Annotated in this window: 54 protein-coding genes and 2 pseudogenes (2 of these 56 only partly in view); 21 read left to right on the top strand and 35 right to left on the bottom strand. The window is 61.1% G+C overall.

All coding sequences use genetic code 11. The features are described 5' to 3' along the window. A protein-coding gene (locus tag XH89_RS00775) for a DUF2244 domain-containing protein (protein WP_194465260.1) crosses the window boundary here: on the top strand, window positions 1-492 show its 3' portion. The gene continues 42 nt to the left of window position 1, outside the view; only the last 492 of its 534 coding nucleotides appear in the window; the start codon falls outside the window, past its left edge; it ends in the stop codon at window positions 490-492. A 54-nt stretch (window positions 493-546) separates the two neighbouring features. After that, on the top strand, window positions 547-1443 hold the full coding sequence (locus XH89_RS00780; protein WP_194465261.1) for a bifunctional helix-turn-helix domain-containing protein/methylated-DNA--[protein]-cysteine S-methyltransferase: 897 nt from the start codon (window positions 547-549) through the stop codon (window positions 1441-1443). A 39-nt stretch (window positions 1444-1482) separates the two neighbouring features. Here XH89_RS00780 and XH89_RS00785 read toward each other — a convergent pair whose 3' ends face one another. The 9 genes from XH89_RS00785 to dnaK all read right to left on the bottom strand — a co-directional run bounded on the left by XH89_RS00785 (window position 1483) and on the right by dnaK (window position 10826). Further along, on the bottom strand, window positions 1483-3369 hold the full coding sequence (locus XH89_RS00785; protein WP_194465262.1) for a CocE/NonD family hydrolase: 1887 nt from the start codon (window positions 3367-3369) through the stop codon (window positions 1483-1485). Between the two features lie 118 nt (window positions 3370-3487). Then, on the bottom strand, window positions 3488-4111 hold the full coding sequence (locus XH89_RS00790; RefSeq protein WP_194465263.1) for a 2,3-bisphosphoglycerate-dependent phosphoglycerate mutase: 624 nt from the start codon (window positions 4109-4111) through the stop codon (window positions 3488-3490). Window positions 4112-4136: 25 nt separating this feature from the next. Further along, window positions 4137-4955 carry a 4-hydroxy-tetrahydrodipicolinate reductase gene (gene dapB / locus XH89_RS00795; protein ID WP_194465264.1) on the bottom strand — a complete coding sequence of 273 codons (819 nt, stop codon included), beginning with the start codon at window positions 4953-4955 and terminating at the stop codon, window positions 4137-4139. A gap of 150 nt (window positions 4956-5105) precedes the next feature. Continuing rightward, window positions 5106-5417, bottom strand: a complete 312-nt coding sequence (locus XH89_RS00800) for a DUF1330 domain-containing protein (RefSeq protein WP_194465265.1) — start codon at window positions 5415-5417, stop codon at window positions 5106-5108. A gap of 79 nt (window positions 5418-5496) precedes the next feature. Continuing rightward, the gene (gene pyrF, locus XH89_RS00805) at window positions 5497-6207 is read right to left on the bottom strand and encodes an orotidine-5'-phosphate decarboxylase (RefSeq protein ID WP_194465266.1); all 711 of its coding nucleotides are present in this window, start codon (window positions 6205-6207) and stop codon (window positions 5497-5499) included. Between the two features lie 6 nt (window positions 6208-6213). Beyond that, window positions 6214-6792 carry an NADPH-dependent FMN reductase gene (locus XH89_RS00810; protein WP_194465267.1) on the bottom strand — a complete coding sequence of 193 codons (579 nt, stop codon included), beginning with the start codon at window positions 6790-6792 and terminating at the stop codon, window positions 6214-6216. A 57-nt stretch (window positions 6793-6849) separates the two neighbouring features. Next, window positions 6850-7449 (bottom strand): class I SAM-dependent methyltransferase, encoded by a 600-nt coding sequence (locus tag XH89_RS00815; protein WP_027534962.1) that lies wholly within the window; start codon window positions 7447-7449, stop codon window positions 6850-6852. A gap of 93 nt (window positions 7450-7542) precedes the next feature. Further along, the gene (gene dnaJ, locus XH89_RS00820; protein WP_194465268.1) at window positions 7543-8679 is read right to left on the bottom strand and encodes a molecular chaperone DnaJ; all 1137 of its coding nucleotides are present in this window, start codon (window positions 8677-8679) and stop codon (window positions 7543-7545) included. Window positions 8680-8924: 245 nt separating this feature from the next. Continuing rightward, complete coding sequence (gene dnaK, locus XH89_RS00825; protein WP_194465269.1) at window positions 8925-10826, bottom strand: molecular chaperone DnaK; 1902 nt, start codon at window positions 10824-10826, stop codon at window positions 8925-8927. A gap of 395 nt (window positions 10827-11221) precedes the next feature. Here dnaK and XH89_RS00830 point away from each other — a divergent pair, with 395 nt between their 5' ends. Continuing rightward, on the top strand, window positions 11222-12163 hold the full coding sequence (locus XH89_RS00830; protein WP_194465270.1) for a hypothetical protein: 942 nt from the start codon (window positions 11222-11224) through the stop codon (window positions 12161-12163). A 146-nt stretch (window positions 12164-12309) separates the two neighbouring features. Then, a complete protein-coding gene (gene pncA, locus XH89_RS00835; RefSeq protein ID WP_194465271.1) occupies window positions 12310-13032 on the top strand; it encodes a bifunctional nicotinamidase/pyrazinamidase in 723 nt (240 codons plus the stop codon). Window positions 13033-13198: 166 nt separating this feature from the next. Here the strand turns inward: pncA and grpE are convergent, their stop codons facing one another. Both grpE and hrcA read right to left on the bottom strand, forming a co-directional pair. Further along, window positions 13199-13795 carry a nucleotide exchange factor GrpE gene (gene grpE, locus XH89_RS00840; RefSeq protein ID WP_194465272.1) on the bottom strand — a complete coding sequence of 199 codons (597 nt, stop codon included), beginning with the start codon at window positions 13793-13795 and terminating at the stop codon, window positions 13199-13201. Window positions 13796-13892: 97 nt separating this feature from the next. After that, window positions 13893-14981: a heat-inducible transcriptional repressor HrcA gene (gene hrcA, locus XH89_RS00845; protein ID WP_194465273.1), complete on the bottom strand. Its 1089-nt coding sequence runs from the start codon at window positions 14979-14981 to the stop codon at window positions 13893-13895. A 168-nt stretch (window positions 14982-15149) separates the two neighbouring features. On the opposite strand from hrcA, the gene rph reads away from it, so the two are divergent. The 3 genes from rph to hemW are packed head-to-tail and all read left to right on the top strand — an operon-like array spanning window position 15150 to window position 17654. Further along, complete coding sequence (gene rph, locus XH89_RS00850) at window positions 15150-15863, top strand: ribonuclease PH (protein WP_194465274.1); 714 nt, start codon at window positions 15150-15152, stop codon at window positions 15861-15863. An 11-nt stretch (window positions 15864-15874) separates the two neighbouring features. Continuing rightward, window positions 15875-16510: an RdgB/HAM1 family non-canonical purine NTP pyrophosphatase gene (gene rdgB, locus XH89_RS00855; RefSeq protein WP_194465275.1), complete on the top strand. Its 636-nt coding sequence runs from the start codon at window positions 15875-15877 to the stop codon at window positions 16508-16510. Beyond that, a complete protein-coding gene (gene hemW, locus XH89_RS00860) occupies window positions 16497-17654 on the top strand; it encodes a radical SAM family heme chaperone HemW (protein WP_194465276.1) in 1158 nt (385 codons plus the stop codon). The genes rdgB and hemW overlap by 14 nt, the downstream gene beginning before the upstream one ends. A 45-nt stretch (window positions 17655-17699) precedes the next feature. Here the strand turns inward: hemW and XH89_RS00865 are convergent, their stop codons facing one another. The 3 genes from XH89_RS00865 to XH89_RS00875 all read right to left on the bottom strand — a co-directional run bounded on the left by XH89_RS00865 (window position 17700) and on the right by XH89_RS00875 (window position 22206). Continuing rightward, a complete protein-coding gene (locus tag XH89_RS00865; protein ID WP_194465277.1) occupies window positions 17700-19925 on the bottom strand; it encodes an ATP-binding protein in 2226 nt (741 codons plus the stop codon). Window positions 19926-20155: 230 nt separating this feature from the next. Further along, a complete protein-coding gene (locus XH89_RS00870; RefSeq protein WP_194465278.1) occupies window positions 20156-20623 on the bottom strand; it encodes a hypothetical protein in 468 nt (155 codons plus the stop codon). Window positions 20624-20721: 98 nt separating this feature from the next. Next, window positions 20722-22206: a YifB family Mg chelatase-like AAA ATPase gene (locus XH89_RS00875; RefSeq protein WP_371825243.1), complete on the bottom strand. Its 1485-nt coding sequence runs from the start codon at window positions 22204-22206 to the stop codon at window positions 20722-20724. Between the two features lie 20 nt (window positions 22207-22226). On the opposite strand from XH89_RS00875, the gene XH89_RS00880 reads away from it, so the two are divergent. The 4 genes from XH89_RS00880 (at window position 22227) to XH89_RS00895 (ending at window position 25172) form a co-directional block, all read left to right on the top strand. Then, on the top strand, window positions 22227-22919 hold the full coding sequence (locus XH89_RS00880) for a hypothetical protein (protein ID WP_194465279.1): 693 nt from the start codon (window positions 22227-22229) through the stop codon (window positions 22917-22919). A gap of 212 nt (window positions 22920-23131) precedes the next feature. Further along, window positions 23132-23662 (top strand): hypothetical protein, encoded by a 531-nt coding sequence (locus XH89_RS00885; protein ID WP_194465280.1) that lies wholly within the window; start codon window positions 23132-23134, stop codon window positions 23660-23662. Between the two features lie 77 nt (window positions 23663-23739). Continuing rightward, the gene (locus XH89_RS00890; protein WP_194465281.1) at window positions 23740-24384 is read left to right on the top strand and encodes a hypothetical protein; all 645 of its coding nucleotides are present in this window, start codon (window positions 23740-23742) and stop codon (window positions 24382-24384) included. Window positions 24385-24386: 2 nt separating this feature from the next. Next, window positions 24387-25172, top strand: a complete 786-nt coding sequence (locus XH89_RS00895) for a hypothetical protein (protein ID WP_194465282.1) — start codon at window positions 24387-24389, stop codon at window positions 25170-25172. 46 nt (window positions 25173-25218) lie between these two features. Here the strand turns inward: XH89_RS00895 and XH89_RS00900 are convergent, their stop codons facing one another. Further along, window positions 25219-25905, bottom strand: a complete 687-nt coding sequence (locus tag XH89_RS00900) for a hypothetical protein (protein ID WP_194465283.1) — start codon at window positions 25903-25905, stop codon at window positions 25219-25221. 1121 nt (window positions 25906-27026) lie between these two features. Here XH89_RS00900 and XH89_RS00905 point away from each other — a divergent pair. Then, window positions 27027-28016, top strand: a complete 990-nt coding sequence (locus tag XH89_RS00905) for a DUF3644 domain-containing protein (RefSeq protein WP_194465284.1) — start codon at window positions 27027-27029, stop codon at window positions 28014-28016. A 228-nt stretch (window positions 28017-28244) separates the two neighbouring features. Here the strand turns inward: XH89_RS00905 and XH89_RS00910 are convergent, their stop codons facing one another. The 5 genes and pseudogenes from XH89_RS00910 to XH89_RS42020 all read right to left on the bottom strand — a co-directional run. Then, window positions 28245-28991 carry a hypothetical protein gene (locus XH89_RS00910; RefSeq protein WP_194465285.1) on the bottom strand — a complete coding sequence of 249 codons (747 nt, stop codon included), beginning with the start codon at window positions 28989-28991 and terminating at the stop codon, window positions 28245-28247. A 30-nt stretch (window positions 28992-29021) separates the two neighbouring features. Continuing rightward, the gene (locus tag XH89_RS42015) at window positions 29022-29219 is read right to left on the bottom strand and encodes a DUF3892 domain-containing protein (protein WP_194465286.1); all 198 of its coding nucleotides are present in this window, start codon (window positions 29217-29219) and stop codon (window positions 29022-29024) included. A gap of 255 nt (window positions 29220-29474) precedes the next feature. Further along, window positions 29475-30059 carry a site-specific integrase gene (locus tag XH89_RS00920; RefSeq protein ID WP_194465287.1) on the bottom strand — a complete coding sequence of 195 codons (585 nt, stop codon included), beginning with the start codon at window positions 30057-30059 and terminating at the stop codon, window positions 29475-29477. 233 nt (window positions 30060-30292) lie between these two features. Continuing rightward, the gene (locus XH89_RS00925) at window positions 30293-31288 is read right to left on the bottom strand and encodes a PIN domain-containing protein (RefSeq protein ID WP_246767710.1); all 996 of its coding nucleotides are present in this window, start codon (window positions 31286-31288) and stop codon (window positions 30293-30295) included. A gap of 159 nt (window positions 31289-31447) precedes the next feature. Then, window positions 31448-31558, bottom strand: a pseudogene (locus tag XH89_RS42020) (hypothetical protein); the annotation flags it as partial. A 75-nt stretch (window positions 31559-31633) separates the two neighbouring features. Between XH89_RS42020 and XH89_RS00930 the strand changes: the two are divergent. The 4 genes from XH89_RS00930 to XH89_RS00945 all read left to right on the top strand — a co-directional run bounded on the left by XH89_RS00930 (window position 31634) and on the right by XH89_RS00945 (window position 36799). Then, complete coding sequence (locus XH89_RS00930) at window positions 31634-32932, top strand: DUF2235 domain-containing protein (protein WP_194465289.1); 1299 nt, start codon at window positions 31634-31636, stop codon at window positions 32930-32932. Window positions 32933-33052: 120 nt separating this feature from the next. Then, window positions 33053-34108: a DUF3883 domain-containing protein gene (locus tag XH89_RS00935; RefSeq protein ID WP_194465290.1), complete on the top strand. Its 1056-nt coding sequence runs from the start codon at window positions 33053-33055 to the stop codon at window positions 34106-34108. A 709-nt stretch (window positions 34109-34817) separates the two neighbouring features. Continuing rightward, window positions 34818-35783, top strand: coding sequence for a hypothetical protein (locus tag XH89_RS00940; protein ID WP_194465291.1), 966 nt, complete (start codon window positions 34818-34820; stop codon window positions 35781-35783). A 23-nt stretch (window positions 35784-35806) separates the two neighbouring features. Then, a complete protein-coding gene (locus XH89_RS00945) occupies window positions 35807-36799 on the top strand; it encodes a hypothetical protein (RefSeq protein WP_194465292.1) in 993 nt (330 codons plus the stop codon). 1031 nt (window positions 36800-37830) lie between these two features. Here XH89_RS00945 and XH89_RS00950 read toward each other — a convergent pair. After that, a complete protein-coding gene (locus tag XH89_RS00950; RefSeq protein ID WP_194465293.1) occupies window positions 37831-38109 on the bottom strand; it encodes a hypothetical protein in 279 nt (92 codons plus the stop codon). Window positions 38110-38269: 160 nt separating this feature from the next. Between XH89_RS00950 and XH89_RS00955 the strand changes: the two genes are divergently transcribed. Together XH89_RS00955 and XH89_RS00960 are read left to right on the top strand one after the other, a co-directional pair. Then, complete coding sequence (locus XH89_RS00955; protein WP_194465294.1) at window positions 38270-38686, top strand: hypothetical protein; 417 nt, start codon at window positions 38270-38272, stop codon at window positions 38684-38686. A 173-nt stretch (window positions 38687-38859) separates the two neighbouring features. Continuing rightward, window positions 38860-39819: an ABC transporter substrate-binding protein gene (locus XH89_RS00960; RefSeq protein WP_194465295.1), complete on the top strand. Its 960-nt coding sequence runs from the start codon at window positions 38860-38862 to the stop codon at window positions 39817-39819. Window positions 39820-40301: 482 nt separating this feature from the next. Here XH89_RS00960 and XH89_RS00965 read toward each other — a convergent pair whose 3' ends face one another. Genes XH89_RS00965 through XH89_RS00980 form a run of 4 tightly spaced genes read right to left on the bottom strand, consistent with a single transcriptional unit; the run spans window position 40302 to window position 44585 of the window. Beyond that, on the bottom strand, window positions 40302-41315 hold the full coding sequence (locus XH89_RS00965) for a hypothetical protein (protein ID WP_194465296.1): 1014 nt from the start codon (window positions 41313-41315) through the stop codon (window positions 40302-40304). 35 nt (window positions 41316-41350) lie between these two features. Continuing rightward, on the bottom strand, window positions 41351-41548 hold the full coding sequence (locus tag XH89_RS00970) for a KTSC domain-containing protein (protein ID WP_246767711.1): 198 nt from the start codon (window positions 41546-41548) through the stop codon (window positions 41351-41353). 11 nt (window positions 41549-41559) lie between these two features. Next, window positions 41560-43401 (bottom strand): ATP-binding protein, encoded by a 1842-nt coding sequence (locus tag XH89_RS00975; RefSeq protein ID WP_194465298.1) that lies wholly within the window; start codon window positions 43399-43401, stop codon window positions 41560-41562. Then, on the bottom strand, window positions 43398-44585 hold the full coding sequence (locus XH89_RS00980) for an SIR2 family protein (RefSeq protein WP_194465299.1): 1188 nt from the start codon (window positions 44583-44585) through the stop codon (window positions 43398-43400). Before XH89_RS00980 ends, XH89_RS00975 begins: the two co-directional genes overlap by 4 nt. 218 nt (window positions 44586-44803) lie before the next feature. Between XH89_RS00980 and XH89_RS00985 the strand changes: the two genes are divergently transcribed. Further along, on the top strand, window positions 44804-45232 hold the full coding sequence (locus XH89_RS00985) for a DUF6641 family protein (protein WP_194465300.1): 429 nt from the start codon (window positions 44804-44806) through the stop codon (window positions 45230-45232). Between the two features lie 504 nt (window positions 45233-45736). Here the strand turns inward: XH89_RS00985 and XH89_RS00990 are convergent. The 3 genes and pseudogenes from XH89_RS00990 to XH89_RS42025 form a co-directional block, all read right to left on the bottom strand. Beyond that, complete coding sequence (locus XH89_RS00990; RefSeq protein WP_194465301.1) at window positions 45737-45976, bottom strand: helix-turn-helix domain-containing protein; 240 nt, start codon at window positions 45974-45976, stop codon at window positions 45737-45739. Between the two features lie 467 nt (window positions 45977-46443). After that, a complete protein-coding gene (locus XH89_RS00995) occupies window positions 46444-48207 on the bottom strand; it encodes a recombinase family protein (protein WP_194465302.1) in 1764 nt (587 codons plus the stop codon). 61 nt (window positions 48208-48268) lie between these two features. Beyond that, a pseudogene (locus tag XH89_RS42025) lies at window positions 48269-48370 on the bottom strand (ATP-binding protein); the annotation flags it as partial. 216 nt (window positions 48371-48586) lie between these two features. Here XH89_RS42025 and XH89_RS01000 point away from each other — a divergent pair. Beyond that, a complete protein-coding gene (locus XH89_RS01000; protein ID WP_011083489.1) occupies window positions 48587-48832 on the top strand; it encodes a PilZ domain-containing protein in 246 nt (81 codons plus the stop codon). 142 nt (window positions 48833-48974) lie between these two features. Further along, window positions 48975-49754 carry a tetratricopeptide repeat protein gene (locus XH89_RS01005; RefSeq protein WP_194465303.1) on the top strand — a complete coding sequence of 260 codons (780 nt, stop codon included), beginning with the start codon at window positions 48975-48977 and terminating at the stop codon, window positions 49752-49754. Window positions 49755-49775: 21 nt separating this feature from the next. Here XH89_RS01005 and XH89_RS01010 read toward each other — a convergent pair whose 3' ends face one another. The 7 genes from XH89_RS01010 to rsmI all read right to left on the bottom strand — a co-directional run. Beyond that, on the bottom strand, window positions 49776-51065 hold the full coding sequence (locus tag XH89_RS01010; RefSeq protein WP_194465304.1) for an AAA family ATPase: 1290 nt from the start codon (window positions 51063-51065) through the stop codon (window positions 49776-49778). Then, window positions 51062-51799 (bottom strand): CpaD family pilus assembly protein, encoded by a 738-nt coding sequence (locus XH89_RS01015; RefSeq protein ID WP_194465305.1) that lies wholly within the window; start codon window positions 51797-51799, stop codon window positions 51062-51064. Before XH89_RS01015 ends, XH89_RS01010 begins: the two co-directional genes overlap by 4 nt. A 51-nt stretch (window positions 51800-51850) precedes the next feature. Continuing rightward, window positions 51851-53368 (bottom strand): type II and III secretion system protein family protein, encoded by a 1518-nt coding sequence (locus tag XH89_RS01020; protein ID WP_194465306.1) that lies wholly within the window; start codon window positions 53366-53368, stop codon window positions 51851-51853. Window positions 53369-53378: 10 nt separating this feature from the next. Then, window positions 53379-54200: a Flp pilus assembly protein CpaB gene (gene cpaB / locus XH89_RS01025; RefSeq protein WP_194465307.1), complete on the bottom strand. Its 822-nt coding sequence runs from the start codon at window positions 54198-54200 to the stop codon at window positions 53379-53381. 461 nt (window positions 54201-54661) lie between these two features. Then, on the bottom strand, window positions 54662-55606 hold the full coding sequence (gene gshB, locus XH89_RS01030; RefSeq protein ID WP_194465308.1) for a glutathione synthase: 945 nt from the start codon (window positions 55604-55606) through the stop codon (window positions 54662-54664). A gap of 10 nt (window positions 55607-55616) precedes the next feature. Then, window positions 55617-56018 carry a YraN family protein gene (locus tag XH89_RS01035; RefSeq protein WP_194465309.1) on the bottom strand — a complete coding sequence of 134 codons (402 nt, stop codon included), beginning with the start codon at window positions 56016-56018 and terminating at the stop codon, window positions 55617-55619. After that, on the bottom strand, window positions 56005-56898 hold the 3' portion of the coding sequence (gene rsmI / locus XH89_RS01040) for a 16S rRNA (cytidine(1402)-2'-O)-methyltransferase (protein WP_194465310.1). Its footprint extends 57 nt past the window's final position; 894 of the gene's 951 nt are visible here — the last part of the coding sequence; its start codon lies beyond the right edge, outside the window; it ends in the stop codon at window positions 56005-56007. The genes XH89_RS01035 and rsmI overlap by 14 nt, the downstream gene beginning before the upstream one ends.

Genomic DNA, 56898 nt, shown 5'->3' on the forward strand with positions numbered 1-56898 from the left:
CCACGCGACGTGCAGATCTTCTCCGCGCTGCTGACGCCGCACCGCTCGCTGAACCGCACCGGCTTCCTTGCCGTGATGCTGTTCCTGAGCCTCGTCAGCTTCGTCACCGGAATCGTCTTCCTGATGAAGGGCGCCTGGCCGGTGCTCGGCTTTTTCGGCCTCGACGTGCTGGTGGTCTGGTGGGCCTTCAAGGTCAATTTCCGCACCGGGCGGGCGCGGGAGGAGATCACTGTCACGACGTCGGAATTGCGCGTGCGGCGCATCAGCCATCACGGCCAGGTCGCCGAATTGACCTTCAATCCGCTCTGGGTCCGGCTCGACATGGAGATCGACGAGGATTTTGGCATCGAGCATCTCTATCTGATCTCGCGCGGCCACCAGATCCAGATCGCAAGGTTCCTCGGCCCGGACGAAAAGGCAAGCTTCTACAAAGGCTTGGTCGAGGCGCTGAACGCCGCCAGGCGCGGCCCGACCTACAACCCGGTGACCTGATCCCGATCGGAAATCGGGTGGTTTCGACGCCTGCCCGCGCCTACATTTCCGGTCATGATGACACTCGCGATACATGACCAGCGCCTGGCCAGGCCAGGCTCACAGAACGCCGCGCTGCGCGACTATGATTCCGTGCGCCGGGCGATCGCCTTCATCTCGGAGAATTGGCGCGCGCAACCGACCATCGAGGCGATGGCGGACGCAGCCGGCGTCACGCCGGACGAGCTGCACCATCTGTTCCGCCGCTGGGCCTCGATCACGCCGAAGGCCTTCATGCAGGCGTTGACGCTCGACCACGCCAAAGGCCTGCTGCGGGACTCCGCCAGCATCCTCGATGCGGCGCTCGATTCAGGACTTTCAGGTCCGGGCCGGTTGCACGATCTCTTCGTCACCCACGAAGCGATGTCGCCGGGCGAATGGAAGAATGGCGGCGCGGGGCTGACCTTGCGCTACGGCTTCCATCCCTCACCGTTCGGCACCGCCATCGTGATCGCGACCGATCGCGGCCTGTCGGGACTCGCCTTCGCCGATCCCGGCGAAGAGAAGGTCGCGCTCGCCGACATGACGCGGCGTTGGCCGAACGCGACCTATGTCGAGGATCACGAAGGCACCGCGCCGCTGGCTGCGCGCATCTTCGACACCAAGCTGTGGCGGCCGGATCAGCCGCTGCGCGTCGTCATGATCGGCACCGATTTCGAGGTGCGGGTGTGGGAGACGCTGTTGAAGATTCCGATGGGCCGCGCGGTGTCCTATTCGGACATCGCCTGCAACATCAACAGCCCGAAGGCCTCGCGTGCCGTCGGTGCAGCCGTCGGCAAGAACCCGGTCTCGTTCGTCGTGCCCTGCCACCGCGCGCTCGGCAAGAGCGGTACGCTCACCGGCTATCACTGGGGCATCACCCGCAAGCAGGCGATGCTGGGCTGGGAGGCCGGGCAGATGGGGATGCAGTAATCGCCACGGACATCGTTGATGGACGTGATCGTCAGCCGATCATGATCGCTCGGGAATAACAGGCAAGACCACGTGCGACGGGTGATCGCGATCCAGATAGATGCTGTTGCGAGCCACGCGGCGCGACAGCCCCTTGGCTTCGGGTGCGCCGGTGTTCGGATTGACGTCGAAGTGGGGAAAATTGCTCGACGAGATGTCGAGCCGGATGCGGTGTCCGCGCTTGAAGAGATTGGCGGTGGGGAAAGCCTCCACCGTCACCGCAACAGGTTCGCCCGGCCGGAGCATCTCGGGCTTCTCCCAGGACTTGCGATAGCGCAGCCGAAGGATGCCGTCGGTCAGGTTCATGGCGAAACCCTGCAGATAATCCTCTGACGGCGGATAGACGTCGATCAGCTTGATGGTGATGTCGGTATCGGGCTGGTCGGACGAAACCCACAGATGTGCCACGATCGGACCGGTGATTTCGATGTCCCGATCCAGCACCGGCGTCTCGAACACCAGCACGTCGGGACGCGCGGCAAGCGGCAGATAAGGCTCGCGCGAGCCGAAGAAGCGCGGTCCTTCGGTCTGGTCAAACGCCCCGCCAACCATCACCGGCGCGCCCGACGTCACCGTGCCACCGATCGTCGGCACCGGATGCGCTGGATCGAAATCGAAGGTCAGCGGCTCGGCTGCGGCTGCAGGCAACTCCGGCGCCAGCCGGCCGTTCTCATGCAAATGATAGGGCGTGTTGCGCGCGTCCGGGATCGGCCAGTCCTTCTCGGTGCGCCAGCGGCCGCCATGATCGAGCCGGCCTGCGGCGTTGCGGCGACCGGAGCCGCCGCCCATGACGAAGATCCGCACCGGCGGTTCTTCGGCCACGCCGTTGGGCTCGCCTTTCAGCCAGGCGTCGAACCAGCGCAACCTCAGGCTCAGATAGTCCGGCGCCAGATTGCGGTCGAGCGTGGCGCCAGGTCCGAAATCGACGTCGCCTGCATAGGTCAGCGAGCGGTCGCCATGCGTCCAGGGGCCGAGGATCAGCCTGACCGGCCCCTTCTTGCGGGCCTTGAGACCGATGTAATTCTCGGTCGCCGTGCGCGGGTAGGGATCATACCAGGCCGACATGTGTACCATCGGCGCGTCGCTGAACTGGTCGTAATAGCCGGCGGCGTGAATGCCGATCTGCTTCCAGTAGTCGTCGAAATTGCCATGTTCCCACTGGTCGTAGACGTAATTCTCGTACTCGGGCGCGGGCGTCAGCGGAGAGTGGCCGCGCTTCCAGGGCATGCGCGCGAACCAGGCCTTGAGGTCGATCGCTTTCATTTCGGCGAGCCGGACCGGATCGTTCTGAACCCCCGGGCTGACGATTCCATTATTGAATCCCCAGGTCACCTGCTTCAGCTCGAAGGCTCCGCCCTGACGAATCCCGCCTTGGTAGGAATTGGAAAAGCCGCCGCTATCGAGAAACATCGCGGCAATGCCTGGCGGGTTGGTGCAGCCGAGCGCGCCTTGGGTGTGGGCCGCGTAGGATAGCCCCATGGTGCCGATCTTGCCGTTGCACCATTGCTGAGCCACGATCCATTTGCAGCAATCGTAGCCGTCGTTTCCGTCGCTCAGATATTTGACGAACTCGCCTTCGGAATCATAGCGTCCGCGGCAGTCCTGATAGATCACGACATAGCCGGTCTTTGCAAAGAATGCCGCGACCTCGGCACGCGATTTCGGCTTCGGCTCCGCGACGGACAGTTCGGATCGACTGACGATATTACGGCCGTAGGGCGTCCGCTCGAGAATGACCGGAAACGGGCCGGGGAGTGGCTTCCCGTTCAGCGCGGGACGGTAGACATCGGTCGCAAGCCTGATGCCGTCGCGCATCGGCACCATGATTTTGGCTTCGAGGATCACCTCGTAGGATTGTGCCGCCTGTCCGGCACCGGCGACCGACATCAAACCAGCGCCAATGCCGAGCTTGGCAACGTCCCGTCGGGAGAGTCCGTTGCAAGCCGAATCCTCTCCCATGGAAACCCGCCCTTTCCGCGCCGCTCCGCGCCTGCTCCGGAAGCGACTACGATGCCAGATCCAGCTTCGATGCCACCGTCGAATCCGCATTGAGGCGATAGATAATCGGTACGCCGGTCGCGAGCTCGCGCTTCAAGATACCTTCGGGCGACAGCTTTTCCAGCACCATGATCAAAGCGCGCAGCGAGTTGCCGTGGGCCGCAACGAGCGTGCGCTTGCCATTGAGCACGCCCGGCAGGATTTCCTGCACGTAGTAGGGCAGCGCGCGCGCCAGCGTGTCCTTCAGGCTTTCGCCGCCGGGCGGCGGCACGTCGTAGGAGCGGCGCCAGACATGCACCTGCTCCTCGCCCCATTTCTTGCGGGCGTCGTCCTTGTTGAGACCGGACAGATCGCCATAGTCGCGCTCGTTCAACGCGAGGTTCTTCGAAGTCGGCAGGCCCTGCTGGCCAAGCTCGGCAAGGATCAGATCGAGCGTGTGCTGCGCGCGCGTCAAGACCGAGGTGAAGGCGACGTCGAACACGAGGCCTTGTGCCTTGAGCTTGCGGCCGGCTTCCTTGGCCTCCTTCACGCCGAGCTCGGTAAGGTCAGGGTCCTTCCAGCCGGTGAACAGATTCTTCAGATTCCATTCGCTCTGGCCGTGCCGCACCAGCACGAGAAGACGTTCGCTCATTGCCCAAATCCGTTGCTTGCTTGGTTCAGATGTCGGTGAGGCCGAGCACGTCGGCCATCGAGTAGTGTCCGGGTTTCTTGCCATGCGCCCACAGCGCCGCCTTCAGCGCGCCATGGGCGAACAGCATGCGATCCTCCGCCTGATGCGACAGCGTCAGACGTTCGAACGGACCGAGGAAGGTGACGCTGTGATCGCCGGCGACGGTCCCGCCGCGCAGCGAGGCAAAGCCGATCGCGCCCGGCTTGCGCGCGCCGGTGATGCCGTCGCGGCCACGTTCCGAATGCGCCTCGTCGAGCGGGATGTCGCGGCCAGCCGCCGCCGCCTGACCCAGCATCAGCGCGGTGCCGGAGGGCGCATCGACCTTCATGCGGTGATGGGATTCGACGATCTCGATGTCAAAGCTCTCGTCGAGCGCCTTGGCGACGCGCTTGACCACCGCGGCCAGCAGATTGACACCCAGGCTCATATTGCCTGACTGCACCACGACCGCACGGTTGGTGACGCTCTTGATCACGGCGTTGTCCGAGGCCGAAAGCCCGGTGGTGCCGATGACATGGACGATGCCGCGCTCGGCTGCGATCGCGACATTGGCAATGGTCGCCGCCGGCACGGTGAAATCGAGGATACCGTCGGCGTCCTTCGACATCGCCCAGAGATCGGCGGACAGCTTGATGCCGTTGGCCGGCAGGCCTGCGAGCACGCCGGCATCCTTGCCGAGCAGCTCCGAGCCAGGCGCCTCCAGGGCACCGGCCAGCACTGCGCCTTTGCTGTCCGCAATTGCCCGCGTCAGCGCGCGGCCCATCCGGCCTCCGGCTCCAGCTACAATCAAGCGCATGTCTGACATGATGTGATCCTCTCAAGGGCCGTTGTAGCGGCGGGATGCAGTTCCGGCAACCGAGGGGGCACAATCGTCATTCCGGGGCGATGCGCAGCATCGAACCCGGAATCTCGAGATTCCGGGTTCGCCTTCGGCGCCCCGGAATGACCGCGCGTTTCAGCCGTCTGCCGGCTGCGGGCCGTCATAGCCCTCGATGATGATGAGGTCGGCAATCGAGTGCGGCTGGCGCACCTTGATGTTGGCCTGGTATTCCGGCGAGTTGTAGCAGGCGATCGCGGCCTGATAGTCCGGGAATTCGATCACGACGTTGCGGGTGCGGCTGCCGCCTTCGACGGTGGTGAACTTGCCGCCGCGGACGACGAAGCGGCCGCCCCATTTCTTGAAGATCGGACCATTGGCGACGGCATAGGGCTTGTAGCCCTCGTCATTGTTCACGTCGACGCGTCCGATCCAGTAGCCTTTGGCCATCGTTCTTCTCCTTTGTTGTCGGTTGCTAGTTGAGCATGATCCGATCGGAAAACCGCTTCGCACTTTTCCGGATCATGCTCTAGCCGAGCGCTTGCGCGATCTCGGCCTGGATGGCGTCAGCCGTCGCCTTCGGGTCCGTAGCTTCCACCACCGGCCGCCCGACGACGAGATAATCCGCCCCCGCGGCAATCGCGCGACCGGGCGTCATGATGCGCTTCTGATCGCCGGTTGCCGAGCCCGCCGGGCGAATACCTGGCGTGACCAGGCTCATCTGGTGGCCGACGATCTTGCGCAAGGCGCCGACCTCCTCGGGCGAGGATACGAGACCGTCGATGCCGAGCACCTGCGCCTGCTGCGCGCGCGCTTCGACCAGCTCGGAGACGCCGAGCCGGAAGCCTGCCGCGTGCAGATCGTCGTCGTTGTAGGAGGTCAGCACGGTGACGGCGAGGAGCTTCAGCTTCGAAGAACCGCGGCCCTCGACGGCGCCCTTCATGGTCTGCGGATAGGCATGCACGGTGAGAAAGGTCGCGCCCAGCCTGGTGATGCTCTCGACGCCTTGTGACACCGTATTGCCGATGTCATGCAGCTTGAGATCGAGAAAGACCTTCTTGCCGCTGTCGGCAAGCTTGGCAACTAGCGGCAAGCCGCCGGCATAAGCGAGGCGATAGCCGATCTTGTAAAAGGTGACGCTGTCGCCGAGCCTTGCGATCATCGCCTCCGCGGCATCAACGCTGGGCAGATCGAGCGCAACGATCAGGCGGTCTTTCGGGGCGATTTCGGCTGGCGTCATGTCACCTCACATCATGCGTTGGGAAATGTCGATCAACTGCCGCACCATCTCCTTTAGCCCGTCGCTGTCGGCCTGGCTCTTGAGCCTGTCCATATCGTCATAGGCCTGGTCGGCAAAAGCGAGCGTGAACTGGCTGGCGATCACATTGGCGTGGCAGGAGGTCAGGATCAGCCGCAGCGCCTGAAGCGCGCGAGCAGCGCCAAGCCGGCTCTGCGAGGCGCCGGCAAGCGCGAAGGCACGGTTGCGAAACACCTCGCCGCGCGCCTCGTGCGGATCCTGCACGCGGCTGACCCAGTCGATCGCATTCTTCAGCAGCGGCGGCACCGAGGCGTTGTATTCGGGCGAGACGATCAGCACGCCGTGATGCGCGCCGATCATGCGCTTGAGATTGATCGCGTGCTTGGGCACGCCCGACTTGGCCTGGAGATCGCCGTCGTAAATCGGCAGCGGAAAATCGGCGAGCGAGATGCGGGTGATTTCGACGCCGGCCCGGGCGAATTCATACGCGGCGACTGCCGCCAGCTTCACATTGTGCGAGCCGGTGCGCAGCGAGCCGGGAATGACCAGGATCTTCGGGGCTGACATTCAATCCAATGCGTTCGGCGAAACGAGCCCGCCGCGCATGGAACGACGACGGCGGAATTAGTCCTTGCGATACACCCAGACGCGGGCCGGCGGAAGGTTCATCCAGATCCGTTCCGAGGCCTCTGTGGACACGCCGGGCAGCGATTTCGGGATCGGCGGCACCACCGCATAGGTGAACTGGACGAAGGGCGCGCCGGGCGCCAGTGCCGTGAAGGCATCGCGGATCAGCCGCAGCCGCGTCAGCATCGGTTTGGTGACCAGCGGCAGGCCGGAGACGACGGCGGAAGCGGGCGCGCTCAGCACGTTCCAGAGCGTGTCGCGCAGGCGATAGGCGTCACCCTGCACCACCTTGGCCTGCGGATAGCGGTCGCGCAGCAGGGCGCAGAAGCCGGGATTGTATTCGACGAGGACGAGACGCTTCTGGTCGACGCCGCGCTCGACCAGAGCCGAGGTGATCGCACCGGTGCCGGGTCCGAGCTCGACCACGGGTGCGTCCGAATCGACATCGACATAATGCGCCATGGTCCGGGCGAGCAGCTTGCCCGACGGCATCACTGCCCCCATGTGCAGCGGCTTTTCGATCCATGACCTGAGAAAACGCACCTCGTCGTCGAGACGGGGCTTCTTCAACGCACGCGCGGACGACGGCAATGGCATGTCTGGACCGGACGGGACGAGACCGCGAGACCGCGGCGTGTCAGAAAATGGTCATAAAGACGTATAGGCCCAAGAGGATACGGTCAAGCCGGGTCAGTTCGCCCGATTACCGAAGAAATCCTTGACCTTGGCGAAGAAGCCCTCGGATTCCGGCTGGGTGTTGCCGGAAGAGAGTTTTTCGAACTCGGCCAGCAATTCCTGCTGTTTCTTGGTGAGGTTCTGCGGGGTCTCGACCACGACCTGGACGTACATGTCGCCCATCTGGCGCGAGCGCAGCACCGGCATACCCTTTGATGCGATGCGGAATCTGCGGGCGGACTGGGTTCCGGCCGGGACTTTCACCTTGGCCTTGCTCTTGTCGATGGTCGGGACCTCGAACTCGCCGCCGAGCGCGGCCGTGACCATCGAGATCGGCACGCGGCAATGCAGGTCGGCGCCGTCGCGCTGGAAGAACTGGTGCTGGGCCAGCGACAGGAAGATGTAGAGGTCGCCGGGCGGGCCGCCGCGGACACCGGCCTCGCCTTCGCCGGCAAGCCTGATCCTGGTGCCGTCCTCGACGCCTTGCGGAATATTGACCGACAGCGTGCGCTCGCGGGTGACGCGGCCCTGACCCGAGCAGGACGGGCAGGCGTCCTCGATCATCTGGCCACGGCCTTGGCAGCCGGGGCAGGTGCGCTCGAGGGTGAAGAAGCCCTGCGACTGCCGCACGCGGCCGGCGCCGCCGCAGGTCGAGCAGGTCTTCGGCTTGGTGCCGGCCTTGGCGCCGATACCCGAGCAGGCCTCGCAGGTGACCGAGACCGGGATCTCGATCTGCGCGGTCTTGCCGCCAAAAGCTTCCTCGAGGGTGATTTCCATGTTGTAGCGCAGATCAGCGCCACGCTCGCGACCGCCGCGGCCGCGCTGCCCGGCCATGCCGAACAGATCTTCGAAAATATCGGAGAAGGAGGAGGCGAAGCCGGCGCCGAAGCCGGCACCACCGCCGCCGGGACCGCCCTGCTCGAACGCGGCATGGCCGAAGCGGTCATACGCTGCGCGCTTGTCCTTGTCCTTCAGGACCTCGTAGGCCTCGTTGATTTCCTTGAACTTGACCTCGCTGGTCTCATCCCCGGGATTGCGATCGGGATGGAATTTCATCGCCAGCTTGCGGAACGACGATTTCAGCTTGCTCTCGTCGGCCGTGCGTTCGACTTCGAGGGTTTCGTAGTAGCAGCGCTTGGTGGACGTGGACATGTCTGACTCAGGTCTTCCGATCGCGATTCAAGTCGGAGCGAAACAACGTCGCCACGCGACGATATAGTCAGCCTTCCGCGTCACGGCAGAGGGCTGCATGGCAGCGTTGAGCATAGCTTTAGGAAATTGATTGATCGTAACGGGCGCACCGCCCGCCTGTCCCGACACGAAAGCCTCCCCCCTGAAGGGGGAGGCCGGGGAAGCGTGTGGGGTCCAAGAAGTCCGCATCATGACCCTCTTGGGGCTTATGCGGACTTCTTGTTGTTCTTGTCGTCATCGACTTCGGTGAATTCCGCGTCGACGACGTCGTCCTTCGCAGCGTCCTTGGCCGCATCGGCCTCGGCCTGCTGCTTGTACATGGCCTCGCCGAGCTTCATCGAAGCCTGGGCCAGCGTGTTGGTCTTGGCCTTGATCGCCTCGGCATCGCTGCCCTTCAGCGCTTCCTTGAGGTCGCTGACGGCATCCTCGATGGCGCGGCGCTCGGTCTCGGAGACCTTCGAGCCGTGCTCGGCCAGTGCCTTCTCCGTGGAGTGCACCAGCGCGTCGGCATGGTTCTTGGCGTCGACCGCCTCGCGGCGCTGCTTGTCGGCCACGGCATTGGCCTCGGCGTCCTTGACCATCTTGTCGATGTCGGCTTCCGACAGACCACCGGAGGCCTGGATGCGGATCTGCTGTTCCTTGCCGGTGGCCTTGTCCTTGGCCGAGACGTTGACGATGCCGTTGGCGTCGATGTCGAAGGTCACCTCGATCTGCGGCATGCCGCGCGGGGCCGGCGGAATGCCCATCAGGTCAAACTGGCCGAGCATCTTGTTGTCGGCCGCCATTTCACGCTCGCCCTGGAAGACGCGGATGGTGACCGCGTTCTGATTGTCCTCGGCGGTCGAGAACACCTGGCTCTTCTTGGTCGGGATCGTGGTGTTGCGGTCGATGATGCGGGTGAACACGCCGCCCAGCGTCTCGATGCCCAGCGACAGCGGGGTCACGTCGAGCAGCAGCACGTCCTTGACGTCGCCCTGAAGCACGCCGGCCTGAATCGCAGCGCCGATCGCTACGACTTCGTCCGGGTTGACGCCCTTGTGCGGCTCCTTGCCGAACAGCTGCTTCACGACTTCCTGGACCTTCGGCATGCGCGACATGCCGCCGACCAGAACGACTTCGCCGATCTCACCGGCGGTGACGCCGGCGTCCTTCAGCGCCTTGCGGCAGGGCTCGACGGTCTTCTGCACGAGGTCGTCGACCAGCGCCTCGAACTTGGCGCGGGTGAGCTTCATGGTCAGATGCTTCGGGCCGGTCTGATCCGCGGTGATGAAGGGCAGGTTGATCTCGGTCTGCGTCGTCGACGACAGCTCGATCTTGGCCTTTTCAGCGGCTTCCTTCAGGCGCTGCAACGCGAGCTTGTCGTTGCGCAGGTTGATGCCCTGCTCCTTCTGGAATTCGTCGGCGAGATAGCCGACGAGGCGCATGTCGAAATCTTCGCCGCCGAGGAAGGTGTCGCCGTTGGTCGACTTCACCTCGAACACGCCGTCGCCGATTTCGAGAATGGAAATATCGAACGTGCCGCCGCCGAGGTCGTACACGGCGATGGTGCCGGCCTTGGTCTTGTCGAGGCCATAGGCGAGCGCAGCCGCGGTCGGCTCGTTGATGATACGCAGCACTTCAAGGCCCGCGATCTTGCCGGCGTCCTTGGTGGCCTGGCGCTGGGCGTCGTTGAAGTAAGCGGGAACGGTGATGACCGCCTGATCGACCTTCTGGCCGAGATGGGCTTCCGCGGTCTCCTTCATCTTCTGCAGGATGAAAGCGGAGACCTGCGAGGGCGAGTAGGTTTGGCCGTCGGCCTCGACCCAGGCGTCGCCGTTGGAAGCCTTCACGATCTTGTACGGAACGAGCTTCTTGTCCTTCTCGACCATGGGGTCGTCGTAACGGCGGCCGATGAGGCGCTTCACTGCGAAGAAGGTGCGCTCGGGATTGGTAACGGCCTGGCGCTTGGCCGGCTGGCCGACGAGGCGCTCGCCGTCATCGGTCACGGCGACGATCGAAGGCGTCGTGCGCATGCCTTCGGAATTCTCGATGACTTTGGCGTTTTTGCCATCCATCACGGCGACGCACGAATTCGTGGTGCCGAGGTCGATCCCAATGACCTTTCCCATGGTCCTGATATCCTTCTTTTTGCGGCAGGTTGGTTGGGCCCAGAAGGCACCCAATCCGAAACCCCCTAAGATCAAACATTCGCGAGATTGCGATGGTTGAGGCTCATATAGGAGGGGGGGAGGGGGCCGCAAGGACCGAACGCAAGTTTCAGCCGTGAAAACATCGGGTTTTGGAAGATCCTATCCGGGCTTCACCGACCTTGCGGGTGAGGAAATATTAACAGGTCCGGGCCTCGGCCCGCCCCGCCATTGGACCAGCCCGCCCTGTTACCGGCGGGCCAAACCCGCTAAAAGGCGCTCCGGCCGGACAGCCTCGTCAAGGGGCTGCTTCGCGCGACAAAGCGGCCCAATGGCCGACCATTGAACGGCCTCAATGTGAACCAATCAGAGTGCCCATGAAGCTGACCCGCCCCCTCGTTGCGCTCGCCGTTCTTATTGTCTCAGCGTTTCCGGCGCTCGCTGCCGATGCCATTTATCCGCCTGGCCTGCGCCTCGGCATGGTGCCGCTGATCGGACTGAACACGGCCAAGACTTTCCCGGGCTTCGAGAGCGAGGATGGCAGTGTCAAGGTGCTGGTCACCGAGCTGCCGCCGGCCGCCTATGGCGAAGTCGTGGCCTCCTTCAATGCAAATCCGGCCGGCAGCAACGGCGTCAAGCCGGACAAGATCGAGACGCCGGCGGGCCTTGCCTATTTCACCACCGAGAGCGGCAAGTCCGGCGAGACCCCGGTGAAGCGCTATTCGATGATCGTGCCGGGCGCCGGCTTCTCCGGCTATGTCGCGGTGCAGGTCCCCGAGAAGGCCTCGAAGATCTACACCGACGAGGCGGTGAAGCAGATGTTTGCGACCGTCGTGACCCGCAAGGAGGTGTCGGCGGAAGAACAGCTCGGGCTGATGCCGTTCAAGATCACCGAGCTCGCAGGCTTCAAGGACGTCCGCACGCTGGTCCCGGGCTCCAGCATCATCCTGGCCGACGGCAACGAGAGCGCAGGCTATGAATCCAAGCCGTTCATGATCCTTGGCCTGATCGGCGCGACCCCGCAGGCCGCCGACGACCGTGCCCGTTTCGCCCAGGAGGCCGCGCTTCAGATTCCCGGCGTGCGCGAATCCCGCGTCACCATGTCCGAGCCAATCCGCATCAACGGCCTGCAGGGCTTCGAGACCCGGATCGATGGCGTCAGCGGCAAGGACAAGACGCCTGTCACCGTGGTGCAGTGGATTCGCTTCTCGGGCGGCGCCGCCTCGCTGCGCATCATCGCCAGCGCGCCGCGTGACCAGTGGTCGGACGCCTTCACCCGCTTCCGCGCCGTTCGCGACGGCATCCAGCCGAAGGGCTAGGACGGTCCCACATACTCCGTGTCGTCCCGGCGACATGAGCTAGCAGCCCAACCTCTCACCAAAACCGGCTGCATTTTCGGGCTTTTGTTCGTACACGAACGGAACTAGGCTTGCCCCCACTGGATCATCTTGAGGGGAGGCTGACGATGCTTGATCGACGACAGATCTTGGCCGCGCTGGGGACCACGGCGCTTGCGAGCCTCGTTCCATCCGTTCTTTTCGCCGCGGCTTCCATCAAGCCGGACGACACTTCCGCGCTGCTCGTGATCGACGTGCAAAACTGCTTCCTGCCGGGCGGCAGTCTCGCGGTGAAGGAAGGCGAGCAGGTCGTGCCTGTCATCAACAAGATCGCGAAAGGTTTCGCGAACGTGGTGATGACGCAGGACTGGCACACGCCCGGCCACGTTTCGTTTGCGTCAGTACACTCCGGCAAGAAGCCGTTCGAGACGATCGATCTGCCCTATGGCAAGCAGGTGCTGTGGCCCGACCATTGCGTGCAGGGCACCGACGGCGCCTCGCTGTCGAAGGACCTCTCGATCCCGCAGGCCGAGCTCATCATCCGCAAGGGCTTTCACAAGGACGTCGACAGCTATTCGGCGTTCCTCGAAGCCGACGGCAAGACAACGACAGGCCTTGCCGCCTATCTGAAGTCGCGCAAGATCAAGCGCGTCTTCGTTGCAGGTCTCGCGACGGATTTCTGTGTTGCCTGGACCGCGCTCGATGCGCGCAAGGCCGGCTTCGAGGTCTATGTCGTGGAAGACGCTTGCCGCGGCATCGACACGCAGGGCTCGCTGGCCAAGGCCTGGGCCGACATGGCCAAGGCCGGCGTGAAGCGGATTCAGTCTGCGGATATCGCGGTCAGCGCGTAAGGCGCGAAAACTGCGCGTCCCTCATCCTGAGGAGCGCGCTACTTAGCGCGCGTCTCGAAGGATGAAAGGCCCCGCTGCTACAGCTCGGCCTTCATAGTTCTCCCGGCGATGCGAAGCATCGTCCGGAGACGGCGCTTCGCGCCTCCTCACCATGAGGGTTGAGAGCTCAGTTCGCTTCGTTGCTGTTCGCAGCGGGCGCGGGCTTCGCGCCGCCCTTGGCGACGCCAACCAGCGCCGGGCGCAGCACGCGCTCGCCGATGGTGTAGCCGGCCTGCATGACCTGGACCACGGTGCCAGCCGGCACAGACGCGTCAGGCACTTCGTACATCGCCTGATGGAAGTTCGGATCGAACTTCTGGCCCTGCGGATCGAGCTTCTTCACGCCGTGCTTTTCCAGCGCGCTGAGTAGCGAGCGCTCGGTGAGTTCGACGCCCTCGATCAGTGCGGTCAGGCCGGGATCGGCCGCCGCCCGCGCTTCAGCCGGAACGGCATCGAGCGCGCGCTGGAGGTTGTCGGCGATCTCGAGCACGTCACGGGCAAAGCCGGTGATGCCGTAAAGCTTGGAGTCGGCGACTTCCTTGGCGGTGCGCTTGCGCAGATTCTCCATCTCGGCCAGCGTCCGCAGCATGCGGTCGCGCGCCTCGGCGGCTTCTTTCTGCAGCAGCTCGACGGAGCCGGGCTCGGGATCGTCGGGCATGATGTAGGGCTTTGACACCACGGGCTCGCCGGTCGTGTCTTCGGGTTGCCGGGTTGGATCGGTCATCGGCTGCTTCTCGAACTCGCTCAGGGGAGGTTTTCTGGCCCGGATATCGTGCTTCGGGCGCTGAAAATCAAGCGCCCGTGATCAGCGCAAATGCCGGTCAGCCCCCCAGAAGGCGGCTAACGATGCGGGCGGCGTAGTCCACCGTCGGGATCACCCGCGCATAATTCAGCCGCGTCGGCCCGATCACGCCCAAAACGCCGACAATGCGGCCGGCGGCATCCCGATAGGGCGAGATGATGGTGGAGGAGCCCGACAGGGAAAACAGCTTGTTCTCGCTGCCGATGAAAATCCGCACGCCTTCGGCGGTTTCGGCGCGGCCCAAGAGGTCGATCACGCCACGCTTGGTCTCGAGATCGTCGAACAGCAGGCGAACGCGCTCCAGATCCTCAAGCGCGTGCAGGTCTTCCAGCAGATTGGCGTGGCCACGGACGATGAGCTGGCGGTCCTCGTTCTCGCCGCCCGACCAGCTGGCAATCCCGGCCGAAATCACCTTTTGCGCCAATTGGTCGAGTTCGGCACGTGCCTCGCCGAGCGCGGTCTCCAGCTCGAGCCGCGCCTCAGCGAGCGTCCGGCCGCGAATCCGCGCGTTGAGGAAATTGCCGGCCTCGGTGATGGCCGAGGAGGGAACCCCCGGCGGCAGCGTCAGCACGCGGTTTTCGACCTGGCCGTCCTCGCCGACCAGGATCACCAGCGCTTTTTCCGGTTCCAGCCGGACGAATTCGATGTGTTTCAGCCGCGCATTGGATTTGGGCGTCAGAACCACGGCTGCGGCGCGCGTGAGGCCGGAGAGCCGGGTCAGCGCCTGATCCAGCGCCGCTTCGACGGATTGGGCGTGGCCGACGGTCGCGAGCTGGCTCTGGATCGACTGCCGTTCGGCCTCGTTGAGGTCGCCGACCTGCATCAGGGCGTCGACGAAGAAACGCAGGCCGAGTTCCGTCGGCAGCCGGCCGGCCGAGGTGTGAGGCGCATAGATCAGGCCGAGCTGTTCCAAATCGGCCATGACATTGCGGACCGAGGCCGGCGACAGCGGCATCGCGATCAGGCGGGAAATGTTGCGCGAGCCGACCGGCTCGCCGGTCGCGAGATAGCTTTCGACAATTTGACGAAAGATGTCGCGGGAACGCTCGTTGAGCTGGGCGAGGCCTGCGCGCGGCGCGATCAGATGGATCGGATCGTGATGGGCCACAGACGGCAACTCCTGTCAGATGCTCATAATTTGTCCATCCAGGACGGTTCTGACAAGCGTGGCGTTTGCGGGGTGGGTATCAGGGGGTGAAAAAGCCTTGCTGCCCACCGTCACCCCCCCTACAAGCACCGCGAACAGCCCTACCCCATGAGTTCTGGAGGATTTCCCATGCGGCCAAGCCGCCGTGCGCCCGACGAATTGCGCCCCGTGACGCTGGAGCGTGGCGTGGTCAAATATGCGGAAGGCTCCTGCCTGGTGAAATTCGGCGACACCCATGTGCTGGTGACCGCCACGCTGGAAGACCGCCTGCCGCCGTGGCTGAAGGGCCAGGGCCGTGGCTGGGTCACCGCCGAGTACGGCATGCTGCCGCGCGCGACCTCCGAACGCACCCGCCGCGAAGCCGCTGCTGGCAAGCAGAGCGGCCGCACCGTCGAGATCCAGCGCCTGATCGGCCGCTCATTGCGCACCATCGTCGATCTCGAAGCGCTCGGCGAACGCCAGATTACGGTCGATTGCGACGTACTCCAGGCCGACGGCGGCACCCGCACGGCCTCGATCACCGGTGCCTGGGTCGCGCTCGCCGACTGCATCAACTGGATGAAGGCGCGCAACATGATCAAGGCCAATGTAATGCGCGACAACGTCGCCGCGATCTCCTGCGGGATCTACAACGGCACGCCAGTGCTGGATCTCGACTATGCCGAGGATTCGGAGGCCGAGACCGACGCCAATTTCGTCATGACCGGCGATGGCCGGATCATCGAGGTGCAGGGCACCGCGGAACGCGAGCCGTTCACGCAGGACGAGTTCCTGAAGTTGATCGCGCTGGCGCAGAAGGGCATCGCGCGTCTGGTGGACTTGCAGAAACTGGCTGTCGCGTAGTCAATAGGCCCATGCACCGCCGAATCACCGGAAAGCTCGTCATCGCGACCCACAATCCCGGCAAGCTCGCCGAGATGAAGGAGCTGCTCGCGCCTCATGGCATCGAGGTGGTGTCGGCCGGTGAGCTTGGCTTGGGCGAGCCCGACGAGACCGGCAACGATTTCCGCAGCAATGCCGCAATCAAGGCGGTCGCGGCGGCGCAGGCGACCGGGCTGCCGTCCTTCGCCGACGATTCCGGCATCGTGGTCGACGCGCTCGACGGCGCGCCCGGCATCTACAGCGCGCGCTGGGCCGGTCCAAACAAAGACTTCGCTGCGGCGATGGCGCAGATCGAACGCCTGTTGCAGGAGCGCGGTGCCATCAAGCCCGACAAGCGCAAAGCTCATTTCGTTTCCGCGCTCTGCGTCGCCTGGCCGGACAATCATCTCGAAGAGGTTGAGGCGCGTGTCGACGGGACATTGGTGTGGCCGCCGCGCGGTACCGCCGGCTTCGGTTACGATCCGATGTTCCTGCCCGACGGTCACAACAGAACCTTCGGCGAGATGGAAAGCATCGAGAAGCACGGCCTGCCGCCGCTCGGCCTCGGCCTGTCGCACCGCGCCCGCGCCTTCGTGAAACTGGCGGAGATCTGCCTTGAGCCGCGCTAATAAGGATGCGTTCGGCGTCTACGTGCACTGGCCGTTCTGCCTGTCGAAGTGCCCGTATTGCGATTTCAACAGCCACGTCCGCCACGCCGCGATCGACGAAGCGCGCTTTGCCTCAGCTTTCGCCCGCGAGATCGCGACGACCGCTGAGCGCGCACCCGGACGCGAGGTCACCTCGATCTTCCTCGGCGGCGGCACGCCGTCGCTGATGCAGCCTTCAACCGTCGGTGCCGTGCTTGATGCCATCGGCAAGCACTGGACCGTCGCCAAGGATGTCGAAGTCACGCTGGAAGCGAACCCGACCAGCGTCGAAGCCACGCGCTTTGCCGGCTATCGCTCCGCCGGCGTCAACCGCGTCTCGCTCGGCGTGCAGGCGCTGGACGATGCCTCGCTGAAAGCGCTGGGCCGCATGCACAGCGCCCGCGAGGCGCTCGACGCCGTCGCCATCGCGCGCCGCTCGTTCGAGCGTTACTCGTTCGATCTGATCTACGCCCGTCCCGACCAGACACCGGCAATGTGGGCGGACGAACTGCGCCACGCCATCGATGAAGCCGCCGAGCATCTGTCGCTCTACCAGCTCACCATCGAGGAAGGCACGCCGTTCTTCGGCCTGCACCAGGCGGGCAAGTTGAAGACGCCCGACGAAGCGGTGGCGCGCGCGCTCTACGACGTGACGCAGGAGACCTGCGACAAGCTTGGTCTGCCCGCCTACGAGATTTCCAACCACGCGCGACGCGGCGCCGAATGCCGGCACAATCTGGTGTACTGGCGCGGCGAGGAATATGCCGGCATCGGTCCCGGCGCGCACGGCCGCCTCGATATCGACGGCATCAGGCATGCGACCGCCACCGAGAAGCGTCCCGAGGCCTGGCTGCTTCGGGTCGAGAGCAACGGCCACGGCGTCGTCACCGACGATCTGCTCAACAGCGAAGAACGTGCCGACGAATTCCTGCTGATGGGACTGCGTTTGGCCGAGGGCATCGACCCCGAGCGCTACGCTGCGCTCGCTGGCCGGCCGCTCGACCCCGGCCGCGTTGCGCTGCTGCGTGAGGAAGGCGCGATCACGGTGGATGCGACGGGGCGGCTACGCGTGACCAGCAGCGGATTCCCGGTATTGGATGCCGTGGTCGCTGATCTCGCGGCGTAGCGCTGTCGTTGGATGAGTTATCGAGCTACGGCAGGCGCGATTCCGCTACACCGCCAGCTGCCGCGACGCGGTCAGTCCCGCCAGCGCTTCGTCCAGCTTCTCGCGATCGAGCGGCTTGATCAAGAACCCGTTCATGCCAGCCTCGAAACAGGCGTAGCGATCTTCCACCAATGTGTTCGCGGTCAGCGCGAGGATTGGCGTGCGATGGTGGCCAGCCACGGCCTCATGGGCACGGATGCGCTTGGTCGCCTCGATGCCGTCGAGTTGCGGCATCTGGATGTCCATCAACACCAGATCATAGGGTGTGCCGGCGGAGCTGGCCGCAAGCCACGATTCCAGCGCAGCCTCACCATGGACGGCGATGACGACGCGGTGGCCGAGCTTGGTCAGGAGCGATCGCATCAAGAGCGCGTTGATCTCGTTGTCTTCGGCGACGAGGATCGAGAGGCTGTCGGCTGACGTCTTGATCACCGCCGGCTCGTCAGGCTCCGGGGCGAGATCGGGCGAGGCGACGTCCGGCGTCAGTGCCAGACGCGCGGCAAGTGAGGCCGCGCGCAGCGGCTTGACCAGGAAGCCGGTGAAGGCTTGCGAGAGCTTTTCATGACGCGAGCTCGGCGTCAGCAGCACGAGACGCTGCGTCGCATGGGCACGGGCAGCTTCGCCCAGGCGATCGGTGATGTCAGGGCCGAGCGCGCGATCGAGCAGCACCGCGTGCCAGGCGCGCTCCGGAAGCAGCGCTTCGGCGACAGTCGCATCCGCGACCAGGCAGGTCTGGGCGCCCCAGCGTTCGAGCCGCCGCGCGATCAGGGACGCTTCGATACCGTCGGCCAAAAGCAGGATCGACTTGCCCGCGAGGTCGGGGCTCGGGAATGTCGTCTGTCCGGCGCTTCCTTGCGAGGGCGCGAGCGGAATCGCGACCTCGAAGGTCGAGCCCTTGCCGGGTTCGCTCTCCAGGGTGATGCGGCCGCCCATGCGTTTGACGATGCGTTCGCTGATGGCGAGACCAAGCCCGGTGCCGCCATAGGTGCGGGCAACGCGATCGTCGGCCTGCTCGAATTCGCGGAAGATCCGCGACTGCGCCTCTTGCGCGATCCCGATGCCGGTGTCGCGGACCAGGAAGCTGATCTCGTTCGGCCAGATGCCGGGCTCGACGATCAGCGCGACACCGCCCGATGCCGTGAACTTGATGGCGTTGCCGGCGAGGTTGAGCAGAACCTGGCGCAGCCGCGCGGCATCGCCGGTGACCTCCAGCGGCAGCCGCTCGTCGACATAGGCTGCGATCTCGAGCTTCCTGGCCTGCGCGCGCGGCGCCAACAACTCGGTGACCTCCTCGATCAAGGTCGAGAGCGCAAAGGGACGCTGGTCGAGATCGAGCTTGCCGGCTTCGATCTTGGAATAATCGAGCAGCTCCTCGATCAGCGCCATCAGCGCTTCACCCGAGGTTTTCACCGCCCTGGCATAGGTCGTCTGCTCGGGTGTCAGCGTGGTGTCGAGCAGGAGGCCGCCCATGCCGATGATGCCGTTCAGGGGATTACGGATCTCGTGCGAGGCCATCGCGAGAAAGCGCGATTTGGCGCGGTTGGCGGCGTCGGCCTGATCGCGGGCATCGGACAGCGCGCGTTCGGACTCGGTGCGGTCGGTGACGTCGCGCCCGACGCTTTGCAATTCGGCGGGCTGGCCGGCATCGTGCCGCACCAGGCCCTCGCGCCAGGCGATCCAGCGCGCCCCGACCGGTGTTGCGATCTTCTGGTCGTGGATGCGCGTCCCATTGCTTTCGCGCGCGCTGTCGCCCTGCTCCAGCACGTCGAAGTCGAACCGCGTGCCGATCAGTGCCCTTCGCGCCTGTCCAGCCAGCGTGCAATAGGCGTCATTGGCGAAGGTGATGCGGCCCTGATGGTCGCGCAGCACGATGAGATCACCCTGCGATTCGAACAGGCTGCGAGCGCGCTCCTCGGCCTCCTTCAGTTCCCAATTGCGATCGATCAGCGCCTCGTTGTGGGCGGCGAGCTTCTTCATCCGCTTGTTGACGAAGCGCAGCCGCATGCTGAGCGTGGCCAGGCCAAGGCAGGCCAGCGCGAACAGGAAGCTCGCGCCGATCGCAAAAGTGTTGGGATCGTAGCCGGAATTTTCCGAGCGGCTGCCGGTGACGAAGCCATAGGCGCCGCCGAACGTCGCCGAGAAGATCATGAAGGAGCGGATCGCGAAGGCGATGCGCGGATGCTGTCGCCTGAAGCGGCGCATGCGCACCTTGATCCGGAACGTCCGACCCATCGCCACCGACCCTGAACTCTTGTGCGAAACCCCACCACCGCCGTTTGCGACGATGTCTTGCCCACCTTGCGAACAGCTTGAAGCTTTAGAGCAGCCTCGAAACAGGGTTAATGAGATGTTAACGGCTCAAGGCATGATCCGGACCCGAAGGGCCGCGTTAGCGCAAAGTGGCAGCGGTTTCCCCTCGCGACAAACGCGGAACGCGTTGGCGCGGAGATCATGCTCAAACGTTAAAGCGAGGCGGCCTGGAGATGGCGGTGGCCGCCACGAGCGCCGACGATCAGCGCCGCGGCCTCCTGCTGCGAGAACGTCTTCGAGCGCACATAGATGCGATAATCGGCCGGGCCTTCGGTGGTGAGATAGACCGTCGGACGGCCACCGCCACCCTGCCTGGAAATCGCGATCAGTTGCGTCGACGGATTGCCCTGGCAGGCGCTCGGTTCGTCGCTCGTGCCGTCATCGACCACGGCAAAGTCGGCCGCGTCGGCGTCGTCCGTGATCTGCACCCGCACGGTTGCCTGCGCGGGATCGTCGGTGAAGGCGATCTGGGTGCCGGCCGTCCAGAACAGGGAGGTGAGCTCGACCGAGGTGTCGCCAATGGCGACGCAGGGATGCGAGACCGATCCGATCTCGCTGCGGGCGAACACCGCAGCCGCCAACAGGGGAACCACCGAGGCCAGGATCTTGAAACGCAACATGACGCTCTACTCGCCGGGCCCGGTACGGGAACTTGTGGGCCTTATGGTTTGCAGAGCGTAAAGGAAACTCGTTACCGCCGGGTTGATGCGCGTTCACTTCACGCCATCTGGCGTACATCCTCCGCGAGTGCCCGGTAGGACAGCGCCTCGGCGAGATGCAGCCGGCCGATCTTCTCAGTGCCATCGAGGTCGGCGAGCGTGCGCGCCACCCGCAGCACCCGGTGATAGCCGCGCGCCGACAGCCGCATGGTCTCGGCGGCATCGCGCAGCAGCTTTTGTCCTTGCGCATCCGGCTTGGCGATATCTTCGAGCACCGCGGCCGGCGCTTCGGCATTGGTGCGGACCTGCGGCATGCCGGCATCCTTGTAGCGCGCGAGCTGGATATCGCGCGCGGCCGCCACGCGCGCGGCGACTTCGGCGGAGCCTTCTGCCGGCGGCGGCAGGATCAGGTCGGCTGCAGTCACGGCCGGGACTTCGATGCGCAGATCGATGCGATCCATCAGCGGGCCGGAGATGCGCGCCTGGTAATCACCGGTGCAGCGATCGACGCGGCCGCGCTTGCAGGCATAGCCGGGCTCGAACGCATTGCCGCAGCGGCAAGGATTCATCGCCGCGACCAGCATGAAGCGCGCCGGATAGGTGACGCGGTGATTGGCGCGCGACACCGAGACCTCGCCGTTCTCCAGCGGCTGGCGCAGCGAATCCAGCACGCGCGGATCGAACTCCGGCAGCTCGTCGAGGAACAGCACACCCTGATGTGCCAGCGAGATCTCGCCGGGCTTTGCGCGCGCGCCGCCGCCGGTGAGCGCGGCCATGCTGGCGGAATGATGCGGTGAGCGGAACGGCCGCCGCGAGGTCAGCGCGCCGCCTTCGATCTCGCCGGCGACGGAGGCGATCATCGAGACCTCGAGCAATTCGCTCGGCGACAGCGGCGGCAGGATCGAGGGCAGGCGGGCCGCCAGCATCGATTTGCCGGCACCGGGCGCGCCGATCATCAGCAGATGATGGCCACCGGCGGCCGCAATCTCCAGCGCGCGCTTGGCGCTTTCCTGGCCCTTGATATCGCGCAGATCGAGCGGCGAGCTTGCGGCTTCATGCACCTTCGGCACCGGCCGCGACAGCACCTGCGTGCCCTTGAAATGGTTGGCGATCTGAATCAGCGAATGCGCGGCGACGATCTGGATATCAGGGCTCGCCCATGCGGCTTCCGAGCCGCAGGCCGCCGGGCAGATCAAGCCCTCCTCGCGCGTGTTGGCACCGATCGCGGCGGGCAAAACACCGGCCACCGGCGCGATCGAACCGTCGAGGCCGAGCTCGCCGAGCACGGTGAAACCGGTCAGCGCGTCCGGCGGAATGGCGCCGATCGCGGCCATCAGCCCGAGCGCGATCGGCAGATCGTAATGGCTGCCTTCCTTCGGCAGGTCGGCGGGCGCAAGATTGACGGTGATCCGCCGCGCGGGTAGCGCCAGTCCGGAGGCAATCAGTGCCGAGCGGACCCGCTCGCGCGCCTCCGACACCGCCTTGTCAGGCAGGCCGACGATGGCAATAGTGAGGACTATTGATCTGTGGAGCCCTCGAAGCAGTTCGAGATCTGCCTGTTCCGGTGGAGTATCGTGCCTGCGAGCAGCCCGAAATTACGGAAAGCGACGTGTTTACTGGCTTAAGCCAAACGAAGTGGGACGAGATATTCGCCGCGGCAGCCGTTTCCGAAGCATTCTATGAGACGGGTCAGTCGGACATTGAGGATGCGATCGAAAAATATCTAAGGCGCCGGAGTGCGTCACGCCACGCCAGAACCAAAATCGACCAAGTCGTCAACGCTAGCGATAAGATCCATGGATTGGTGAAATCGCTGATTCAAGATGATGCCTTCATGTATTCCGGCGCAGTGGCAGAGGAAGACGAGCCGAATTTTCCAACCATCGTAGAAGGTATCGAAGGGCTCCTGAAACTGCGGCGAGAAATGGTGAGAGTTCGGGAAAGGTTTAAACGAGCGCACAAACTTCTCGATGTACCGGAGGAAGGAGCGCTTACTGACTTCGTATGCGACTTGCTGATGATTCAGGCAAATTGGCGTAATCAAGAGCCGCCAACGAGCAGCCGGGAATCCTCCTCGCATCCACGCTTCAGAAACTACGTGTTCATAACTGCTCAGGCTGCCGACAGCTCGGTTAAAGAGAGCGAGACTGAGTTCGCCCTCAACGCAGCGACGCGCTCTTTCAAGATGATAAAATCCCGAAATGCCGATCTTTGGGCTGATCACTGGAAACGAACGCCTGTCAATCGGAAAAAGTAGGGGGGTCTCTCAGGATTTTCGATCGGACCTCCCCCCTCATCCGGTGAAGCGGTGCGAAGGAGTGCGGGCTATCAGATCTTCGTCAAACGAGATCGCGAGTAGAGCCCTTGCCCAAATCGAACGTTCATCCGGCTATACGGCTGGCAACTGCCACAGACGTAAAGAAGCCGTTTCCGAACGGAAACGCACCCGGCGCCCCCTACGAAGTCGTGATGACAACGTCCGAAGGGACGAAGGTGCACCGCTTCGACCCGGACAACTCGAAACGTAACGTCCTGTTCGCTCAGCCGCATCCGTATTTGGACGTCTCGCGGTTGCAGCCGCGATACGAGCGCGATCCTACGTGGCTGTTCTACGCCAAGGAGTTCCTTTCTTCTCGCGCGTTGGCCGTTATCCTCACTTACCCCCCTGACGTGCAGAAGCTGAAGACGCACCTCCTGCGACCGCTGGAATTCCGGGAGCCCTATCACGTGCTCGCGGTGAGCGAGCGAGTAGGGGCGCAAGCCAGTCACGCCGAAGTGCTTCTGTTGGCCCGGCGAGGAGAAGGGCTCATCGATCTCGACCTACGATTCTTGCCCGGCGAGCTACGCCTGCCCGTTCCGGTCGCGAAGCAGATCGCGCCGGAGGCGAAGAGCGCACTGCTTATGTTCAAGCGCAAAGGACGAGTCGAACTGGAATCCGAGCTGATGGACGCTCGGATCAACTTCTTCCGCGCAGACGATTGGGCACCGTGGGAAGAGTAGTCGGCACTCGATCCAGCTTGAGGCTCCGTAACGCTTACTCCACTCGTTTTCAATCTCGCCAGTTCACGAGAATTACCATGCGGTTACAGAGCAATGCCATAGCACCAGAAGACTTACCCGCGCCGCGCCCGAAAGCTTCTGGTCTTGACATCAGCACCTTTGTGGCTCGCATCCAGACAGTAAGCGCCAAATCCACACGGGCGACCCTAGAGCTTGCTGCAATCATCAGCGAAGCGAGAGAGGCGCTGGACCACGCGAGCTTTAGAAAGCTCGGCAGCGCCGTTGGTCTATCTGCGGCTACGCTCAACAAGTTCGTTACGATTCACTCTTCGCGAGATCGCTTCGTTGGACGAGAACGCGCGCTGCCGTGGACGGTCATGTATCAGGTCGCGAAGTTGCCGGATGGACACTACGAGTCATTGGCTGCATCCGGAAAATTCGGTCCCGAGTTGAGCGAGAAGGACGTGAAGAAGTTCGTCCTTCAGCGCGATGCGGCTGCTGACCTCAGCCAATGCGCCTCAGCACAGATGGATTACATCTCGGTCAAGGTGATCTTCCCGGGCCTCACCTCGCTTGAGAGGGAAGACAGCATCCGCAAAAGGATCTTCGGTGCGCTTGAAGACGATCAGGAAATTTCGATCAAGGTCTCGCAGCGAAAAAAGCTCCCGGAGAGAAAGGACCAGCTCCGGACGGCTATCCCCATGGTCCGTAGCGGAGACTAATGATGTTGAAAACAATAGCGCAGATGCACGAGGAGAGACTGAAAGGACTTCAGACTCGGCCGCTCGATGAGGAGGCGACGCGGCTCAGGCTCGAAACAACCTTCGACTTCTGGGCCAGGTGGCTGAGCGTCCTTAAGCCGTTGTCCGGAGGCGATTGCTTCGGCGGCCTTAGCGGAATCTTCGATTCGCGCGGGCGATCTGCGTATGACGAGGTCGCAGCCGGAATCAAATCGATGAAGAACGCGCTGGGAGTGGGGCGCCTGAACTTCAACACGTATTTCATCCTTCGGCATATCTTGGCCGACGCGTGCAAGCGAGCGCTGACCGAATCCGGTGTCGACACCGCGCTTTGCGCCGTGATGGCCTTCGCGACGCTCGAACTCGGAGGTGAGCTCGATCCGTCTTATGGACTTTTCCCGGAACGAAAGTTCCTCTCGGAGCGCGGCTTCAATGACGCGGAGCTTCCCGACAACGATGTCGAAGCCTTTTGGGAGCTGGAGGCGCGGCATGCCAGGCCTGAGTACGACGGGTCTGAATTCAGGGACATTCTCTGGTTAGGGCGATGGGAACAGGTCCTCTCAACGCCCGAGGAGTTCGAGTGTCAATTCCCGGGAGCAAAAGCCAGTCAAGCGAACCTGATTCGGGTGGTGAAGCCCATCTTCGATCGTTTGGAGCCGGTTATGGATAGCTGGGTTCTTCGGAACTTCTTGCTGTGGGTGGAGCCGCTGCTCCGTCACCCCCTGCAAGAACGTCTTTCCGGACGCGTGCCCCCGGCGCAGGCTGCGTGACGTGAGGCGACACCAAGAAAGGGAGCTCGAACGCTCGGGCTCCCTTTCAATGTTCAAGCTCGCTTCGCGCGCGAGGAAAGACCAACAAACCGTCATCGTAGGAAATACGCCCCCTGCGAACAGTCTTGAGGACGTAGTCAGTGGCCCGATCTGGATTGCGGTCTATCGACTGGACGTGTATCCGCTCGATCTGCCTGGCGGCACGGATATACAGACCATGCTTTTCGCGAAAATAATCAGTCAGGCCCTGCTTCAGGCGCGAAGTGGGCGGCAAGAGAAGCAGCCCATGGAAATGGAGGCCCTCATTGTAAGCCGGCTCGTTCCTAGCCACTCGCCTGCGCTTGCTTACGGGTAGGTCAAGCGCTCCCAGCAGCACGGGTAGTTGGTCAGTCGGCGCAGTTCTCGGCTTCCGGTGAACGTCGGTCACTAAGATGGAATACAGCCGAGCAACTTCGTCTCGCATCCTCTGCATCACTGTTTGACTCGGCCCGGTGATGTTGGAGAACATGATTGTCAGCATGTATCCAGACCAGCCAACGTCGAGTCGGTCGGTAACTAACCCGGCGTAACCCGCTAGCCAGTGTTCTGGCCTTTGTATGGCGGTGCCGCCAATGCCGGTGATCTTACCCGATGGCTGGCGAGCCTCCGGATCGTCTGGTTTGGCGATATGAGTGCTTGGACTGGGTTGCTCTGTAGCAATAGTGGACCATATGCGGTCCTCGACGAGGTGCATTTAAAACATCCTATGGAGCAGGAGCGATCGAGTGGCCCATCCAACAAGTATCGGGAGCCTGCGATACATTTAGCGAGCGGGGCATGCTTCCATCGGCCACAGCCGAAAATATTTTGTCGGACGTAACCGACCTTCAATGCTTCGACCGAGGGGATGTGCTTCTCGCCCTCACTTCGTTCGGGCGAGCCTTCGGACCACAGGTAAGTTCGTTTGGTAGCTTTACGAAGCCTATTTTTATGTGCGGTTACGGAGGAGGTCATCACTTTGCCTTGCCGGCAAAATGATCCGTGCGTTTAGCGGCATCGGCATCATCGGACCAGAGGAACCACTCTCGTGGTCGGGGCCGGCAGTGCGGTGAGCCCCGTTACTCCTCTGCTTGTCTGCGCAGGGTCTCGGCAAGACCGGTCCGACGATCGTGCCACCCTTGACGGTCCAAAGCTTTCCCGTCTCTCGTCAGGCTTGGTTTAGCGACCGTTGCCTGCTTGGGTCGTTCATTTCCAGGAGTGGACCGGACGATGAGTCCAGGGCTCCGACCGGTGTCCCAGCCCACCGGGTTTCCGCAAGTACTCTTGCTCAGAGGTCGCGGTTCTAAGCCATGCTGGAATGTCCGATTACTTATCTGCGGACGGTCTTCTTCCCAGCTCCTCAAAACGGTGCGAGTTGTGAGCTAGGGGTTCGAGACACCTGCTGAGTTCATAAGGTGCGCGTCCGCAGTCCAACGGGGAGCAACGGACGGGCTAACTGATAAGCCGCTATCTACAGTCGAAACGGATGAGCAGAAGCGTCAAAATGATCTTTTCGACGAACTGGACGCGCAAGGCCAAGTACGATTGCGAAGGGAATCCGCTGCTCGGGTCCGCAGAAGAGCGGAAGGCATCGATGATCCTGAGGAAGGGAGATACTCGTCTTCGAACAAAACGACACCAAAGAGCCGACAGTGACGACACTGAAACGCATGAGCGATTGATTGAGCGGCGTGGCTGGCGAGCGTTACGTATAGGTAACCCGTCAACGGGCTGGTGCCGTTGGACAACGAAGGAACACGACCGTAGATTCACGGTCTACGACGCGCGTTGGAATCGATATTATCGGGCCGTGCAACCTATCCGATTCGCTTCATCATGCGCCGCCCTCGCTATGGATCCCTTGTCGAGAAAGCGACCCAAGCCGCCGTTGCGGCAATCGAGGTCTACAACAAACCCGGATTCAAGTACCGGGAGGAAACCTTTTCGATCCTGATGCTGAATGCGTGGGAGCTTCTGCTTAAGGCGCGCATCCTCAAGGCTAACCGGAACAAGCTCCGCTCTATCGAGGTATGGGAGCCGAGGATCACGAAGACAGGTAGCGGTAAGAGGCTAGCCCCGAAAAAGAACCGGGCCGGCAACACGATGACTATCGGCGTGCTGCCAGGGGCGAACATCGTGAGGCAGTACGCGCAGGATTCGATTGATGACCACGCTATCGAGAACATCTCGCTCCTGATGGAGATCAGGGACAACGCGATCCACTTCCACAACGTGAGCCGGGACCTGCATAAGAGGGTGCAGGAGGTCGGAGCCGCGGCGCTGCGCAACTTCGCTTTCGCTGCAAGGAAATGGTTTAATTGCGACCTGTCCCAGTATCAGTTCGCGCTGATGCCCGTCGCCTTCGAGACACCGGCTGGAGTCATACAGACGGTCTTCAATGATGACACCAAAGGCGCCGCTGGCAAGCTCGCAAAGCTGTTGGCTGATCAGGAGCGGAAATTCCCCTTCGAGGCTGCTAAGCCCTTCAATGTCGGCGTGGAGGTCGAGCTGAAGTTCGTCCGGAACGCCAACGCGCAGGCGATACCGGTCATCGTCTCCCCCAACGATCCCAATGCCATTCGGGTGACGTTGAGCGAGGAGGACATGCTGAAGCGCTACCCCTGGGACTACCGGACGCTTTGCAAGGCGCTACGGAAGACACCCAACTTCAAAGAGAACGAGAGATTTCATAAGCTGCGCAGACCCCTTGAGGACGATCCGCGGCTTTGTCGCGTTCGTCTCCTCGATCCAAGGAACAAGAAAAGCTCAAAGCAGCGATTTTACAGCCCGGCCATCCTCGACGAGATTGTGAAGCACTATGTTTGAGCGGCTGCGGCGTGATCAAACAATATGTTTCGAGAAATGCGGTCCGTCTTCAGCATGCGTCGGATAAGCGTCCGGACGTTCTTCGCGCCGCGCCAACTCCGAATCGGATGACGCGACTGTGATCATGGGCAAACCGTCCAAGAAGATCTTCGCATGCTTGCCGTTGGTACTAACGCGGTTGCCGATACCGAATCGCGTCTAGCTCGCTGGTCACCGCTTCCTTTTCGGTCACTGGCACATTGCAAGGTGGCCGCCGTCTTCGCGCTCGTTAATGTCGATTTTGGCGTTGTCGACCGTTCGCGCAATCATCTTCCGCAACGTGCTGTCATGGCCCGGTGTCGTTTTCACGAGCAGGGTCCCGGCACCCGTGAAGAACACGTTGATTGAGTGACCAGTCCCTCTTGCTTCCGCGTACGGCGCGCTATCGGCCACGACTGGCGCCGGGATGTCGCGCAAGAGCCGCAAGTCGTAATCACGACCGTCAGTGGTGACCACGGTGCCAGATTCCACGCCAGCAAAACCGGTATTGCGCATGGGCTCCGGAACCGTGCATTTCATGCCCAACAAGTTCAGGAAGCGCAGCACGTCCCCCGGGATTTCTTTCGGGCTCGCGCTGGATACCGTTCGTTGAGGAAGCCCGGCCCCGCAGTCCCCTCCGGTAGCAACCGCGAAGGCAACTTTGTCTGTCAGTGCTATGACGACGGCGCTAGCGCTGCGCGGGAAATAAAGCAGATACAGGCTATTCCTCGGAGTCTCAGCAACTGCTACCAGTGCACCAGCGCTAGCCAGCGCAGCGTTGCTGACTTTGTAAAACATCCCGAACACACCCGCTCTTGCGCCGTCTCCCAAGAACATAGTCCCCTCGCGCATGACCGCTCCGCCGCCGAAATTGCACATCATGCCGTCAGCTTTCGCGGCGGTAGCTGCCCACGTCATGACGGTCATCATGCAAAGCGATATCAGCAGTTTCTTCATTGTGTGGAACCTTTCGAAATTGGTTGCTGATTACCTACACTCCGGTAGGCTCCATAGGTTGTCAGGCAGGAAGTCATCCGTCTCCGTTTTGAGGTAGTCGCGACTCTCATGCTTCGCGACTTTCACCCATACGGACTTGCCCTGCTCGCTTACGTAGTAGGAACGGGGATCCCGCTCGACGTTAGCGATCGCGGTTTCTTCAGAGTCTCGCCAGCCACTACCGTGCATGTGATTTGACGAGCAGCTGTATGCTTTCCCATCGTTGCGGGGGCCGCTATTGACTGTTGACGAAGACGGACTCGCTGTCCTGTGGTTGGTATCTCCAATGCCACTAACGGCCCCTAAGCTGTGTCGCGGGGACGGAAGGCCACCCCCGCCAAGGTGGCCTTTTCCGACTCAGGGTTGAAACGGTGGATGATTCGCGCTGCAGAGTCGAATCCCGGAACCGTCTTACAGTGGATATCGGAGTCGCTCAGTACTCGGTCAAAGCTGCTGCACGACCCTTCGCTGCGCATCTGCATTCTCTTCGATGTATCGCTGTGTGGTCCGCAGGTTGGAGTGTCCGGCTAGGGCTTGAACGTCCCTGAGTGATCCGCCGACGGTGGAAATCTTCCGCGCAGCGCCAGTGATGAAGGTCCTTCGGCCGCTGTGACTGGAGCAGCCGACGAAGCCCAAGTGCCGATACCATCGCTGGAACATGTTCACGATCACTTGCGGTGATGTGCACGCCATTCGCTCAGTGCTGATCACGTAGTTGCCCGTCTCTCTGGTCAGAGTTTGTCGGCACGCGATGAGCGACGCCCTAATTTCGGGATGGATGGGAATTACACGGCCAGACGTTCCTTTGCTCGCATCATCGGTTAGGTGGATGGCATGGCCGACTTGGCCAGTCGCGTCGCTGACCATGCGCCAAGTCAGGTGAGCGATCTCCTTCGCTCTAAGCCCGGCCTTTGTCGAGAGCAGGAAGATCAGCCTGTTCCGCTCCGGGTATCTGGTGGTTGAGAGATAGGCGAGGGTCGCCTCGGCTTGTCCTTTGCTCAACGTCTTTGCTTGCTTCCCCAAGCCCATCTCGTCCTCCAGGCGTCGGTCGACGGCTAACAGGACGCTGGACTGTAATCAGTTCGGATCATTGGTACATGCTTGCGTAGCAGGGCGGCCAGAAGGTCTACTTTCTAACCGGCTTTTTGCGAGCTGTGCTACCCTTTCCGGGGACCCAATTCGGCTACCCCCGCCAGGGCGGCTGTACCCCGGTCCCTGCCACTCACCATGCGGATCGTTAGTCCGATAGGCGGGCGCTTTTTTTACGAGAGCGGGTCGACTTCCTCGTCAGGCTGCGGCTCGCCTTTGGCGACTAACTCTTTCAGGAGTTCCAAATCGTCGTTCTTCAGGCCACCGCCGTACTTTGCCAGAAGCTTCGCATAAAACTGGTGAACGTCGGTATCATCGATGATCCAGCCAACTTGGTTGTTCTGCCCGGGGATTTTAATAAGGCGCTCCACCTGGGCGATGGTGAACTGCTCAAAAGCGTCGAGCTTTCCGATATAGCTATGCGTAGAGGCGAAACTGCCGCTATTGCTCAGGCTGTTGATGGCAAGATCGCTCTCAACCTGACTGGCTATCTTGATGTCAGGGAAACGGTCCTTAAAGAAATCGGAGATCTTCGAGTAGTAATTAATGGACGATTTCTTCTCGGTCTCCCACTCGTCCCGCAGGAATTCATTGAAAGCGCCGTCGGAGAGCTGCGAGCGATAGTCCTTGTCCTCTGACACTAGATATAAGTCCGTACCTTTAGCGATAGTCGCCAACAACGTTTCCCAATTCATGGCATCTCCGAGGCTCTCGTTCTTTCCGGGCGGATTGCCGAGCCGGACGCGCCGCAGCGCGTTCAGATAGTGCTCGTCATCGAACTCGGGCTTGGTCGCCACCTTGAAAAGGCCGGTCACGACCTCGTCGGCCTTGAGCGACATATTCTCGGCATCTTCTTTCATCTTACCAACCAGCTCAGCGTGGAGCTTGTCGGCCTTCTTCAAAGTGCCTCTCAGCTCCTCGTATTCCGAATAGTCTTTCGAGAACGCCGGAAAGGACGCATTGAACTTAGCTTCGCGCAGCTTTTTCATCGCGTCGGATATTTTCGCACCCCGATTGCGCCAGAACTCGTCCCCGACCTGCTTCGGAACTATGAGGCTGATCTCCTTATTCTTCACCAAAGCGACTAGCTTCTTCAGCTCTTCAATGTCCTCACTGGTGAGGTGATAGAAAGAAAGCAGGACGTTTGTGTCGATGAAAAGAGTGATCATGCGCCGACTCGCAAAAGACCGGCGCAGTGAAGAGTACCAGGAGAGCTTTTTCAAGGGCTCATCCGCAGGTTTAGTGCTGAGGGGCCTTGACGCGCCAGGTCTCGACAGAAACGTGGCCATCGCCCCAGCAGGGTTGACGGCAAGCTGGGCATGCCGAGCCGCCGGCCGTATGGCCGCCTTACCCTTCCCATGAGCATCGCCGATCTTATTGCGGAGTAATCCCGGCCCCGCAAAAGTAGCGAGATACGGAAACAATCGCGCTGCGTGCATTTGTGCGGCAAACGGATTACCCTCGGGCTATGGGTCGATTCGCTTTAGTTCAAGCGGACGAGGCGGGGTGTCATCATGAGAACGGCTTGGCGGATATTCGAGCGTTTTGCGCATTGGGTTGGTCTATTCATAGCCATCGTGGCCATCGTAGCGGTGGGCGTGATCATTGGTCGGCCAGCGGAGAAGAGCGGCTACCAGCCAAACTTTGCAAACGTCGAGCAACAGCAAAAGCGACTTGTGGTCTTCTTTGATGGCACCTGGAATAGCGTCGATAGCAACACAAATGTCTGGCGCATGCGGGCGCTGTGCGCGGCCAAGAGCAAGGATGGAAAATCCCAGCTTGTTTACTATTCCGTCGGCGTCAACGGCTTCTTGGGCGGAGTATTCGGCCAAGGTCTCGATGATAACATCCGTCTAGCGTACGAATGGCTTATCGAAAACTACAATGACGGGGATGAAATCTTCATCTTCGGATTTAGCCGAGGGGCCTTCACGGCTAGAAGCTTTGCGGGATTGATCGCCATTAATGGCATTCTGAAAGCTGGAGCGCCGATTGGAGTGGCTGAGTTGTTTGAGCGCTATAAGAAGGGAAACGAAGAGAGCATCTGGGATCTAAGGGACAAGGTAGCGGCTGGGGACACTAGCAAGATAACCCAGCAGGAGAAATGGCTGCTCAAATACTCATTGCCGACAAAGATAAAGGTAGTCGGTGTCTGGGACACAGTAGGATCAGTGGGATTGGCAGCTGGGAATATCCCCGGTGTTAGCCGTTCTTCGTTTGACTATCTGCAAACAGGACTTCGCATCCATATTCTGAATGGTTATCATGCTCTTGCTATTGACGAGCACCGCAAAGATTTCGCCCCAACGCTTTGGGACGTTCATCATAAAGACCCGAAGAATCTTTCGCAGGTCCGCCCCCTATCGGGGGTGGAGCAGCGGTGGTTCGTTGGCGCGCACGCAAATGTCGGGGGAGGCTATGAGACCGATCTACTTGCGCAAGCACCACTGCGTTGGATGATGAAGAAGGCCGAGTCCCAAGGGCTTTCATTCCGTTCCGAAGTGGACCTTGATGGCGATGATATGACAGGAAAAATTGCCGACTCCTATAAGTCATTTGGATCGGGAGTGTATGCTTGGATTTTTCCGCCGCTTTATCGCACCATTGGACAAGAGCCGGACATTCGAGACGACGGAAGCCATGTTAACGTAAACGAGACGATAGACGCCAGCGTGTTTAAGCGATGGCGCTCGGACCCCACGTATCGCCCGGCTAATCTTGTCGAGTGGGCGCAGCGCAAGAAAGTTGATCCGGCTCAATTTCAGACTTCCGTGCGGGCGGACGACCCTAGCGTTGGCGTATCGGACCCATAGCCGACCTGCATCTGAGAGCTTGTTACTTCGACGGCGCGAGCTCAAGTGACGACGTCGGCTACGGACCCCGCCAAAGCGCGTCATCACGACAGACATAGAGAAGATTTCGTAGGAAAGACCATGGCTCACGACAGTCCAGCGCGAAGCTTAAACAGGCTGACAAGCCCAACGGCGGTGAAAGCTGCTATCGCCGAGTGCGATCAATTAGGGCGGGACGCTTTTCGTCGCCTGTATCACTTTAAGCCCGCGCGAGCGTATGCCCTTCATTTCTCGGACGGTGTTTATGACTCAAAAGCCATAGCGGCGGTCGCGTTTGGATATCAGTTTGGAACCGAGCCACTTGCGTGGGATGAATGTAGTGGCGGAAAGGTCAAGGGAAATGCTGCTTGGGCTTTAGATCGACTGGGCTTTCGCGTCATCGGGGTCAAGCACGTGGGGTGGTGGATCGAAGAAGCGGAAGCCGCAGTTGACGCCTATCTGGAGATGCTCGCGCTGCATCAAGCTGGCTTGCCCTTCAAGAAGAAGGACTACCACAGCAAATTGCACTCGCAGAGACCCACTCGCACAGCCAAGGCTTACGAATGGAAGCTACAAAACGTAAGCGCAGTGCTTCAAGAGATGGGGAGGGAATGGCTGCCCGGATACGCGCCGGCTCCGGGTTTCCAGACTCTTCTGCGGTACGTCTTGGAAGATCGCATTGGCCGGGATGTCGATAGCTCGGAAGCAGAGGCGATCCGTGCCGAGTCTCCGAGCAAGCCCCGACTGGTCAAAATCGACTGGGCGCTAAGAGACGCCGAAAATCGAGAACTCGGCAAGGCCGGCGAACGGTACGTCTTCGAGCAAGAGCGGCAAGCGCTGAAGGATGGCAAAAGGCCTGATTTGGCCGCGAAGGTGAAATGGGAGGCGAGTGAGGCGGATGGCCAGGGATACGACATCTCTTCGTTTGATCTTGATGGAAAGTCTATCCACATCGAAGTCAAGACGACAGCGCGTGGCGAGGCCACGCCCTTCTTCGTGTCTAGCAATGAAGTTCGCGTGTCATCCCGACTGAACGAATCGTATCGGCTCTATCGAGTGTACAATTTCCCGGCTTCGCCTGAGATTGCCGTCTATCGGGGAGCGCTTGAGAAATGCCTCGTGCTGAATCCTGCGTCCTATCGCGCGCAACGCAAATGAAGTCGGTTGCCCTCTGGTGAGGGCTGTTCCGTCCGCTCGCGGCGTAGAGGCAGAAATAGACCGTAAGAGCGGGATCAGCGGCTTCTCGGATCTCGCGACGAAGGGTCCTTGCTTGCTGTGCTACCCTTGCCGGGGACCCAATTTCGGCTACCCCCGGGGCTAGGCAGTCGAGCGGCCGGCCGCCGTCATCTGCCACCGCAAGCTTAGGCGGATTTCCGTTGTGACCGCGCCGGCAACTTCTTCGGCGACGCGTCCTTGGGCAACGCTTCCATCGGGCGGCAATATTCGCCGATTTGGTCCTCGCTTATAGTCTTGTTTGATGTATCGACGAAGGGCTCACGGCGGTCTATGCGGCCATGGGTTCGCTCATCTCCCTCCTAGTCGGCATAATCGGATTTTTACTACGGGAAGGCTCGACCTGAGCCGGGGGCATTTACGCCCCGGAGAAGCTTAGTTCGAATTACAGCCGTTACCGCAGCCACCGGCCCCACACCCCCCACCGGTGCCGCAGCCGTCCAGTCGCGCTTGACAAGTCCGTGCATTTGCCAGATCGTTCAGAACGAGCATTTTTTATAGCGGCTCTTTTTGGTTGTTGGGGGCGGCAACCGTGTCAATTGTCTTACGCGCGAAGCGCATGGGCGCAGCTAGCATCGCTGCGACTTTGACGGCTTGTACCGGACTAAACGTTGTCCATGACCCGCAGGGCGTCATGGATCGGCAACAAGTGCAGGGGCTCGTCAAATCAGTCAAATGCGAATTGATTACATATCTCGAAGCAAATCGTCGTCGGAAGACAGACTACTTCGATGTATCTGAGCAGCTGTTCGGCAACGTGATCCTCGATCTGAACGTTGTTGATATCGCGGGCTTTGCGAGCGGAAGCACCAGTATTGACCGTCTTCGCACGGTCAATGATAGCGAAAACTTCACATGGCATTTTGGTCCTACGCTTAATGGGCAGGGGACCTATGACATGATCCTGAGTTTCCTTCTGCCGCAGAATGCGAGGATTAGCTTCGCGGCGACTAAGGACGATTCTGTCCGATGTTACAGCGGCCCACTCAATAGCGACTTCGAGGGCTTGGCGCGCGGTGATTACAGTGACAGTGAGCAATTCGTCCGTATTCGGGTGAATGGTGTGAAGCCGCTTGCCAGTTGGCTTCTCGATCTCGGCAAGGATATGTGGTCTGGCATGGAGGCCGCCAAGCTAGGGGAAACCGCGTATCCGGCTCAAATGGCTTACACCTTCACCGTTCAAGTCACGGCCGGACTTGAAGTGAAATATTCGCTTATAAACCCGATGTGGAACCCCCTTGGCATCGGCGGGGCGGCATCGACGCAACAGACGAATAAACTCCAATTCACACTCAACGGCGCAGATGCATCCCTGGCGTCCGGTGCGAGTACTGGCCTCGCCGCTATTGGTGGTGGGACGCCGCCTTATCAACCACCTCAGCCACCACGGGCTCGCGTACCAACCGCAGCACCGCCGGCCTCAGCACCTCTTGCCGCGCCCTCGGGACAAGAGGCAGCGCCGCCGCAAGCGGCGCCATCAGAAAAGACCGAGCGCCGCACTCGACATCGCCGGCCAGCGTCGGCAGCCCCGCCCAGAGGGATGCCGCAGGGCTATCTGCTTGCGCCAGTCCCGATTATTGCACCACGCCCCGTACATTAATCGCGTAGCATTGGGAGAGACCTGTGCTGAAACGTGTGACCCTTTCGGTTATCCTACTGGCGACACTTGGATCTATTGCGACCGCATGGGCGCATTCGCTCGAGAAGGTCGGCACTGACAACACGGTTCAATGGAAGCCGGAGCGGCTCAACTATCTACCGCTCGATCGTATCCCTCGACCGACACTTGATGTCGGCCATGCCGGGTTAGAGTCGGTCGTTGTGCTTCCCAATCGATGGGCGCAAACTCAAGCTATTCATGTATGCTTCGTGGGCGGTACGCCAGAGTTACGCAACAAGATCATCGGGATCGCCAAGACTTGGCTGCAGTACATCAATCTTAGTCTGGCAGCTGGAAGCGAGAACGGCCCTGATTGCGTCGATCACGACAAAAGCGAAGTGCGCATAGGCTTCTCGGAGCCTGGCTACTGGTCTTACATCGGCACCGACGGCATCGCCACCGAGCTTGTCGACAAAAACCTCACCTCGATGAACTTTGAAGGGTTCGACAAGAACGCGCCGGCAGAGCCTCGCTTCACGGGTATTGTGCTTCATGAATGGGGACACGCCCTTGGTCTACATCATGAACATCAGAGCCCAGCGAGCGGCTGCGACGCCGAATATGATTGGCCGAAATTGTATGCCTACTACAAGAGCAACTATAACTGGGACAAACCGAAGGTCGATGCCAATGTGAAGCAGCTCGCGGCAGACAGATCAGCTTACGACTGGTCCCAGCGGGATCCGGATTCCATCATGATCTATGGCAGCGATCCACAATTTCTAAAGAAGGGCACCCATAGCAAATGTTACTTTCACGACAACAATTCGCTCTCCAAACTTGACATAACGGGCATTCAAAGGACCTATCCAAAGACAGGCGCGGACGCCGCACTAAAATTTCAGTCTGTAACGCTGCCAATTGTTCTCGAGATGCAGATTCCGGACAATCTCCGGTCAGCACTGACGATCCAGCAGTCCCTTACAAAGACGCAGCTAAATCTCAAGGCTCAATAGGACTGACGCGAAGCAGAGCATTGCATCGGGTCCGAATCCCACCGGCCGCAAGGCAGGCTACGCGAGTGCAGCCAAATCGATCATAATCTGAGAGGATCAAGCGGGGCTCGCTTCCTCGTCCGCTGCTTCCCGAGAGCAGACGTTGAACCTTGCATTTGAAGCTTCTGAGAACGCGGGATCAATGGCTCGAAGGATCTCGCAACGAAGGATCATTGATTGCTGTGCTACCCTTTCCGGGGACCCATTTTCGGCTACCCCCGGCCCCCGTTCGGTCCAGCGGCTGGCTGCGACCAAGTCCGTCATCCAGCGTCACCTGGCCTTCACGCCGATTTCCGTTGCGACCTCGCCGGCAACTCCTTCACCGACGCGTCCGTGGCTGGCCCCTTCTTCCCCGCGATTGGCATCAGCATCTCCTTCTGCCCGGCGGACGTCTTCTTCGGCTTCTTGGGCGGCTTGGCGGACTTTGCCGACGCGTTCCGGAAGACCACTGAGACTCGACAGGGTACGCAGCGATCGCCGGATTACCCCCCGGATAGCCAGGACAGCCCGTATTTTCCAAGCCAAGCCGTTGCTGCCGAACTAATGAGCGAAACCAAGCCGGCCCAGAACCAAGAGCGTCCTCGTGCCGCACTTATCGAGCGCAAATAGAGGAAGGCTCCTAGCAGCGGTCCGTAATTCCTCCGGAAGTCTCCGTTGAGCTTGGCTATCTTCGACAGCTCCGGAGAGGTTTCATGTCCATCAGGCACGTGCTGGCTCCCATATCGAGTACCAGCACCCTATCAACCACTGTTTTGCCCGACGGCGCAAGAGATATTTCGGTTTATCGAAATCTGAGTCCCTCGCTTCGAGTCAGGCTCTGACCATCATGGCTGCGAAATGGCGTCTGAGAGGGAACAAAGAGAAAGTTGTGCGAGCGATCGTACCCGTTAGGCGAACCAGGATCTGATGTCGGCCATCAGGGGCAGAGCGGACACGGGGTTACGCTCGCTCCGACCGCTGCTTGTGACCCATTGCAGACTATCCGTGTTCATTCAGTATTGAGCATCTGGCGAACGGATGATTGACGCTCCGGGATCACGCAACCATAAGGGATAATTGGCTAGGGTCGCTTGGGCGAATACGACATGATGATCCATGACGACCCTTGGTTTGCGCTCTATTTCACTTTCCTTGTGTTCATCCACGAACTTGTGCGTGATCCCGGCAAATTCGTGCCTTTCTTCATCGTTCTCACGATGCTCAGCTATATCGGCTTCGAATTCATCCGCGCCTATCGTCGTCGACGCCGATCGGCCGATGACCACAATCAAGAGCCGCCTCGAAGCCAATCTTGATTTCCCCTGTTGGCCCTATGCTGCCTATGTTTAAGTTCGTTCAAGTGTCGGCTGTCGAGTGTAGACCGGAAGCGCTTTGCGGGGAGCCAGACCGCCAATTTTGACCCTTAGCGGAAATTAACGTTGTGCGATCAAGATGACCGACATGCACTCCGAATTGCTTCATCAACAGCCCTATTTGGTCCACACCAACAGAGAACTGGGCCTGATGCTGAGGGGTGCAAAGCCCCTCGCGTATTTTATGGACATCATCGGTCGTGAGCCAGACGTCTGTTTACGGTATTGGCGCATGTTCGATAGGCATGTTGATCTGGGGCGCCTGATAAGGCGCGAGGTATTCGAACCATGCCCTGGCCTGCCGCAACTCAAATACCGAAGGCTATTCTACGCCTTACCGGGCCACGAGTGGCGGATAGATGCCATGCTTGCGCTCCTAAACGAACTCGAAGCGTGGTCCGAAGATCACGAACGGCGCTCTTGTGAATTGCTTGGCTACGAAGGCTGGCAGATTGACTATTGGTTGGCGCACCGTCGCTCGCGTGTGAACGCTTAGTCCCCTTGTGGCCCATCGCGACAAACTCGGTCCGCGCGTCGATGTCGGCGATGAGGGCTAAACCGGACCCGGCATTGACCGGGTCAAACCGACGCCATTGACCCGCTGCGGACATGAGCCCTAGCCGCCATTTCTGTTTCTCGGTACTATTTAAGCGCCAAGAGGGGGGATGCATGAACAGGCGGGATTTTATTGTAGGAATTGCGTTGCTGCCCAACTTCGACCGAGCTAGTGCGCAAGGCCGTGTGCGACGCGTCGGAGCCCTTATTGCGGAGCCAGCGCAGGCTAACTTTCTTGAAGGTCCTCTTAGGGAAAAGGGCTGGACGCTCGGACGGGACCTCCAAATCGACTATCGCATAACGCGCGGCGATACCAATCTCTCACAGGCATATGCCCGTGAGCTGCTCGCGTTGCAGCCTGATGTCCTGTTTGCAATTACCAACACGTCGATGGCCGCGCTGTATGCCGAACACTCTAACGTTCCGATCGTTTTCGCAATGGTAAGCGATCCAGTCGGAATGCGTTACGTCGAGAGCTTCCCGAAGCCTGGCGGTACTGTGACAGGCTTTACGCCATTTGAGCCTTCTCTGGGCGGCAAATGGGTGTCGCTTATCAAGGAAGTGGCATCAAACGTCGAGCACGTGGGCATCATATACAACCCTGAACCGGGCAACAATTCTTCAGCGTTCCGCCAGTCAATTGACGATGTTGCCCGCAAGACGGGCATCGTCTCGATTGAGACGCCGCGCGGCGATAGCTCGGACATTGATCGGCTTATTCGCTACCTCAAGGACAAACCAAACAGCGGTCTCATTTTCTTGCCAGACGCGATTACATTTGTGCGACGTGCCCAGATTGTTGCGCTGGTTGCAGAATGCAAGTTACCCGCAATCTATCCGTTTCGTGCCTTCTGTGATGCAGGAGGCCTCGTGTCGTACGGGGTAATAATCGAGAGGATCATTGCGGGCGCCGCATCATATGTTGACCGGGTTTTACGTGGTGCCAATCCTGCTGAACTCCCGGTTCAGGCGCCAACGGAATTTGAGTTGATCGTGAACCAAAAAGCCGCATGGCAATTCGGCCTGCAACTTCCGCCCACTTTGCTCGCTCGTGCGGACGCCGTGATTGAGTAGTTGACTTCTGCTTATGGCCCTTAGGCGACATGGCGGAGCGCGGACTAGCCGTCCGCTACTTGGTCGAAAGCAGACGTTCACAGGTGAATATTCTGGACAGCGGGGAGGAAATGGCTTGAAGGGTCTCGCAACGAAGGATCTTTGGTTGCTGTGCTATCCTTTCCGGGGACCCATTTTCGGCTACCCCCCGGCCCCGTTCGGTCCATAGCTCGATGTGACGAGACGAGCCTTGCGCCTCACCAGCTCGGGCGACCTGTTATGAAACGCCCGGTCAATGCTGAATTGTAATCGGTCCGAGAAGGGGGCGCTTCTCCGCGGTCTTCAAAACGCCCACCGGTCAGGGACTTGTAGGGACTTATGATAGAAGGGTTATTCTATCATCTGTCGGGATCGCCTCGCAGCCAGAGAATGTCCTGGCACAACTGGCGATGCGGATCGCCCAGGGCACGACCGTCAGCCACGTTCAATTGTGCCTGGTCGAATTAGTTCTCACGAATCCAATCATCGACTGCGATCATGAGGCTACGGCTGCTTGCAATAGCGGGTCTTATCAAATCGGATGTGTTTTGACCATCCAATCTGATCCTTTCACCCTTGTCCGCTTTTGGAATTGCTAGGAATTTTTGCTGCCTGACATACTCGTCATCCGCGACTGCGGCCCTGTGTAGTAGCGCATTCCTTACTGCACTGAGGGCATCCATCGACTTGTTCGCGATCGCGGTCTCGACCCTAGAGGACTTCTCGGAAAACGCTCTCATGTATGCCTCTCTTGCACCAGAGAGACGGGCAAATTCGAAGCGTCTCGCAGAACGCAAAATCGATCCCATGTGCACACGGAGGTCGAAACCGTGTTTGGCGACTACGTTTAGGTCGAGCTTCTTATCTTGATCGCTGGGGTTCTTATCATACTGATTCTTGTCAGCATCTTTTTTTGGCTTTCCATTCAGTGATGCAAGCGTCCTTGGGTGAGCGTTTAGTGCAGCTTCCCATAAATCGGCAAGCATCGTTTCGATAGCGGTCCACGTGCCTGTTATGCAGCCGGATAGCAGGGGAATGAATCCATACGCGCCGATCGGCGTATCGGCAAAGCTGCTCAAGGATCGCGCCGCATTAAGATGATAGTCCAGAACATGACCATCCCAACCTGGAGTCTGGCGTAGCTCTTCGTTTCGATTTCTTTCCTTATCGAGCATTTCCTTAGCGATTAGTGCGGCCTTGATATTCTCATCCTCGGTCAACGTGTTGCCGAGTTGTCCCGTTACCTGAAATTCTGCTAGGTCGTGACATCGTTGCGTAAGTGCCATGGCGGAAACGATCGACGTCGGAAGGGACATCATAAATCGCACGGTCGCTATATTGGCTCTGAAACTCGTTGCAACGCCTTCTAGGGGTGAACCTTCAAGCCTCGGAATGTCCCAATTTTCCTGACCCAAGCGTGCAAGCGCTTCTAGCTTCAAGTCGCGAACGGGAAATTCTGGAACCGGTGGGACCGCCATGACTAAGCATTCCGACGTCGAGCCGAGCACACGCCTTACCCGACACGAGAAAATGGGTAGGCGTTCTTGATGTAGGCGTTAAGAAATTGACCCTTGGATGGAGCCATCATCAGTTGATCATATAACGCGGCATTGACGTTATAATACTGATAAACTGAACCTGAGCTAAACTCGACCTCAAGCGTTTCGGAACCGGCATCGTAACCCAACGAGAGGATATTGGTCGATGCCACGGGCTCTCGCATCATTGGTCGGTCTCCGGCACTTCAGTCTCGTCAACTACAGTTCTTGAGATGTCGATCTGGCGTGCTACTGCGGTAGTGCGTTGAGCTCTCCATGACGCAACGACGCGATCGTATCCTTCTGCGACGCGTCGTTTCCGCCAAGCCTCACTCACAGCGGGATCACGGCTGTTCGGCAACCGGTCTGCTCGAGGAAGGGATATGCGGCATCGCACTGGCAACCTGGCTGCTTCGCCTGCAATAATCGCTTCTCCGGTACGGAGCACGGGGAGAAGGTCCATGAGTCCCGACAAGTTATCGGGTAGCGCGCCCTTTACTCTGGATCGGTCGGCTGGGTTCGAGAGCCTCAAACCAATCAGAGTTCCGCACTGAGAGAGCACCGTTTCATCGATCTCCGCCGGTCGCTGTGACACCAACATGGCCCCAACACCGTATTTGCGACCTTCTTTGGCGATACGTTTTACCATGTCCGCGGCTACGTTGCCGCTCTCGGGCGAAACGTAGCGATGCGCCTCTTCCATAACAACGAGCAACGGCCGGAGAACCCCGCCTTCGGTTTTTTCTCGGCTCCAAAATAGCGCCTCATACGTGATCCGCAGAATGGAGCCAATCAGTCTCACCAACACTGCACTCGGGACGCCTGAGAGGTCGAGAATTGTCAGCGGCTTATCGTGACCGAGCCATCCTTGAAGCAGTGTATCCAAGTCCTGCTCGGTGACTCCTGTGGCGTCCGGCTCCCACGGTCCGGGATGCAGAATAAAGTCGAAACGGCGATCTAACAAACGCGATCGGAGGAGGTTGAGTTGTCGACGAATCCCCTTCGCTGCCTGATTAAGGAACGGTCCCGTATTGCCCATAGCATGCGGCTTGTACTTAGGGGGCTTAAGTGAATCGGGATCGCCTGGGTTCTCCAGCGCCGGTTGATCACGCTGCGGCCCGGTGAATGTCATTGTTTCGAAGTCGACTAGTTCGTACCAAAGCTGTTTGAGGGAGAAGGGGACCGGGCTATCGACGGTCAGGGATTGCGGGTCAAGTCCAGGCAAACCGGCGACAGCAATTCGCCGCTCCTTCAGCTCCTGAATTTTGTCCGTGAAGGCAATCGATTGATTATCTCCGAGGTCGCCCGCTACAAAATCAAGTAACTCACCCGCCTCCAGTGCCCAGAAGGGTACGAAAAGGGGCTGTTCTCCCGGCTGGGGCGTCGCGCTAAAGACCTTGGCGACGTCGGCGAGCGCGGCGGCATATTCGCCGTGTAAGTCTAGGAGAAGAATCCGAGCACCGGATGCTCCACTAGTAGCAATGGGTTGAACGATTGACCGTAGCAGACTTGCAACCGTTGTAGACTTGCCCGAGCCGGTGGAGCCGAGAATTGCGCTGTGACGCGTTACGAGCCCATCGAGCGATAGTCTAACTTCGATATTCTCGGCACTTGAAAGCGTTCCGATCATGATCTGATCATCCTGCGTGCCTCCGTAGATCCTGCGGAGATCTCGTTCGGTAACGAGATGCACAGTATCATCAATGTTCGGATGTTGACTTAGGCCTCGCTCAAATCTCTCTCCGATCGCTTCTCCCGCAAGTTCAACCCGCATCCAGCGTCCAGTCTCGATTTCCGACACTGGAGCGCTCAACGGAGCTGCGGTTGCACCGACCTCGGCTACCACGCCAAAAAGATCTTGGTAGCCAAGCGGTATCCGCACGAAGCTACCGACTTGGCCTACGCGATAAGTATGCCCATCAATGATGGCAAGGCCCGACGCGAGAGACTCGGCAAGTTTCACGGTTACAGATGCGCCCGAAACGGCGCTGACGTGGCCGAGGTACGTGGGGTCCAATCCCTTCATTCTTCCGTCGTGCCGCTTAGTGCACTCTCCGTTTCAATTGTCTCTTTCGGCCTCACCATCTCTGAGGAATGCGACAGTGAACAAAATCGGCAGAAGCTCGTAAAATCACCAAGCAGGAATACTGGTTCGCCGGCGCCCCAACGCTGTCCCCAGAAACTCGCCCGGATTTCGGCCCAGTTCTTTGGCAAATCGCCAGGGCGCCATTTGCCTGAAACCCCACTGATAACTGCACCATCTGCCGCATACACTGACAGATTCGGCCGGTCGAACGCGAGCGCGCGCGCTGCATCCTCTTGCTCTAGATTTTGAAATTGGAACGCGAAAACGGCAGCGTTGGCATTCATCGCGAGAGCTTCATCCAGCACGGCGCAAATATGGGCGTCGCGAAACGAGAAGCCCGCGGTCAAAAGCAGCGTGTCCGGCTGAAGTAGGAAGTGTTTGAGGCGTTCGAATAAAGCTGCGTAGGGCTGCTTCTGGGTTAAATCGTATTTCAGATGATCCGGGTATACGAGTTCGGTACAATCGTATCCGCCTGAGCGCACTACGACCTCGTGATCGACCTTCCAGCCAAGCGATCCGTGAAGCTTCCATAAACGCGACCAACGAGGCGGAAGGTCATTACCAGCCACTGTGACCGGGTCAAAGAAGGGCGCATGCCCGCCAGTAAAGCCGTCGAAATATGGTGTCTTGGCACCCTCAAACGCCTCCTCAAGGAGAAGATCGTAGTTCGTCGTAAAAATCTCTACAGGATGTGGCCGTTGGGTCCCGCTTATCCATGTGACCAACTCATTGTAGGCGCATCGGTCCTTCGGCAATTTCGCGCCTACGACCCCACCTATGGCGCTGCAAACACGTGCGCCGAGCGCCTTGTAACCGGCGCCGTCAAGCCCATTGACTTGTGTTCCACCGATAGCCTCTTGTAGCAAGCGGATGCGAGATAGAATCGATTCTATATTGCCACCCCCCGGCAAACCGGAGCGAATTGCATCCGCCGCAATCCGGTCTTGCCCATCTAGTCCATTGATCACATGAGTGGTGAGTGCATCGACGCCCGGGATGAGCGGCTTTCCTTTAGGATCAATTCTTGAATTGGCGTCGACGCGAATTGACAGCGGGGCGCCAGCGCCAAGCAGCAGTCCAATTCGCTTTCGTCCTTGTGACAAAATCTGTCGCAGATCGGCCATGAACCGATCTGGATTATGAACCGAATCCATATCACCCCCGGAAGCACAGGCCAGCCTACACGGAAATGCAACTAAAGCGATATTCTCCAAATGATTGATAATGTGGGTAAGGCAATGGCTTTTTGAGCCGCGACCGCGGTAGCCACGGACGACTGGCATGTACAGTGCGGTCCAGCGCGTTAGGATCGGGCGGGTTTATCCAACAACGGAGAACCCGCATGCCGATCCTCAAGTCCCTCTCCTTCACCGCGCTGCCCAAGGCTGGCAACGATCCGGTCCAGCTGCGCCGGACCAAGTTCATCACCAAGCTGGAAGAGCAGAAGCTGCTCCTCTCCGACCCCAATCACGTCCGGACCGTCCAACGCTGGACGAAGGTTAATGGGGAGCGCCAGGCAACGACCAAGCAGCAGGCCGTTCGGCCCTGGTGGAAGACCGACGCGAGCGGACAGGTGGTCATGTCCATCAAGTTCGGGTCTAAGCCGATCGAGTTCGAGAAGGGCAAGGCCGGCATCGTGGTCGGCTCCAGGGACAAGCTGTCGGCCGTTATCGATGCCCTGATCGGAGCCGTCCGGGCTGGGGAGCTGGACGAGCACTTCAGCCATGCCGCCAAGACCGGCGGCATCGGTAAGTCCCGCAAAGCTGCCTGACCCCTGCAGTCGGGCTGGGTAGCAGTAGCACTCCCCAGCCCTCTCACCTTTTGTTGCTTTGAATATTGCCCCGCCCGGCCCGCCTAACTCGCCTTTCCGGGTAGTCAAACTTTCCGCCGGACACACGTTGCTTCCGCGAAGGTTCGATCACCCAAGTCCTCCACCGCGTTCGTCCGACCATTGGCAGCACGAAACAAGCCAGAGATGCCGGACGTAGCTTGCTTCCGCGCATGAAAGTCCCAGACGTCTTCTCATCCACCCAGCGGCCGACCTTGGCTGAGATGGTCGTCCGTGTCCCAAAAACGAAAGTTTGCGACGCGAGGGAGTCGTTCGTCGCAGGTGGCTCCATGAGCAGCCTGGACGTGCAACCCAGGTTCGGCCTTGTGGGCCTTGATACAGTGGACGTCATCCGAGCTCGGAGGAAGGCGGAGGTAAGCCAGGGCGGGGCGGGATTAGTCCAATCCCAGCCCAAAGCCCGGTAAGCTGGAAGGGGCCGGAAAGGGTTCAGCCGACTTTCCGGCGGGCACCGGCCCGGGTCGGTTTTTGGAAGAACTCGGCCGGGTCAACGTCCAGGATCTTAGCCAGCTTTTCGACGATCTCCAGGCCGACGTAGGTCACGGCCCGCTCGACCCTGCTTAGGTAGGCCCGGTCCACCCCAGCATCGTTAGCCAACCGCTCCTGGGACAGCTTCCGGTCATGCCGGATGCGCCTGAGGTTGGTCGCGAAAACTTGGCGAAGGTCCATGTACGGACCAGACCAACCTGTGGTTTATTCGCCCACGGCTTTAAAGCCTCAAAAACTTTCGGGTATTTTCCGGGCTCGGGCAAAACGGTGGAGCAGGTAAGTGGGAAAGATCTTAGGCGCTCTGTGCCTTGCGGTGGTTGGTCTCGGCGCTCATGTGGTTTGGTACGCGAATACGCACCATAGCTCAGGCAGGCCCTGGTTAAATTCCGCCGGTCTTTGGTCGTCCGACCTATTTGACTACGCCCCTGACTATTGTAACGCGGCGCCGATTGCTTGGGATTTCTGCGCAAGCGCACTCGAAGCCGGCAAGTATTTCGGGCTTCGCACCAGTTCGAAGGACGTTGTGCGCCGAGGTGGCCTGCTGGATCCGGATTCAGACGAACGCCGGAATATGGAAGGCTCGCGCGCTCCTCAGAAAGCAGTTCGGTAAGGTCGATCTTGGCACTAGCCGTCCCAGTCAGCGTTCATCAGATAAGACCGCGTGCCCGCGCGGTCTCCAACATTTCGGCCTGTTCGGCCTCGATCTCTTCTTCGGTCCTGTAGTCGGGGTCGCCTTCCCGGCGGGTGAAGATCAGCTGCTCGTATTCAAGTGGCGCGTCTTCTTTAGGGTAGACCACCCGAACTCGACCGTTGCGGAAAGCCACTGAGAAATAGCGTCGCTCTTGAAAGCGGCCGTCTCTCATGTACTGGTCCACGTAATATGCTTCCCGATTGTCTGGACTGATGGGCTTATCGGGACGATAGCCGACAAAACCGACTTTTATCTCGCCCATCAAGGTTGTGAGATGCGACGCGACCTTGGCTCTTAGGGTATACGCATCTTGCCCCCGCGCGTGCTGGATGCGTTTGATGAGAGCTTTGATCTCCTCGGTGCTTCTCTGTTGGCGGTTCGCCCCAGCCGCAAGCTCATCCCGATCAACCGACTTCGCACGGATCGCCGATTCGAGCGCAGCTCTGCGAGTCGCTTGCTCGTTCAGTTTCGTCCTGATGAAGTCCATAGCTGCGCCATCATTCAGCAGACTGTAGGTCTTCTCCATCAAGTCCGAGACCGCCCCAAGCTCCCCCTGCAAGGCCTCTATTTCATTCTCTAGGTCGTGAAGCCCGTTCGTCTGCGACGAAGGATCGACTACGCTAGCAAGGTCAATTTCTTCGACAAAACGCAGGAACGAAGTCTCGAAATCCTGATAGCGCCACCGGGTGCTGGGACAACCGAGTCGGCGCTTCGCGCTGTCACACGCAAGATACGCACCGCCCTTTGGCCCATACCCCTTGTTCTCGAACAGAACTTTCGACCCGCAATACGCGCAGCGAGCAAGACCTGAGAACAGATTGCTGTACGCACTGCCCTTGCGGCCCTTACCTGAGATCTTTCGTTGAGCCTTAGCCACCTGAGCCCGATAGAAAAGCTGCTCATCAACGATCGCTGGAAAATAATCTCTCACGGGATCGCCTTTCGGGACCCTTTTGCCACCCTCCCGCACGTGCGGCTGAAATTCGCCGAGCACTGACCGATTCGCTAGAATTTTGGCGATATACGTATGGTGCCAACCATTCGGACTTCCAAAAGTAGGCACGCCCGCTTCATTCAAGCGGCTTGCCTGCTTTTGCAGCCCCACGCCGGAAACGCTGTCTTTGAAAATTTGCTGAACGATTTTGACCCGTTCTGGAATCGCCACGTACCGCGAGCGATCCTCTGCCAGTTTCAGCCAAGCCGGGCACCACTTCGTCATTGGCTTCTGTCTGGCGCCCGCTCGCTTGTTGGCCCAGGCGGCGGAAAGCCTATGGCTCTTCGTAAGCGACTCCTCGTGAGCCCTGCTCATCGTGACCATCGAGACAATGAGGTCTCCGAGGTCCACTTGGCCGGCCCTATAGACCCGCCGATCTACCAAGGTCACGAGATTGATTCCTGCTTGGACGATCCGCAGAAATAGGGATTGCGCCGCTAAGATTTGCTCGCGGCTAAGTCTGTCGAGCGATTCAACGATCAGGTAGGAGCCCGACGCAATCTTCTTGGTTTCTATAGCCTCAAGGAACGATCCGAGGCTCCCCTCGCGCAAATTGTCGCCTCTGAAGGCCGATACCCCGATGTCTTTGTACTCGTCACGCTCTGCGAGCTCGAGGCCATTTTCCTGAGCATAAGCTCGTGATGCCTCCAGCTGTCGCCTACGGCTGTCCCCGTCCAGCTGCGGAGCAGTCGACATGCGAAGATAGGAAAAAGCTCGTGGTTTCAAGATGTTGAAGGCCCGCCTAACACATCGGTGAGGCAGTACCCTACATCAAATTAATAGTAAACACTATTGCAAACGCCGGCAGACCCGGCGCGACCTGCACCTGCACGTCGACCGCGCGGGCCTCGATCCCCTCAAAGGCGACTGTCGAAACCCGCTGAACCATGCTGCCCCCTCGCACAATCAAGGGTAGCAGACCGGGATCGCCCTGACAAGAACAATACAAGAACAAAAGCGAGGGCGGCGCAAGCCCTAACCAAACGTAAACAGGGTGCCGACACTACGCTTCGAATGCGAGCAGCTCTCCTCAGCACATTCCAACGAATGTCCGCTACTCCTACGGCTGCGGGATGGGCCGTGATCTAACGGGTGAAGAATTCAAATGCTTGCAAATCGCCGCAGAAGCGAACGACGGGTGTGCAGCCGGCTGGCCAAGATTCATTTCGGTGCGGGCTCGCTGCCGCGGGACTGCACGATCACGGATATCTCGGACGGTGGCGTGAAGGTCGTGGCGGAGTTTCTGGAAGTGCCGCCGCAGTTCACCATCATCTTCGCTCCCGACTATTCGCGTCAGTGCCGCCTGCGCTGGCGCATCGGCTGCGAGTTCGGTGCGGAATTTACGGACTAAGGGCGCATGATCCGGAAAAGTGTGAAGCGGTTTTCCGAAAAGATCATGCGCAAAATGCAGTTCTGCAGGCCGGCGTCCTTAACCGGACTTTAGCGTTAATCGGCAAAGCATCTCTGATCAGTCCGCCGGCGGTGATCAGAGTATGTCCAAGCGTTCCCCCCTTGCCTCCTCCCCGGCGAGATTCCTGCTTCCCGCGCTCGCGGTGCTTGCCCTCGGTGGCTGCCAGACCACGGGCCTGGAGGACGTCACCGGCGCGCTCGGCGGCAAGCCTGAACCTGTCGCCAGGGCCGACGGCAAGCCGGGCATGGACGCTCTGCGCGAGCGCTATCGCGCCAAGCCGAACGATCCCGCTATCGTCCTCGAATATGGCAAGGCGCTGCGAGAGGGCGGCCAGCGCGCCCAGGCGGTCGCCGTCTTCGAGCAGGCCGTGCTCGCCCATCCCAGCAACAAGGCGCTGCTCGCCGGCTATGGCCGTGCGCTCGCCGACAATGGAAATTTCCAGCAGGCCTTTGACGTGCTGGGCCGCGCGCATACGCCTGAGGATCCCGATTGGCGCATCCTGTCGGCGCAGGGTGCGGCGCTCGACCAGCTCGGCCGCAACGAGGAAGCGCAGCAATATTACGCCGCGGCGCTGAAGATCGTGCCCGACGAGCCGACCGTGCTGTCCAATCTCGGCCTGTCCTATGTGCTGCAAAACAACCTGCCGAAGGCCGAACAGGTGCTCGGCCGCGCCTATCAACGGGATCAGAACAATGCGCGGGTCCGCGCCAATCTCGCGCTGGTGCTGGGATTGCAGGGCCGCCAGGCCGAGGCTGAAATCCTGGTGAAGGCCGATCTGCCGCCGGATCAGGCCGCGGCCAAGATCACGGCGCTGCGCCAGCTGCTATCGAAGAAGCAGCAGGAGCAGCGGGCGGAGAAATAGTCCGCCGCCGCTGTTTGGTGCCTACGACGCCTTGCGATGCGGTGCCGATCCGCGGCCCGATCTGCCCTTCAGCTTCTTCAGGAGCGGCGCCAGCAGCGAGCGCTTCGGCTTGCGCACCTCGCCGCGCCCGGCGAGGCGGTTGGCCATGGTCTGGAACAGCTCGGTGGTGCGATGGCTCTTGGAGACTTCCGCGATCATCTGGCCGTTATTGGCCGCGGTCGAGAACAGCTTTGAATCGAACGGGATCACCGCGAGCGGCTGGCTTTCCATCGTCTTGGCGAACGACTTGACGTCGATCTCGGCCCGCTTGTGCATGCCGACCTGGTTGATGCAGTAGAGCGGCGGCCGATCGTTCGGCCGTGCCGTCTTGAGCACGGTCAGCATGTTCTTGGTGTTGCGCAGATTTGCGAGATCAGGCTCGGCCACGATGACGATGTCGTCGGCATTGACCAGCGCCCGCTTGGTCCAGGCCGACCATTGATGCGGCACGTCGAGCACGATGCACGGCGTCGTCATGCGCAGCGTGTCGAAGATCGCATCGAAGGCTTCCGCGCCGAAATCATAGACGCGATCCAGCGTGGCCGGTGCAGCCAGCAGGCTGAGATGCTCGCTGCATTTGGCGAGCAGGCGCTCCATTAGCGCCGTATCAGGCCTGTCAGGCGACAGCACCGCGTTGGCGATGCCCTGCGCCGGATCCTGGTTGTAGTCGAGGCCGGCGGTGCCGAAGGCGAGGTCGAGATCGATCACGACGGAATCGAGCGCGAGGTCGCGCGCGATGGTCCAGGCCACGTTGTGCGCGACGGTGGAGGCGCCGACGCCGCCCTTGGCGCCGACCACCGCGATGATGCGGCCGGTGATGATGGCTTCGGAGGCCGAGAACAGGCTGCAGATCGAGCGCACCACGTCGATGGTCTCGACCGGTCCGACCACGTAATCGTTGACGCCGCGACGCACCAGCTCGCGGTAGGGCGCGGTGTCGTTGGGATTGCCGATCACCACGACGCGCGTGCCGGGATCGCAGACGCCGGCGAGATCGTCGAGCCCTTCGAGGATGTCGCGCGTGCCGTCGGATTCGATCACGATGACGTTCGGCGTCGGCATCGTGTCATAGACTTCGATCGCAGCGGCGAGACCGCCGCCTTTCGCGGTGAGATGGGCCTTGGCGAGACGGCGGTCCTGGCCGGCGGCGGTCACCGCGGCTAGCGTCTGCTCGGTCTCGCAAAAAGCCTGCACCGAGATGCGGGGAACCGGCGCAATGTGTTCCTCGGGGTGCTGCGGATCGTCCGCCTCTTCGTCGTCGATGCCCGTCATTTGCCTGTTTCGCTGAGTTTGGCCTTGTCAGCCTCGGGATAGGTGGTCGTGGTCGTCATGCCCTTGCGGTAACGATCGAAAGCGATGTCGCGCCGTGCCGTATAGGCCGGCGTCTCCGCGCGCGGCTGCTCGAGATCGGCCGGGTTGTCGATCATGGCCGCGAGGTTGCGCTGGCTGGCGCAGCCGAGATTGAAGTAGGGCTGGTTCTCGTTGTAGCCGGGATCGAGGATCGACGGGCCCATGTCCTCAGGCCACAACCCGCAAGGGCCGGCGACCGCCTTGATCTTGGAATAGCTCAGCCGGATGGTCGGCAGCAGGCCGGGATCCTCGGGGCGATAGGGATGCTGGACGATGGCGCGTGACGGCACGCCGCCGCTGCCGAGCACGGCGCGGATCTCGTGATAGGTCGCGGCAGCCGCGCGTGAATTGGCCGTGTCGATGGGGACGTCGACGACGACGGAGCCGGTGCCTTCGCGCACCCAGTCCTGGGCAATACCCATCACGTCCGCATGCTGCTCGGGCGAGAGGCCGCCCCGCGCCTTGCCGACGAAGATCACGATCGAGCGCTTGCCTTCCTGCACCGCGATCGGGTGGCGCAGGCGGTAGTCGGTCGGCACCGTCTGGGTGGTGACGACGTCACCCGTGGTGTTGCAGGCTCCCAGCATGACGGAGAGTCCCGTCAGCGCGAGCGCGATGCGCAGATTGCGGCGTCGATCGGCGGATGTCTTCGTCATCGCCTGGTCCCCTCTTCCCCGTGTCTTGCCCCGGTCCCCAAACCGCCCGTGTCAGTCGATGATGAAGCCGAAATCCCCGCGATCGCCGTCGATCGGATCGACGCGGCGCGCGATGCCGTAGAGGCGGTTCATGCGCCCGAGCAGCGCCGATTGCGCATCCGAGGAGGGCGCGAAGCCGTCGTCGGGCCGCGACAATTCCTTCTGGGCGACCGCGCGCACCACATAGGGCGTCACGATCACCATCAGCTCGGTCTCGTTGTTGACGTAGTCCTGGCTGCGGAACAGCGCGCCGAGGATCGGCACCTGATCAAGGCCGGGCAGGCCGTTGATCGCCTGCTTGGTCTGCTGCTGGATCAGGCCGGCCATCGCCATCGAGCCGCCCGACGGGATTTCCAGCGTGGTCTCGGCGCGGCGGGTCTGGATCGAGGGGATGGTGATCGAATTGTTGGTGTTGCCGGACACCGCCTGGGTCAACGTGATCGCATTCGTATTCGACAGCTCCGAGACCTCGGTCATCACGCGCAGGCTGATGCGGCCTTCGCTCAGCACGACCGGGGTGAAGTTCAGGGAGATGCCGAACTTCTTGTAGGTGACCTGGGTGGTACAGACATGGGTGACCGGATCGCAGGCATAGCCCCCGGGAATCGGGAATTCGCCGCCGGCGACGAAGGTCGCGGATTCACCCGAGATTGCGGTCAGGCTCGGTTCGGCCAGGGTCCGCATCACGCCCGCGGTCTCCATCGCGCGCATCGTGGCGTTGACCGTCGCCACGCCCTTGGCGAGGCCGGTGACACCGAGGCCGTTGCTGCCGACCAGCGGTCCGCCGCTCGCCGTGAACGGGTTGGAGTTGTTGAAATTCACAACCGCGGTGCCGGCGTTCAGGCTGGCGCTGAGATCGACGCCGAGCTGCTTGATGATGTCGCGGCGGACTTCACCGACAACGACCTTGAGCATCACCTGATCGCGGCCGCGCACGACGATGTTGTTGACGACCTTTTCCGCTCCGCCGACCAGCTTGGCGGCGACGTCGCCGGCCTGCTGTGCCTCGACCGGGCTCGACACCGAGCCCGTCAGCATCACGCTGTCGCCGATGCCTTCGATCTGCACGCCCGGCAGCGCCTGGCGGAGCGCCGCACGCATGCCGTTGAGATCGCGCTTCACGGCGATGTCGTAGGAGGCGACCTGCTGGCCGTCGGCGGTGAAGAACACCACGTTGGTCTGGCCGACCTGGGAGCCGATGATATAGGCGCGCTGCGACGAGCGGATCACGGCGTTGGCGATCTTGGGATCGGCCACCAGCACGTCCTTGACCTCGCGCGGCAGGTCGATGACGACCGACTTGCCGATGCCGAGCGACAGGAAACGCGTTCTGGCCGGCGCGATGGTCGCGACCGGCGACACGCCGAGGTCCGGCGCCTGCATCGGCGCCTGGTCACCGACCGGCGCATCCGCAGCGCGGACGAAATCGGGGGCTGCGACCAGCCCCAGCATCAGCATTGCCCCTGCCCAGAACGAACCAGCGCGCTTCCCCCGAATGCGCAGGCCCGTCCGATATTCCCCGTAGTTCATGCTGTCCCCATCACTTTTGTGACGTTAGTTGTCGCGCCTGCACGCCGTAGCGGATCACGTTCACGCCGCCGGGGCGCTTCAGCGCCTGGTCCTCCGCCGAGCCGTCAACCGCATTGGCGTCGGTGATGCTGCGCAGTGCGAGTGTGAGCGTGCCGCTCTGGCGCGCGCCCGAGAGCGTGGCGACCTGGTCGGGCCGGAGCTCGATCGTCACGGTCTTGCCGATCACGGCCGTCTGGCCGTCCTTTTCCTTCGGCGCCTGGTCGATCGCGAGCACGCGGATGTTGGTCAGGATGACCTCTGACAGGACCAGGTCATTGCCGCCGGTCGGGCCGTTGGTGTTGGCGCCATCGGGGTTCTTCAGGCGGCGCGTCAGCACGATGTCGACGTGGTCGTTCGGCAGGATGAAGCCGCCGGCGGCGGTCTCGGCTGAAATCTCGGTGGACACGGCCCGCATGCCTGATGGCAGGATCGCGGCCATGAAGCCGGAGCCGTCAGCCTTCACCAGCTTCTGCTCGCGGATCGGCTCGCCCTGCATCAAGGGCACGCGCGCGATCGAGCCGGCGATTTGCGTCTGGGCGTCGGGCCTGTTGTCGCGGCGAATAAAGGCGCTGCTGGCCGTCGATTGCGGCCAGGTCTGCCATTGCAGGTCTTCGGCCTTCACGGCCTGGCCGAGCTGGATGTCGGATTTGGCGACCAGCACCTCGACCGTCGGCAGCTTCTCGGCCACCGCGAGTGGGGCTGCGGGCTTGTTGTCGTAGTTGCTCGCCAGATACGCAGCGACGCCGCCGGCGCCCAGCGCGATGACGAGAACGACAATGCGTGCGGTATTCATACGCTTCTACTCTTACGCGAGGCACTCGAACCGCACGTGGCGGGTCCCCCCGCATCGATGAGTAGGGAGTAAAAGTATAAGGGGTGTTGCGAGGCCGAATGTGGGGCCCCGGGACAGCCAGCGTTTTAGGCAGATGGTGAACGTCGCGTTATCTGGTCGGCCAGTGGCCCCGTAGATTCACGCAGACGTCCTCATGCGTTCGTATAAGAACGCAAGCCATCATGGTGAACGGGTGGTTAGTGAAGGACGGAGTGAGGTCGCGCCGGTCATCAAGACTGCGGTGGTCATTCCGTCATCCTGAGGTGCGAGGCTTGCGATGCATGGCATCGCAAGGTGAGCCTCGAAGGATGAACGGCCACCGCTGATGCGCGGAGAGAGCCGGGCCGTCGCCCTTCGAGGGCCGCTGTAGAAGCGGCCACCTCAGGGTGACGGTCATGGTTTGGCGCTTCTGGCTACGAAAACTACTTCGCCCGCTTCTGCTCGATCGTGTCCCAGATCTTCGCCGCAACATCAGGGCCGCCGAGGCGGGCGATGGCGCGGATGCCGGTCGGCGAGGTCACGTTGATCTCGGTGAGGTTGCCATTGATGACATCGATGCCGACGAACAACAGGCCGCGCTCGCGCAGCGCCGGCCCGACCGTGGCGCAGATCTCGCGCTCGCGCGGCGTCAGCTCGGTCTCCTGCGCGGCGCCGCCGCGCACCATGTTGGAGCGGAGATCGTCGGCCGCCGGCACGCGGTTCACGGCGCCGGCGAACTCGCCATTGACCAGGATGATGCGCTTGTCGCCGTGCTTCACCTCAGGGATGAACTGCTGGATCACCCAGGGCTCCCGAAACGTCACCGAGAACATGTCGTACAGCGAGCCGAAATTCATGTCCTGCGGCATCACGCGGAACACCGCGGCGCCGCCATGGCCGTGCAACGGCTTCATGACCACGGCGCCGTATTTGTCGCGGAATGCGTTGATCTCGTCGAGGTCGCGCGAAATCAAGGTCGGCGGCATCAACTGCGGAAAATTCATCACGAACAGTTTTTCCGGCGCATTGCGCACCGAGGCCGGATCGTTGACGACCAGCGTCTTGGGATGGATGCGTTCCAGCAGATGCGTCGAGGTGATATAGGCGAGGTCAAACGGCGGGTCCTGGCGCAGCAGCACCACGTCAAAGCCGTTCAGCGCCTCGCGCCTGGGCTCGCCGAGCGTGAAATGATCGCCGGGCTCGTCGCGCACGGTCAGGAGCTGGACCGGCGCCACGATCTCCTCGCCGACCATCGAGAGCTTGTCGGGCGTGTAATAAGACAGGCCATGGCCGCGCTTTTGCGCCTCCAGCAGCAGCGCAAAGGTGGAATCGCCCTTGATGTTGATGCGGGCGATCGGGTCCATCTGGACGGCAACGTTCAGTTTCATGGTCTGCCTTTCAGGTCGAGGCGTCGAATGCCGCCAACACATGGCGTGGAAGCGAGCGCGGCGCAATCAGCATGGCGTCGAATCGCAATTCGAATTCCGCATGTTCGGGATGCGCTACAAGCCAGCCCTGCGCGGCGTCGATGATGCGCCGCTGCTGGCGCGGCGTCACCGCATAGGCGGCGTCATCGAGGCTGGCGCGCGCCTTGACCTCGACGAAGGCGATCAGGTTGCGGCGTCGCGCCACGAGGTCGATCTCGCCATGCGCCGTGCGGTAGCGTTTGGCGAGGATGCGGTAGCCCTTGGCCATGAGGTAGGCGGCGGCGCGGCTCTCGGCGGAAATGCCGGTGCGGAACGCGGCAACGCGTTCGGGCGAGGCAATTTTCGGTTCCACCGGGAGCCTAGTCTTCGCCATCGCCGCCCCGCAAACCTTTTGCGAGCTCGAGCGCCCGGGCATAGACCTCGCGCCGGGAGCGCCCGGAGAGTGCAACCGCGTGCGCCACGGCATCCTTGACACTGTGCGCGGCAAGCTGTTCGCGCAGCAGATCATCGAGCGCATCGGACGTCAGCGTCTCGGCATCGGCGGCGGGCGGGCCGATCACCAGCACGAACTCGCCGCGCGTTTCCGGCGCATCCGCCTGTCGCGCGAGCTCGGCCAGGGGCGCGCGCCTGACCTCCTCATGCAGCTTGGTCAGTTCGCGGCAGACCGCGGCATCGCGATCACCCATGATCTCGGCGAGATCGGTCAAGGTCGCCTGCATCCGGTTGCCGGATTCGAACATCACCAGCGTGGCGTCGATACGCGCGAGGTCCGTCAGGCGCGACCTCCGCGCCGCCGATTTCGCCGGCAAGAAACCTTCGAAGAAGAAACGGTCGGTCGGCAGCGCCGCGACCGACAGCGCCGCCAGCACCGAGGAAGGACCGGGCAGCGCATGGACGGCGTGGCCGGCAGCACAGACCTCGCGCACCAGCTTGAAGCCGGGGTCGGAGATCAGCGGCGTCCCGGCGTCCGAGACCAGCGCGATCGATCCGCCCGCCGCTAGCGCCTCCAGGATTTTTGGGCGCGCAGCTTCCGCGTTGTGCTCGTGGTACTGCTTGAGCTGCGCCGTGATGGCGTAGCGCTCGGTCAGGCGGCGCGTGATGCGGGTGTCCTCGCAGGCGATGACGTCGACGCCGGCAAGCGTCTGCAGCGCCCGCAGCGTGATATCGCCGAGATTGCCGATGGGGGTTGCGACCAGATGGAGGCCGGGCGCGGCCTTAGGCACCGCAATGCGATGGGCGTCGATGGAGAACCC

Source organism: Bradyrhizobium sp. CCBAU 53340 (assembly GCF_015291645.1).
In the GTDB taxonomy this organism is placed as follows: domain Bacteria; phylum Pseudomonadota; class Alphaproteobacteria; order Rhizobiales; family Xanthobacteraceae; genus Bradyrhizobium.

Coding starts and splice junctions, on each gene's coding strand:
- XH89_RS00780 (WP_194465261.1), top strand. CDS start 547: ATGATGACACTCGCGATACATGACCAGCGCCTGGCCAGGCCAGGCTCA.
- XH89_RS00960 (WP_194465295.1), top strand. CDS start 38,860: ATGAACAGGCGGGATTTTATTGTAGGAATTGCGTTGCTGCCCAACTTC.
- XH89_RS00830 (WP_194465270.1), top strand. CDS start 11,222: ATGAAGCTGACCCGCCCCCTCGTTGCGCTCGCCGTTCTTATTGTCTCA.
- XH89_RS01035 (WP_194465309.1), bottom strand. CDS start 56,018: ATGGCGAAGACTAGGCTCCCGGTGGAACCGAAAATTGCCTCGCCCGAA.
- XH89_RS01015 (WP_194465305.1), bottom strand. CDS start 51,799: ATGACGAAGACATCCGCCGATCGACGCCGCAATCTGCGCATCGCGCTC.
- XH89_RS00920 (WP_194465287.1), bottom strand. CDS start 30,059: ATGGGCTTGGGGAAGCAAGCAAAGACGTTGAGCAAAGGACAAGCCGAG.
- XH89_RS00925 (WP_246767710.1), bottom strand. CDS start 31,288: ATGATCACTCTTTTCATCGACACAAACGTCCTGCTTTCTTTCTATCAC.
- dnaJ (WP_194465268.1), bottom strand. CDS start 8,679: ATGTCCACGTCCACCAAGCGCTGCTACTACGAAACCCTCGAAGTCGAA.
- XH89_RS01000 (WP_011083489.1), top strand. CDS start 48,587: ATGCTTGCAAATCGCCGCAGAAGCGAACGACGGGTGTGCAGCCGGCTG.
- rdgB (WP_194465275.1), top strand. CDS start 15,875: ATGCACCGCCGAATCACCGGAAAGCTCGTCATCGCGACCCACAATCCC.
- XH89_RS01005 (WP_194465303.1), top strand. CDS start 48,975: ATGTCCAAGCGTTCCCCCCTTGCCTCCTCCCCGGCGAGATTCCTGCTT.
- XH89_RS00800 (WP_194465265.1), bottom strand. CDS start 5,417: ATGGCCAAAGGCTACTGGATCGGACGCGTCGACGTGAACAATGACGAG.
- cpaB (WP_194465307.1), bottom strand. CDS start 54,200: ATGAATACCGCACGCATTGTCGTTCTCGTCATCGCGCTGGGCGCCGGC.
- grpE (WP_194465272.1), bottom strand. CDS start 13,795: ATGACCGATCCAACCCGGCAACCCGAAGACACGACCGGCGAGCCCGTG.
- XH89_RS00865 (WP_194465277.1), bottom strand. CDS start 19,925: ATGGGTCGGACGTTCCGGATCAAGGTGCGCATGCGCCGCTTCAGGCGA.
- XH89_RS00965 (WP_194465296.1), bottom strand. CDS start 41,315: ATGGCGGTCCCACCGGTTCCAGAATTTCCCGTTCGCGACTTGAAGCTA.
- XH89_RS00975 (WP_194465298.1), bottom strand. CDS start 43,401: ATGAAGGGATTGGACCCCACGTACCTCGGCCACGTCAGCGCCGTTTCG.
- XH89_RS00785 (WP_194465262.1), bottom strand. CDS start 3,369: ATGTCGGTCGCCGGTGCCGGACAGGCGGCACAATCCTACGAGGTGATC.
- XH89_RS00885 (WP_194465280.1), top strand. CDS start 23,132: ATGACAACGTCCGAAGGGACGAAGGTGCACCGCTTCGACCCGGACAAC.
- XH89_RS00890 (WP_194465281.1), top strand. CDS start 23,740: ATGCGGTTACAGAGCAATGCCATAGCACCAGAAGACTTACCCGCGCCG.
- XH89_RS42015 (WP_194465286.1), bottom strand. CDS start 29,219: ATGCACGGTAGTGGCTGGCGAGACTCTGAAGAAACCGCGATCGCTAAC.
- XH89_RS00935 (WP_194465290.1), top strand. CDS start 33,053: ATGGCTCACGACAGTCCAGCGCGAAGCTTAAACAGGCTGACAAGCCCA.
- dapB (WP_194465264.1), bottom strand. CDS start 4,955: ATGTCAGACATGCGCTTGATTGTAGCTGGAGCCGGAGGCCGGATGGGC.
- pncA (WP_194465271.1), top strand. CDS start 12,310: ATGCTTGATCGACGACAGATCTTGGCCGCGCTGGGGACCACGGCGCTT.
- XH89_RS00870 (WP_194465278.1), bottom strand. CDS start 20,623: ATGTTGCGTTTCAAGATCCTGGCCTCGGTGGTTCCCCTGTTGGCGGCT.
- gshB (WP_194465308.1), bottom strand. CDS start 55,606: ATGAAACTGAACGTTGCCGTCCAGATGGACCCGATCGCCCGCATCAAC.
- XH89_RS00790 (WP_194465263.1), bottom strand. CDS start 4,111: ATGAGCGAACGTCTTCTCGTGCTGGTGCGGCACGGCCAGAGCGAATGG.
- XH89_RS00810 (WP_194465267.1), bottom strand. CDS start 6,792: ATGTCAGCCCCGAAGATCCTGGTCATTCCCGGCTCGCTGCGCACCGGC.
- XH89_RS00910 (WP_194465285.1), bottom strand. CDS start 28,991: ATGAAGAAACTGCTGATATCGCTTTGCATGATGACCGTCATGACGTGG.
- rph (WP_194465274.1), top strand. CDS start 15,150: ATGCGGCCAAGCCGCCGTGCGCCCGACGAATTGCGCCCCGTGACGCTG.
- XH89_RS01020 (WP_194465306.1), bottom strand. CDS start 53,368: ATGAACTACGGGGAATATCGGACGGGCCTGCGCATTCGGGGGAAGCGC.
- XH89_RS00905 (WP_194465284.1), top strand. CDS start 27,027: ATGCGCCGCCCTCGCTATGGATCCCTTGTCGAGAAAGCGACCCAAGCC.
- XH89_RS01010 (WP_194465304.1), bottom strand. CDS start 51,065: ATGACGGGCATCGACGACGAAGAGGCGGACGATCCGCAGCACCCCGAG.
- XH89_RS00895 (WP_194465282.1), top strand. CDS start 24,387: ATGTTGAAAACAATAGCGCAGATGCACGAGGAGAGACTGAAAGGACTT.
- XH89_RS00815 (WP_027534962.1), bottom strand. CDS start 7,449: ATGCCATTGCCGTCGTCCGCGCGTGCGTTGAAGAAGCCCCGTCTCGAC.
- dnaK (WP_194465269.1), bottom strand. CDS start 10,826: ATGGGAAAGGTCATTGGGATCGACCTCGGCACCACGAATTCGTGCGTC.
- XH89_RS00955 (WP_194465294.1), top strand. CDS start 38,270: ATGACCGACATGCACTCCGAATTGCTTCATCAACAGCCCTATTTGGTC.
- XH89_RS00990 (WP_194465301.1), bottom strand. CDS start 45,976: ATGGACCTTCGCCAAGTTTTCGCGACCAACCTCAGGCGCATCCGGCAT.
- XH89_RS00900 (WP_194465283.1), bottom strand. CDS start 25,905: ATGCACCTCGTCGAGGACCGCATATGGTCCACTATTGCTACAGAGCAA.
- pyrF (WP_194465266.1), bottom strand. CDS start 6,207: ATGACGCCAGCCGAAATCGCCCCGAAAGACCGCCTGATCGTTGCGCTC.
- XH89_RS00940 (WP_194465291.1), top strand. CDS start 34,818: ATGGATCGGCAACAAGTGCAGGGGCTCGTCAAATCAGTCAAATGCGAA.
- XH89_RS00930 (WP_194465289.1), top strand. CDS start 31,634: ATGAGAACGGCTTGGCGGATATTCGAGCGTTTTGCGCATTGGGTTGGT.
- XH89_RS00985 (WP_194465300.1), top strand. CDS start 44,804: ATGCCGATCCTCAAGTCCCTCTCCTTCACCGCGCTGCCCAAGGCTGGC.
- XH89_RS00980 (WP_194465299.1), bottom strand. CDS start 44,585: ATGGCCGATCTGCGACAGATTTTGTCACAAGGACGAAAGCGAATTGGA.